Here is a 50,848-nt window from a genome sequence, read left to right as displayed (position 1 = left end):
AATAGTTCCGCGTGCCGACAACCGCCGTTACCAACAGCCGCGGGAAACTGTCGAAGGCGGGGTACTGTGGGTTTGCGGGGTGTGAGCCGCATGGATGCGGCGACCAAGCCTACAAGGACGTACTTGCGGCGGCCCCGCAAACCCACAGTGCCCCGCCCCCCACCGAATGCCGCTGTTGCTGTTGCTGTGGCTGTGGCCTCTGCAGGTGCAGGGCTGCAAGCCCTGCCGAAACCCCTCTTACCCCGCCATCAACGCTTCGATCTCGTCGGCGCTGCGTTCCAGCCCTTCGGTCAACACCCGATGCCCGTCGTCGGTGATCAGCACGTCATCTTCGGTACGGATGCCGATGCCGCGCCAGCGCGGTTCCACCGTTGTGTCGTCCACGCCGATATACAGCCCCGGCTCGATGGTGAACGCCATGCCCGGCTCCAGCAGGCGCGAATCGCCGGCCAGGCGGTAGTCGCCTACATCGTGCACATCCAGCCCGATCCAGTGCCCGGTCTTGTGCCGGTAGAAGCGCTGGTACAAGCCTTCGGTGAGATTCTTTTCCAGCGTGCCCTTCAACAGGCCCAGTTGCAGCAACCCTTCGGTGAGGGTCTGCACCGCCGCCAGATGGCCCATTTCGTACGCCACGCCCGGTTTGGCCTGGGCAAGCGCCGCCGCCTGCGCGGCACCCACCAGATCATGCAGCGCGCGCTGCTCGGCGCTGAAACGACCATTGACCGGGAACGTACGGGTGATGTCACTGGCGTAGCCGCGGTACTCGGCGCCGGCATCGATCAACACCAGTTCGCCGTCGCGCGAACGCGCGTTGTTGTCGCGGTAATGCAGGATGCAGGCATTGCGGCCGGCGCCGACGATGCTGCAGTACGCAGGTACCGCGTCGTTGGCACGGAACACCCGCTCCAGTTCGGCCTGCAGTTCGTACTCGTGAATGCCCGCCTTCGCACTCTGCATGGCCGCGCGATGCGCCAGCACACTGATGTCGGCCGCACGCTGCATCAACGCCACCTCGGCACCGGACTTGAACAACCGCTGCTCGTGCAGCAGATGGCCCAGTTCCAGGAACTCATGCGGTGGCTGCGCACCGTGGCGCACCTGCGAACGTACGCGGTTCACCCAGCCGATCAGCTTCAGGTCGAAATCCGCATCGCGGCCGAAGTGGTAGTACACCCGCGAACGCCCTTCCAGCAGGCCCGGCAGGATGTCGTCCAGGTCGGTGATCGGGTAGGCATCGTCCATCGCGAACTGCGCCACGGCGCCGTCCTGGCCGGCGCGACCGCCATCCCAGGCTTCGCGCTCGGGATCGCGCTCGCGGCAGAACAGGATCGCTTCGCCGTGGCGACGGCCGGGAATCAGCACCAGTACCGCTTCCGGCTCCGGGAAGCCGCTCAGGTACTGGAAATCCGAATCCTGCCGGTACGGATAATGGGTATCAAGGCTGCGCACCTTCTCAGATGCCGCCGGCAGCACCAGGATCGCGTCTTCGCCCGCCATGTCCATCAACTGCCGGCGACGACGCTTGTACTCGCCGGCAGCGATGCCGGTGCGCTGCTTGATATCCATCAGTTCAGGCGCTGCCGATGGCGCGCGGCCAGCACCACGTCACCGTGCAGCAGCAGCACCGCCACGCGGATGAACTCCTCGATCTCCGACAGGGCTTCGTCGTCATCATCACCGCCCGCTTCAAAATCCTCGCTCGAGGCACGGGCCAGGCTGGCCAGGTCGTTCAGCGCCTCCTCGCCTTCTTCGGACAGGGCCGGCCGGTGGCCGCCACTGCCCAGGCCGAAGCCGCCCAGGAAGGAACGGGTCCAGCTGAACATGGCGTCCGCCTGCGCGGCCACGTCGCTGCTGTCGGTCAACAGCAGCTCGAAGGCGAAGTCCCGGTCTTCCAGCTGCTTGATGGTGGCCTCCAGCAACTGCGCCAGCGCACTGTCGGCAGCTGCCTGCGGCAGATTGTCGTCGGCCAGTACGCGCGCCGGCCAATCATTGCCGGGAGCACCGCCAGCGGCCAGCCAGCCGCACAGCCCGCCATGCAGCTCGGCAGCAGTGGCGCCCAGGCCCAGTTCCTGGCTGGCGCGGGTAACGTCGTCGACGGAGGGAAGTTCGGTCATCGTGCGGCTCGTTCGGAAGGGAAACTGCGGAGCGCGCACGCGCGCGCCCGTGAGCCCGGTAGTGTAGCAATGTGTCCGCCTGCTCTCCGTAGCCGCCGGGCCCTGCTGCGACAGTGCTTGACCGCCCTGACCCGGCTTGCCTATCGTGCGGGCATGGAACCCGCCGATCCCCTTGCCCAGCTGCAGGCCTTCGCCGCCCGTGTGGAGGCGTTGCTCGACCGCAACCAGCGGCTGGCCGAGGAGAACCGCAGCCTGCGCCACCAGCAGGAACAGCTGGTGGCCGAGCGCTCGACGCTGCTGGCCAAGAACGAGCAGGCGCGTTCGCGGGTGGAAGCGATGATCACCCGGCTCAAATCCCTGGAGCAGCACACATGAGTGCCGAACCGGTCAGCGTCCGTATCCTTGACCGCGAATACACGGTCGGCGTTGGTGGCGATGAACGCGACAGCCTGATGGCGGCCGCCCGCCTGCTGGATGCGCGCATGCGCGAGATCCGCGGCAGCAACCGGATGGCCGCGGTGGACCGCATCGCGGTGCTGGCGGCACTCAACCTGGCACACGAACTGCAGCTGCTGCGCGATGAGAACGCCCGCCAGGCGGTCGCCCTGCAACAGACCCTGGCCGACCTGAACCGGCGCCTGGACCGGGCGATCGACAGCAGCACCTGAGATGGGCGCGGAATGCGCCTTCTCTTTTCTGAATTGGCACGCACTGTTGCCGACGAACGGCCTATCCAGATCACGCGCGGTAGCTATAATGGCGACGCGTTCTCTGCGGTACTCGACGGCATGTGCAAACATTCGCCTTGTCCCTTAAGAACGACACCGGGAGCGCGACAGCGCCGGGAGTGCAGGTCCGCCTTGCAGCGGGAAGCCCGATGGTTCTCCAGCGTTCCCACTTGAGCCCCCGGGTTCAAGGTCGTTTCGCATGCATCGACATTGCGGAGAATGCAATATTCCAGCAAGGGCGGCGTCTTCGGGCGTCGCCCTTGTTCTTTCCGGCACAATGACGGCTGATCCTTGCCGCACGCTGCCATGACCGACCCGCGACAGGCCCTGCGCCACGACCTGCGGCAACGCCGCCGCGACCTTTCCGCCCCCGCCCGTATCGCCGCTGCCGAATCGCTGGCCGATGCGCTGCTGGCGCTGCCGTTCGCCCCGCGCGAAGGCGCCGTGGCCGGCTACTGGGCGCTGGATGGCGAAATCGCCCTGCACCGCTGGCAACTGCAGCTGCCCGATCGCTTGACCTACTGCCTGCCGGTGCTGCACGGCGACGTGCTGCGCTTCGCGCCCTGGCGCCCCGGCCAACCGTTGACCAGCAACCGCTACGGCATTCCCGAACCGGACATCGCCCTCGAAGACACGCTGGAACCGGCGCAGATGGCACTGGTGGTGACGCCGCTGGTGGGCTTCGACGCACGGTGCCGGCGGCTGGGCATGGGAGGTGGCTGGTATGATCGCAGCTTCGCCTTCCGCCATGATCGGCCGGCGCCACCCTGGCTGGTCGGCGCGGCATTCTCGGTGCAGCAGGTCGAGTCCTTGCCGGTGGCGTCCTGGGACGTGCCGGTGGATGCGATCTGCACTGAAGCCGGCACCCTGCTCCCTTCCGCTGCCCCCGTGAACGCATGACCGCCCGCAAGCGCTACTGGCTGATGAAGTCCGAACCGGACGCCTTTTCCATCGACGACCTGGCCAAGGTCAAGGTTGAACCCTGGAACGGCGTGCGCAACTACCAGGCGCGCAATTTCATGCGCGATGGCATGCAGGTCGGTGACGGCATCCTGTTCTACCACTCCAATACCAAGGTGCCCGGCATCGTCGGCCTGGCCACGGTGGCCAGCGCGGCCTACCCGGACGACACCCAGTTCGACCCGAAATCCGACTACCACGATCCCAAGAGCACGCGCGAGAACCCGCGCTGGATGCTGGTGGACGTGGCCTTCGACCGCAAGCTGAAGCAGGTGATCGCGCTGGACGAGATCAAGCTGCATGCCGAGGAACTCGGCGAAGGCTTCCCGCTGGTTGCCAAGGGCAACCGCCTGTCGGTGTTCGCGGTGACCGCTGCGCAGTGGAAGCTGCTGCTGTCGCTGGAAAAGAAATCCTGATTCCCTGCCTGAGAGCTCTCCGCAATGTCTGAAGCCAAGCGCCTGGCCGCCGAAAAGGCCATCGAGTACGTCGAAGACGGCATGATCGTCGGTGTCGGCACCGGTTCCACCGTCGCCTATTTCATCGATGCGCTGGCCCGCATCCAGCATCGCATCAAGGGTGCGGTGTCCAGTTCCGAACAGAGCACCGCGCGCCTGAAGCAGCATGGCATCGAGGTGATCGAGCTGAACCACACCGGCACCCTGTCGCTGTACGTGGATGGCGCCGACGAGTGCGATCCCGGCAAGTGCCTGATCAAGGGCGGCGGCGCTGCGCTGACCCGCGAGAAGATCATCGCCGAGGCCAGCGAGCGCTTCGTCTGCATCGTCGACCCGAGCAAGCAGGTACCGGTGCTGGGCAGGTTCCCGCTGCCGGTGGAAGTGATCCCGATGGCACGCAGCCTGGTTGCCCGCCAGATCCGCGACATGACCGGCGGCCAGCCGACCTGGCGCGAGGGCGTGGTGACCGACAACGGCAACCAGATCCTGGACATCCACAACCTGCAGATCACCGATCCGGAAAAACTGGAGCGTGAGCTCAACCAGCTGCCGGGCGTGGTCTGCGTCGGCCTGTTCGCACGGCGCCGTGCCGATGTGGTGATCGTCGGCGGCGAGCCGCCGATCGTGCTCTGACCCTTTCGAAGGACCCTGACGATGTCGTTGCTGCGCTCACTGCTGATGCTCCCGCTGCTGGCCCTGACCGGCTGCGCCACCGATGCTGCCCGCCACTGGGTGGAACTTGACGGTGCGCGCTATGACGTTGAACTGGCCACCAACGATGAAACCCGTGCGCGCGGGTTGATGTTCCGCGACCAGATGGCCGAGGACCACGGCATGCTGTTCGTGCATGACCGCGAGGAAATGCAGGCGTACTGGATGAAGAACACCAAGATCGCGCTGGACATCCTGTACTTCGACAGCGAGCGGCGGCTGGTGAGCCAGCAGCGCGACGTGCCGCCGTGCTCGGCCGGTGACATGTGCCCGCCCTACCCCAGCGGTGGCCCGGCACGCTTCGTGCTGGAACTCAATGCCGGCCAGGCGGAGAAGCTCAAGCTGAAGGATGGCACCGAGCTGATCTTCGGCCCGGGCATCGAGAAGTAGGGGGCGGCCGGGCTGCGCCCGGCACCCGCCGAATCAACATCAAAAGCAAGAGCTGGGTTATCGAGGCATGGTGGGGCGGTGTGGGCTTGCAGGACACGCCGTGTAAACCCATCCCTGGGGGCTCGTAGGCGCCATCCATGGCGCCTGCGGTCCTGCAAGCCCACACCACCCTACCTCTGACAGCTTCCTGCCGCTGTTGGTGGGTGTCGACCTTGGTCGACACGGTAGATCCACGCCATGCGTGGATCGGGACACGTGGGGATGATGAATTCACGCCACGCTGCTTGAAACCGCCTGCGATTGCCGCCAGTCTGTGGACATGCAGGACCGGATCACACTCCCCGACTGGGATGCACTGGCCGACTTCGACGACGAGGCGCTGCCACTGCTGCCGACCGCGCTGCTGATCGCGCGCGATGAATATCCCGATCTGCAGCCGTCGACCTACGATGCGCTGGTGCAGAGCCACGTCGAGCACCTGCGCGCCGAGGTGGACAGCATCGAGCACAGCCCGCTGAAGATGGCGGCCATCAACCGGCATCTGTTCGATGAGCTGGGCTACAGCGGCGACCACCAGGAGTACTACGACCCGCGCAACAGCTACCTCAACCAGGTCTTCGAGCGCCGTCTGGGCAATCCGATCTCGCTGGCACTGGTGCAGATGGAGGTGGCGCGACGGCTGGGCATTCCGTTGGACGGCGTGTCATTCCCCGGTCATTTCCTGGTGCGCCTGCCGGTTGACGATGGCGTGCTGGTGATGGACCCGTTCAATGGTGGCCGGCCGCTGGACGTGGACGAACTGCGCGAACGCGCCAAATCACACCTGGGCGGGCAGATGCCCGACGACCAGGTGCTGGCGCAGATCCTCGATCCTGCACCGAGCCGCGCGATCCTGATCCGCATGCTGCGCAACCTGCATGGGGTCTATGCCGAGGCCAGCGAGTGGGATCGTGCCGCGCGCAGTGCCGACCGCCTGCTCAAGCTCGCCCCCGAACAGGACGATGCCCTGCGCGATCGCGGCCTGGCCTACCTGCAGCTGGACTACCTGGCCGGCGCGCGCAACGACCTGGGCCTGTACCTCAAGCGCAACCCCGAGGCCAGCGACGCGCAATGGCTGCGCGAGAAGCTGATCGACCTGGGCGGACCGGTACCGCGGCTGCATTGAGGTTGTCCGGTGTGCGGACAAACGGTCCGCACCCACCACCAACGATCCGCCCGACCGGTAGCGCCGGGCCATGCCCGGCGGCAATTGCGATCAATCGATCTCGACCATCTCGAAATCGTCCTTGGTCACGCCGCAATCCGGGCAGGTCCAGGTCTCGGGAATGTCTTCCCAGCGCGTGCCCGGGGCGATGCCCTCTTCCGGCAGCCCATCCGCTTCGCGGTACAGGAATCCGCAGACCACGCACATCCAGGTACGCAGGGTGGTGGGGGTGGCTTCGCTCATCGGATAATCAGGGCTGGATTCACGGGCCGCCATTGTCCCATCGCGGTCCACTCACCGGTAGCCATCGATGACTTCTGCTTCCCCGGCGCCCCGCGGCGTCTACCTGATCACCCCGGATGAACCCGATACCGCCCGCCTGCTGGCGCGCACCGCGCCGCTGCTTGCCGCCGGCGCCACCTGGCTGCAGTACCGCAACAAGACCGCCAGCGATGCGCTGCGGCGGGAACAGGCCACGGCGCTGCAGGCCTTGTGCGCCGCCCACGGCGTGCCGCTGATCGTCAACGACGACCCGGCGCTTGCCCAGGCCATCGGCGCGGCGGGCGTGCACCTGGGCGGCACCGACGGTGACATCGGCGCCGCACGCAGCCTGCTCGGCCCGGACGCCATCATCGGCGCCTCCTGCTACGACCAGCTGGCCAACGCCGAGCATGCCGTGGCGGCGGGCGCCAGCTACGTGGCCTTCGGCGCGTTCTTCCCCACCACCACCAAGGTCACCAGCAGCCGCGCCCACCCCGACCTGCTGCGGCAAAGCGCCGCACTGGGCGTGCCGCGGGTGGCGATTGGTGGCCTGAGCCCGGACAATGTCGGTCCCATCATCGATGCCGGCGCCGACCTGTTGGCCGTGGTCAGCGGCATCTACGCCGCGCAGGACCCGGTCGCGACCCAGCGCGCCTACCTCGCCCGATTCGATACGCAGCAGTAACCCCCAGGAAACCCCATGAACCACGACCAGTCCCACGCCCTGTTCTCCCGCGCCCAGGAATTGCTGCCTGGCGGCGTCAACTCACCGGTGCGCGCGTTCAAGTCGGTCGGCGGCGAACCCTTCTTCGTCGAGCGCGCTGACGGCGCCTACCTGTACGACGTCGACGGCAACCGCTACATCGACTACGTGGGATCGTGGGGCCCGATGATCGTCGGCCACAACCACACCGCCGTACGCCAGGCGGTGAAGAAGGCGATCGACAACGGCCTGTCCTTCGGTGCGCCGTGCGCAGCGGAAGTGACCATGGCCGAGACCATCACCCGGCTGGTGCCGTCGTGCGAGATGGTGCGCATGGTCAACTCCGGTACCGAAGCCACCCTGTCGGCGATCCGCCTGGCGCGCGGTGCCACCGGCCGCAGCTGCATCGTCAAGTTCGAAGGCTGCTACCACGGCCACGGTGACTCGTTCCTGGTCAAGGCCGGCAGCGGCATGCTGACCCTGGGCGTGCCGACCTCGCCCGGCGTGCCGGCCGGCCTGAGCGAACTGACCCTGACCCTGCCCTACAACGACTTCGAGGCGGCCACCGCCCTGTTCGACGCACGCGGCAGCGAGATCGCCGGCCTGATCATCGAGCCGGTGGTGGGCAACGCCAACTGCATTCCGCCCCGCGAAGGCTACCTGCAGCACCTGCGCGCGCTGTGCACGCAGCATGGCGCGCTGCTGATCTTCGACGAAGTGATGACCGGTTTCCGCGTTGCCCTTGGCGGTGCGCAGGCGCACTACGGTATCAGCCCGGACCTGACCACCTTCGGCAAGATCATCGGCGGCGGCATGCCGGTGGGCGCCTACGGCGGCCGCCGCGAGCTGATGCAGCAGATCGCGCCCGCTGGCCCGATCTACCAGGCCGGCACGCTCAGCGGCAACCCGGTGGCGATGGCCGCCGGCCTGGCCATGCTGGAGCTGATCCAGCAGCCGGGTTTCCACGACGACCTGAGCGCGCGCGCCGCCCGCCTGTGTGCGGGACTGGAAGCCGCCGCCGCCGATGCAGGCGTAGCGGTGACCACCACCCAGGTGGGCGCGATGTTCGGGCTGTTCTTCACCGCTGAGAAGGTGGAGACCTACGCCCAGGCCACGGCCTGCGACATTCCCGCGTTCAACCGTTTCTTCCACGCGATGCTGGACCAGGGCGTGTTCCTGGCACCGTCGGCGTACGAGGCCGGTTTCCTGTCCAGCGCCCACGATGATGCCGTGATCGAGGCCACGCTGGCAGCGGCACGCGTGGCGTTCAAGGCGGCCAAGGGCTGAATCCAGGCCTGGTAGGTGCCGACCTTGGTCGGCACTGCCTGCCCTCATCCACGCATGGCGTGGATCTACTGGATCGATGTGCTTCATCCACGCATGGCGTGGATCTACTGAGCTGCGTCTCTGGAGTAGAGCCACGCCATGCGTGGCTGCTGCGCACTCAACCGAAGACGAACTTGCCCTTCATCATCGCGAAGTGGCCGGGGAACGAGCAGAAGAAAGTGTAATCGCCGCCCTTCTGCATGCCCTTCGTGGAAAAACGCACGCGGGCGGTCTCGCCACCACCGATCACTTTGGTGTGGGCCAGCACGCGCTTGTCGGCCTTCGGCAGGTAGCTGTCGGCCAAGGTCATGCGCATGCCCGCCATCGCCACCGGCTGGTAGTCGGCGGTGCGGGTCAGCACCCAGTTGTGGCCCATCGCGGTGGCGGCCAGCCTGCCGGTGTGCCGCAGGGTCAGGTCGATTTCGCTGCAATCGGCAGCCACCTTGATCTCCCGGCTGCTGAAGCTCATCTGGTCGGTGCTGTCGATGCTCACCGCACATACGCGCGCCATCGCCGATGGCGCCAGCATCAGCGCACCCAGCCCCACCGCTACCATCCAAGCCTTCATCGTCGCGTCTCCTGCAGGTTCGGTGGTCATTCTAGGCAGACACCTGGCCACCCGGCTGCGACCGTGTGTCGCAGTGGTGGTCCAGGGTTTGCGTGCGGATACGGCAATGGCATGCTCGACCGATGCGGATCGATCTTCTCCTGCTCGATGTTGATGGCGTGCTGCTGCACTACCAGCGCGCACAGCGCGTGCTGCATCTGGCGCAGGCGCTGGGCGTGCCGACCGCGCACGTGCAGGCCGCGCTGTACGACAGCGGGCTCGAAGCGGCACACGACAGCGGTGCGCTGGATGGCGAGCGCTATCTGGCCCAGCTTGGCGAACGGCTCGGCACAACGGTAACGCTGCACACCTGGATCGCCGCACGGCACGCGGCCAGCCACCCGCAGCACGCCGTGCTGCAACGGCTGAACGCCCTGCGGGTGCCGATGGCGGTGCTGACCAACAATGGTGCCTTGATGACGCAGGCGCTGCCGACGCTGCTGCCGGAGCTGTTTCCCAAGCTGCAGGGCCGGGTGTTCTGCAGCGCGGACTTCGGCCTGCGCAAGCCTGCACCGGAGGTATTCCTGCGCACGCTCGCAGCCCTCGAGGTGGCACCGGCGCACACGCTGTTCGTCGATGACCTGTTCGTCAACGTGCGCGGTGCACGCGCAGCGGGCCTGCACGCGGAAACCGTGCAGGACGGACGCGGACTGGGGAAGGTGCTGAAGCGCTACGGGGTGCGGTAGCGCCGGGCCATGCGCGACGAGCGCAGCGGAAAAGCAACGCCGGGCATGGCCCGGCGCTACCTTGGTCAATGATCAGCGCGCGGCGACGAACGCGGCAATCGCCGCGCGCAGGCGCTTGAGGCCTTCGGCCACTTCTTCGTCAGTGATGTTCAGCGACGGCACGAAGCGCAGCACGTCCGGGCCAGCCTGCAGGGTCAACAGGCCCTGCTCCGCAGCGTGGTCGAGGATGGCACCGGCCTGGCCAGCGAACTCCTTGCTCAGCACCGCACCCAGCATCAGGCCGCGACCGCGCACCTCGCTGAACACCGTGAACTCATCGTTGATGCGGGCAAAGCCATCGCGCAGCGCCTTCGACTGGCGGCTGACATTGGCTGCGATCTCGGCCGAGGCCAGCTTGCGCAGCGCCACGCGGGCGACGGCCGCGGCCAGCGGATTGCCGCCGAAGGTGGTGCCGTGGGCACCGAACTGCATGGTCTCGGCCACCTTCGGGCCGGCCAGCATCGCGCCGATCGGGAAACCACCGCCCAGTGCCTTGGCCAGGGTCACCATGTCCGGCACCACGTCATCCTGCCAATGCGCGAACAAGGTACCGGTACGGCCCATGCCGGCCTGGATCTCGTCCAGCACCAGCAGTGCGTTGTGCTGGTCGCACAGTTCGCGCACGCGCTTGAGGAAACCGGACTTGGCCGGCATCACCCCGCCCTCGCCCTGGATCGGCTCCAGCATCACCGCCGCCACGTCGCCAGCGGCCATCGCCGTTTCCAGCTGCACTTCATCGTTGAAGTCGATGTAGCGGAAGCCCCCCGGCAGCGGCTCGTAGCCTTCCTGGTACTTCGGCTGGGCGGTAGCGGTCACCGCGCCCATGGTGCGGCCGTGGAAGCTGCCGCGGAAGGTGATGATCACGCGCTTGTCGGCCGGGCGGCCCTGGCTGGAGGCCCACTTGCGGACCATCTTGATCGCCACTTCGTTGGCTTCGGCGCCGGAGTTGCACAGGAACACGCGCTCGGCGAAGCGGCTGGCCTTCACCAGTTCCTCGGCCAGGTGCAGCGGCGGCGCGCTGTAGAACACGTTGCTGGTGTGCCACAGCTTGCCGGCCTGTTCGACCAGCGCGGCGACCAGGTCCGGGTCGTTGTGGCCCAGGCCGCACACGGCGATGCCCGCGGCCAGATCGATGAACTCACGGCCCTGGCTGTCCCACACGCGGGCGCCCTGGCCTCGCTCCAGCACCACCTGGCGGGGCTTGTACACCGGCAGGTAGTAGTGCGACAGGGAGATCAGCGGATCGGTAGCGGCGGTCATGGCGGTCAGCAGGGTTCAGGAATGCCCATTCTCGCGCTGGAACCCGTGCGGCACAATGCACGCATGCGACCGTTTTCCGCCCCCCAGCTGAACCCCGCCACCGAGACCGGCTGGCGCCGCCGGTGGTTCGACATCATCTACCGCCACGACAGCCGGCCCTCGCGCAATTTCGACCTGCTGCTGGTCTACGCGATCATCGCCAGCGTGCTGGTGGTGATGTTCGACAGCGTGCAGCGCTTCCACATCGCCCATGCCGACTGGCTGTACGTGCTGGAATGGGGCTTCACCATCCTGTTCACCGCCGAATACGTGCTGCGGCTGGTGGTGGTCAAGCGCCCGCTGCGCTACGCGGTGAGCATCTGGGGCATCATCGACCTGGCCTCGATCCTGCCGACCTACCTGTCGCTGTTCATTCCCGGTGCGCAGAGCCTGCTGGTGGTGCGCGCACTGCGCATCCTGCGCGTGTTCCGCATCCTCAAGCTGACCCGCTACATCGAAGAAAGCGGCGTGCTGATGCAGTCGCTGTGGCGCAGCCGGCGCAAGATCCTGCTGTTCCTGTTCACGGTGGTCACCATCACCATCATCGCCGGCACGCTGATGTACGTGATCGAGGGACCGAACCATGGCTTCACCAGCATTCCCAGCAGCATGTACTGGGCAGTGGTGACGATGGCCACGGTCGGCTTCGGCGACATCGTGCCGCAGACCGTGCTCGGCCGCTTCGTCACCTCGGTGCTGATCCTGATCGGTTACAGCATCATCGCCGTGCCCACCGGCATCTACACCGCCGAACTGGCCAGCACCATGCGCGATGCCGAGCTGGCCGCGCGCCGCGATGCACGTGGCTGCCCGCACTGCGGGCTGGAGGGCCACGAGCCGGATGCGCGGCACTGCCGCAAGTGTGGCGGACCGCTGCCGGATACGTTCAGCCACTGACGATGAGCCCAGCCGACGGCCGGCCCCACCGAAGCCAGCGGAGTAGATCCACGCCATGCGTGGATGAAGCCCCACCAAAGGCACACAGCAGATCCGCGCGATGGACGAATGCGGCATCCCGCATCCATCCATCGCAGTCGACCCACTGGCTCAATTCATGCGATTGCTGGTGGTCACCAGATCGTTGTAGGCGGCCATCACTGCCGCCTCCGAGCCCGCAGGCGCCGATCCGACACGGCCACTGGATGTCCGTTCTTCCTCGCGCTCACGTTCGGTGAATGCCTTGCCTGATGCAAGGCGCTCGACGCGGCGCCCGGCATCCCGGATCAGCACGTCCGTCGACCGCTGTACATGTGCCCACAGCGGGTTGTCCCTACCCACCCCTGCATCCTGCATTTCCTTGACCAGCGCTTGGTAGTCGGCCAGCTGCGTGCGCGCCACCTGCAGGTCCGGCGCCTCTCCCTGCAGCGACAGTGCCAGGCGCTTGCCGTCACCGATGATGCGCAGGTGGTAGTACGCCAGTGAACGACCTTCGTCCGCTTCGATCTGCTTGAGCTGCGCGGCACGGCGTTCCTCCTCGTTCTTCTCCAGCGCCGCGTCCAGGGCCTCGCTGGCCTTGAAGAAGTCAGCGTAGGCCTGCATCAGCGGCGCATGCTGGGCGCGCATCCCTTCGCCGTTGTCGCGCCGATAGTCCTCACGGGTGAAATAGCCATCAGCGCGTTCGATCAGCGCATACAACGACTGGAAGGCCGCCTGGTACTGCCGCACCGGCTCATCCAGCGGCGTGGCCGGCGTCCGGGCCAACGCATCGGTCAGCGGTTGGCCGCAGTACTCGACACGATGCGACAGCACCTTGCCCGGCGAGCGCGGCTGCGCTTCCTTGCCCGTCGGCCCCGCTTCGGGATCCTTGATCCAGCCGGTATAGGTCTGGAAGCCCTCGTGGATGGGCTGTTCGACGCCGTTGTAGCACTCGATGTAGGCGTTGATCTTCTGCAGGCCCGGATCGGCCACCGGCAGTCCTGCCGATCCGTTGCAACCAGCGAGGGCGGCGGCAGCGCCGAGCATAAGCAGAGAAAGTACACGCGCGGAAGAATTCAAACCGGTTCCTTGCAGATATGAGACGGCGCACATTCGCGCGCGCGGTGGAACAGCCCGCATATGCGGACGCCGATGCCATCGAGACGACGGGGCACCCCATCCTTCACGTCGCAATCAGCCTGCTCGAATGCGACAGAAGTGGGTGCAGCGCCCCGGATTACTGGCGGTTGCTCTGGAACACCAGTGCGTTGTAGATGTGCAGCAGTCGCCCGGCCGAGCCGCTCGGCGCCATCGAGGGCGAATCAAGCATGCGTCGTTCGAAGTCGGTGTAGGGCGTGTTCGCGCTGACGCGCTGCAGGCGCTCCTTGCCTTCGCGGCGGAAGTTCTCGGCCTCGCGTTCGAAGCTGTTCCAGTCCAGCTTGCCCGGCTCCTGATCGGCCACTTTGGCATGCGCTTCGTCGGAAATGCGGTTGAAGGCGTCCAGCCGCTCCCGTGCCCGGGCCACGTCGAAGTCGTCCTCGCCCATCATCTCCATGATCGCTTTCGCTTCCAGCATCATCGCCAGTCGGTAGTACTCGCGGGTGCGTCCTTCGGCCTGCTCCAGCGCCTTGAGCTGTTCGCGCTGGGCAGCGTCGTTCTGGCGCTCCAGTTCGGTGTTGAATGTTTCACTGGCAACCACGAAATCCTTGAAGGCGGTCATCAACGGCGCGTGCAGCTGCTTGCCCTTGGCAAACTTGTCGTCTTCGAAGTCCTGACGCTCGTAGTAGTCGTGGGCTTCCTTGCTGATCGGCACCAGCGCCTTCAGCGCCTGCTGGTAGTGGCCGGCAGCGGCATCGAGATCGGCAAGCGCCGGCTTGGCAGCGATCGCCTCCGTCACGGGGGCGTCGCATTGCTTCATGTCGTAATCGCCGATCTCGAATGGTCCGTACACGTTCGTCTCGCGCCCGCTCGGGCCGGCGTCCACGTCCTTGATCCAGCGCGTGTAGGTCTGGATGCTGCTGTGCGTCTTCGAATCAAGCGCGTTGAAGCAGCCGATGTAGGCGTTGAGCTTTGCGGTCAACTGCTGTTGGGCGTCAGCCGATGCCGTGCTGGCCTCCGGCTTGCCGGCGGAACCCGGGTCGCCGTCGGTTGCGGGCGCCTTGCCACCACAGGCAGCCAGAAGAAGCGACAGCGAAGCGGCCAGTGCCGCGATGGAAAGAGTACGTGACATGGGCTCACATCCCTGTTGAAAACGATTACAGCCGCGCATTCTAGCGCAGCGGGCCGAAGGCGGCAGCCATCGGCCTTTCCCTACCGGCTGGCTCAATCCAGGAACAGATCCGGCAGCAACGGACGCGACGCATCCACCGCATACCCGGAAAGATCGGTCACGCCAGCTTCGGCCAGCACCTCGTCATCGATCAGGAAACGGCCGTGGAAACCGGCCGCCTCGCGCACCAGCACCGCATGTGCAGCATCCGCCATGACCTGCGGCGTGCGACAGCCGCCGACGTCCACGCCCGGAATCATGTTGATCGCATCGGTCGCAATGACCGTGCGCGGCCACAGCGCATTGACCGCCACGCCCTGCGGACCGAACTCGGCGGCCAGGCCGAGGGTGACAAAGCTCATGCCCATCTTCGCCAGCGTGTAGCCGGTATGCGCGCCCCACCACTTGGGCTCGAGGCTCGGCGGCGGCGCGAGGGTCAGGATATGCGGGTTCGGCGCCTGCAGCAGGTACGGCAGGCAGGCCTGCGCACACAGGAAACTGCCGCGCGAATTGACCTGCTGCATCAGGTCGAAGCGCTTCATCGGCGTGTCCATGGTGCCGCGCAACCAGATGGCGCTGGCGTTGTTGACCAGGATGTCGATGCCACCGAAGGTGTCCACGGCGGCAGCAACGGCCGCCTGCACCTGGTCTTCTTCGCGGATGTCGCACTTCAGCGCAAGGCCCTGGCCACCGGCTGCAATGACGGCCTCGGCAGCACTGTGGATGGTACCCGGCAGCTTCGGATTGGGCACCGACGACTTGGCGGCAATGGCGACGTTGGCGCCGTCACGCGCGGCGCGCAACGCGATCGCCAGGCCGATGCCACGCGAGGCACCGGTGATGAAAAGGGTTTTGCCCTGCAGACTGCCCACGTTCCACACTCCAGCGTATGCAATGAGCCGCTAGTATGCCGCGCCGACGCGGAGTTCACCGCACGTTGACGATACTGGCGCCCCGGTCACTGCACGAGGTCCATGCCATGCGCTGTTCCCGCCTGTTGTTGCCTGCCCTGGGCCTGGCCCTGCTCACCGCCTGCCAGGGCCGCTCGCCCGAACCCGGCAGCGCGCCGGCCAAGGATGACGCCGCCAGCGTCGACAAGGCCACCGGTGATGGCAAGCTGCGCTGGAGCGAGGCCGTTGTCTGGGATGGTGACCTCAACGCCTGCCGTCAGGGCGACAGCGCGGCCACCCGCGATTGCCTGCGCGATGCGATGCGGTCCGGTGGGGCCAGTGCCGATGCGGTCACTGCGGCCGAGCAGCTGTCCACCGGTGGCGAACTGGCCTACGTGACCGCCTGGCATGAACACGACGGCCTGGGCGTGGCCACCGTCGAGTATCCGTTCCGCGCCAATACCAATGAAGGCACGCGCCTGGTCGATGCCGCAGGCAAGCGTATCGACGTGGATGCGGTGCAGCTGGACGACACGCTGCGCGCCGATCCCGGCGTGCAGGAGGTGCTCAAGGCGCATCCGCAGGCCACGCCGTTCGCGCCGGCGCAGGCCGCGGGTACCGCGGCGCTGGATGGGGGCGGCATCCGCCTGCTGTACCGCACGCCGCTGCGCGACTGCCATGCGTGCCCGGACGTGGGCCAGCTGCAGATCGGCTATGACTTCGATGGCAAGCGCAACTTCATCGGCCAGCAGGTGGTGCCGGTGACGCCGTAGGGGTTTGCCGCGCCATGCGGCAACGCGCATCCACGCATGGCGTGGATCTACTGATATCCGCGCACCTGCTTGCTCAGCAGGTGCGGCGCGATCCATCGATGCACCGGTGCCACCGGCAGCATGTACAGGCGGCCGAACGCGTTGTGGGTGTGCACCACCGTCGCCACTTCCAACATATCGCCGTGCCATTGCAGCGCCAGCTGCACGCGCAGATGGCGGTCGTTGTCTTCCAGCACGATGGCATCCTCGTCCAGCGCCTGCAGGGTGAAGATGCCGAGGCGTTGCCCGCGCTGCGGATCGGCGGTCTGCTGCACTCCGCGCAGCGAGCCGAGATCCTTCATGCCCAGCAGCCGCATGCCCCTGTTGCGCAGCGCCATCAGTCCATCGAACCAGCCGGGCACCGTCGCGGCCATATCGCGGTAGGCCTGCAGCGCCGAACGGCCGTTGCGCGGCGCCGCCTCTTGGCAGGCATGGACGAAATCGGCACCCGGCAGTTGCGGACGCAGCACGCTGCCTTCGCTCAGCTGGGCGCTCACGGCTTGGGGCCCTGCCCTTCGTTGTCTTCCCAATGCAGGATGCGGCGGGTGACGAAGCGGTAGACCGGCTTGCCGGTGGCGAACCAGAGATCGCGTACCCACGAGGTGCGCTTGAGCACGCGCTTCTCCACCGGCGTCAGCGACTCCCGGCAGTACATGCGCTTGTGCTTGAGCAGGTGGCGCAGGTCCTCGCGCGCCAACAGTCGCATCCAGCGCGAGCGCGGGTCGCCTATCACTGCCAGCTGGAAGTCGATCAGGGCCGGTCGACCGTCCTCGGTCACCAGCCAGTTGGCTTCCTTGGCCAGGTCGTTGTGGGCCACACCGCGCCGATGCAGCTGCTGCAGCAGGCGGCGTGCGGCGCGGAACCAGGCCACATCACCGCGCGGCGGGCGCTGGTACATCGCATCGCCGGCCATGAAGCTGCGGTCGAGGTGGCGGCCATCCCAGTCCAGCAGTTGCGGCACGTCGGCCATGCCATGGATGTGGCGCAATGCACGCGCTTCGCGTCGCGCCAACCACCACGCTGGCAACCGCAGCCACAGCGGCGTGGCCCCCAGATCGCGGCGCACGAAGGGGCCTTCAGGCCCCTGCACGAGGAGGATCCGGCCGAAACTGTCGGCCTTCAGTGCATGCGTTGGCGCGTCATTGGATACAGGCATGGCGACATTCTAGGCGATGACGCCGGTTGCAATCGGTCACCAAGCGGCTGGGAACCAGTCACCTTCACGCCCCTATAATCGGACAATGGACTCTTCATGGATCGACGCCACCCTCGCGTGGATTGCCGCTCATCCCGTGTTGGCGGGTGCGGTCATCTTTCTGATCGCCTTCTGCGATGCGGTCATCATTCTTGGCGCCATCGTGCCGGCGCTGCCGTTGCTGTTCGCCGTTGGCGTGTTCATCGGCCTGGGCCAGATCTCCGGGCCGTATGCGGTTGCCGCCGCGGCGCTGGGTGCGTTCGCCGGTGATGGCATCAGCTACTGGATAGGCCGGCGCTGGGGCGACCGCCTGCGTGGCGTCTGGCCGTTCAGCCGCTACCCGCAGCTGCTTGACCGGGGCGAGAATCTGTTCCGCCGCAATGCGTTCAAGAGCATCCTGATCGCCCGCTATGTCGGTGCCATCCGGCCGTTCGTGCCCGCCATTGCCGGCATGATGAAAATGCCCGCCAGCCGTTACGTGCAGGCCAGTGGCATCGCCAGTATTTCCTGGGCTGTGCTGTTCCTGGCACCGGGCTGGATTCTTGGCGAAGCCTATGATGCCGTCGCTGCCGTTGCCGGCCGGCTGGTAGTGGTGGTGGGCTTGTTGGCAGTGATCCTCAGCCTGGTCTGGGCCATCGTGCTGTACGGCTATCGCTGGTCGGCCGCGCGCATGGACAGCTGGCTGGCGCGGCTGCTCGACTGGTCCAACCGGCACCCGACGCTGGGCCGCTACACGGTGGGCGTGCTCGACCCGAAGCGCCGCGAATCGGTGCCGCTGGCGATGCTGGCGCTGATGCTGCTGTTGCTGGGCTGGGGCTGGTTCGCGCTGCTGACGGTGGTGGTCGCCCATGGCGAGCCGTTGGCGGTGGACCTGCTGGTGCACCAGGCGATGCTGGCCCTGCGCAATCCGCTGGCCGACTACCCGATGGCCGCGTTGGCCTCGCTTGGCGCATGGCAGGTGCTGCTGCCGGCAACCGCTGCCGCGCTGGGCTATCTGATCTGGCGCCGGCGCTGGATGGCGGCCGCCCATTGGCTGGCCGCATTGGCCTTCGGCCTGGCCCTGACCAAACTGCTCGGTACCACCGTCGATGTGGTGCGCCCGATCGATGCCAGCAGCGGCTTCGGCTTCCCGTCGGTGTCGGTGACCATGGCCACCATCACCTTCGGCTTCTTCGCGGTGCTGATCGCCCGCGAAATGCCCGGCCGCACCCGCGTCTGGCCCTACCTGGTGTCGGGCATCGTGGTCAGCCTGATCGGCTTTGCGCGCCTGTACCTGGGCGCGCACTGGCTGAGCGATGTCATCGGCGGCATGCTGTTCGGCACCTTCTGGCTGCTGGTGCTGGGCATCGCCTACCGCCGCCGCTTCAACCGCTCGTTCTGGGTAAAGCCGGTGGCATGGCTGTTCTACGGCGTCTTCGTGGTGGCGGCGATGTGGTACGCGCCGCGCAACATCGCCATCAAGCTGGAACGCTTCGAGCCGACCCTGCCGGCGCCGCTGGCGATGGACGCGCAGGCCTGGTGGCAGCACGACTGGGCGAAGCTGCCGGCGCGTCGCAACGAATTCGACGATGACCAGCGCTGGCCACTGGACGTGCAGGTGGCCGGTCCGTTGCCGCCGCTGCAGGCGCAGCTGGAAGCGCGCGGCTGGCAGGTACAGGCCCAGGCCGGCTGGCAGGAAGCGCTGCTGATGCTGGACAAGAACACCGGCGCCAATGAACTGCCGGTACTGCCGGCGACACTGGATACGCGCGTTGAAGCGCTGCTGATGGTGCGCCAGGGCGCGCAGGCCGACGAGCGTTACGTACTGCGCTTGTGGCAGGCGCCGGCGCAGCTGCAGCCGGGCGACACCCCGTTGTGGCTGGGCAGCGCACAGACCCTGCGCTACGAGCGCCACTTCCAGTGGATCGGCATGTGGCACCCGGTGCGAGGCATCGACCCGGCGTTGAATGCGGTCAAGGAAGCGGTGCAGTCGTTGCCGCAGCGCGAGGATGTGCAGCCGGAGACCGGGCTGCCGGTACTGCGGTTGAAGACCGCCACGCCGTAACGAAGCCGCCGGGCATGGCCCGGCGCGACTGCTCCGCTCTGGTAGTCGCCAACCTTGGTTGGCGCTTTCGGGAAAGGCTGCCAACCACGGTTGGCATCTACCGACGACGCCGGGTCATGCCCGGCGAGCACGACGGCCGGTTTTTACGGCATCCAGCCCAGCAGCTRCTGCAGGCGCTGGTGCGGGTCGTCCAGCTGCAGCAGTTGCAGGCGCTGCTGTTCGCTCAGCGGCAGCAGCTCGGCCAGCCGCCAGCTGACCCAGCTGGCCTGGTCCATCAAGGCCGGCGAGGCCGGTGCGAACGCCGTGCCCGCCTGCTCGATGATGTGGTCCAGTACCGTCGCCAGCAGCGCATGCTGCGGACGCAGTTCGTCATCGGGATCCTCATCGCACCAGCGCACATCGGCAACCACCAGCCCGTTGTCGCGCACGCGCGTGCGCTCGACGTGGAAACGACGGGTGCCGCGCAATCGCAGCTGCAGCACGCCATCGGCACCGACATCGAAATCCTCGATCTTCACCTGCACGCCGAAGGCGGCCGGCGTTGCAGGCGCTCCCACTTCGTTTCCTTCCAGGATCAGGCAGACACCGAAACCTTCACCGCTGCGGCCGGTTTCGCGCACCAGATCCAGGTAGCGTGGCTCGAAGACCCGCAGGCCGATGGCCGCGCCCGGCAGCAGCGTCGTATGCAGCGGGAACAGCGGCAGCGAACCCTCACTGCTCATCGTGCCTGCAGCCCTGCAAGGAAGCGGCGCGGCGCGCCGTCGAAGCCGCCGTTGGACATGAACACCACATGGTCGCCGCTGCGCACGTCGGCCTGCAGCTGCGCCAACAGCGCATCGGTGTCGGCCACAGCATGCGCCTGTCCGCGCACCGCCGCGATCACCGCTGCCGCATCCCAGGCCAGCTCCGGGCGGTGCAGGAACACCACCTCATCGGCGAGTGCCAAGGACGGTGCCAGTGCTTGTGCGTGAGCGCCCAACCGCATCGAATTGCTGCGCGGCTCCATCGCCACCACGATGCGGGCATCACCGACCCTGGCACGCAGCCCTTCGAGGGTCGTCGCAATCGCGGTCGGGTGATGGGCGAAGTCGTCGTAGACGGTGATGCCATCGTGGTTGCCGATCACTTCCATGCGCCGCTTGACGCTGCGGAAGCGCGCCAGCGCCGGGATCACCTCGGCCGGCGCGACACCCACGGCGTGCGCAGCGGCCAGCGCAGCCAGGCCATTGAGCACATTGTGCCGGCCCAGCAGCGACCAGTGCACATCACCCAGCGCCTGCCCGCGATGATGGACGCGGAACGCGCTGCCATCGGCGGCCAACAGCTCGGCATGCCATTCCAGCGCGGGGTCGAAGCCGAAGCGTTCGACCGGGGTCCAGCAGCCCATCGCCAGCACTTCGGCCAGGTGCGCGTCTTCGCCATTGACGATCAGGCGGCCGCGCGCCGGCACGGTACGCACCAGGTGATGGAACTGGCGCTGGATCGCCGCCACGTCGGGGAAGATGTCGGCGTGGTCGTATTCAAGGTTGTTGAGGATCGCCACCAGCGGCCGGTAGTGCACGAACTTGCTGCGCTTGTCGAAGAACGCGGTGTCGTACTCGTCGGCTTCGACAACGAACTCGCGGCCCTGGCCCAAGCGGGCGGACACGCCGAAGTCCTCGGCCACGCCGCCGATCAGGAAGCCGGGGGAGCGACCGGCATTCTCCAGCAGCCAGGTCAGGATGGTGGTGGTGGTGGTTTTTCCATGGGTACCGGCCACGGCCAGGGTGTCACGGCCCGGCAGGACCTGCTCGGACAGCCACTGGGCGCCGGAAATGTAGCGCTGGCCTACGTCCAGGACCGCTTCGACGGCAGGATTGCCGCGCGACAGCGCGTTGCCGATCACCACCTGCCCGGTGCCCTCCGGCACGCTGTCGGCGCGGTAGCCCTGGTCCAGGGTGATGCCCAGCTGCTCGAGCTGGGTCGACATCGGCGGATAGATGGCCTGGTCGCTGCCACTGACCGTATGGCCCAGTTCCCGCGCCAGGGCGGCCACGCCACCCATGAAGGTGCCGGCGATTGCAAGGATATGTACGCTGCTCATGACCGGGGATTGTGACCGATCACGGCTGTATAGGGCCATTGTCAGCACCGGGGTAAGAGAACCCCTACAGCTGCTGTGAGAAAACTCCAGCCACATGTCAGGGAATTCCTGATAGCGATGTTCTGTGAACCCGGACACAATTCAGGATGCCAGCCGCAGTACCCGAACCGGTCCTACTCCCCAAGAGGCCATCCCCAAGGGAGCTCATGCTGTGGGGGCCCTGAGCAAGCCCTTTGCTGGCACCTATGAAACGAAACAGGCCTGATCCTCGCGGATCAGGCCTGTTTTTTTGCGCCTGCGGTGGCCGGCATAAACCGGCCACGAGGGTCAGCGCTTGATCGCCGCCAGGATGCGGGCTTCGATCTCGTCCAGTTCGCCGACGCCATCGACGCGGGCCAGGGTGCCCCGGCCGGCGTAGAAGTCCACCACCGGAGCAGTCTGCTCGGTGTAGACCTGCAGGCGCTTGCGCACCGATTCCGGATTGTCGTCGGCGCGGCCCTGCTCCTGCGCACGGCCGGCGATGCGCTCGACCAGCAGTTCGGTGGCCACGTCCAGCTGCACCACGGCATCCAGCGGCTGGCCGATCTCGGCCAGCATGCCGTCCAGCGCGTTGGCCTGGGCCACATTGCGCGGATAGCCGTCAAGAATGAAGCCCTTGGCGACATCGGCCTGGGCCAGGCGCGACTTCAGCATGCCCAGCAGGATCTCATCGGACACCAGGTTGCCGGCATCCATCACCGACTTGGCCTGCTTGCCCAGCTCCGAGCCGGCGGCAATTTCAGCGCGCAGCATGTCGCCGGTGGAAATGTGGGCGATCTCGAGCTTTTCCTTCAGGCGCGTCGCCTGTGTCCCCTTGCCCGAACCGGGCGGTCCCAACAGAACCAATCGCATTGACCTGACTCCAACGTGTTGAAAATAAAGAAGGTTCGCGCCCCGGACGGTCCGGTATCGCTGCACCGCAATAGCGCCACTTTAGCGCATCCGGGTAATGTCCCTGCAATGTCCCCTCCCCCGAACAGGTAGAAGCATGCGCAATGGCACCCTCCTTTACGCCCAGTCCGGCGGCGTCACCGCCGTCATCAACGCCACTGCCGCGGCGGTGATCGAACAGGCCCGCGCCAAGGGAATCAAGGTCCTGGCTGCGCGCAACGGCATCCTAGGCGCCCTGCGCGAGGAGCTGATCGACACCAGCAAGGAGAGTGCTGCGGCCATCCGCGCCCTGGCCCACACCCCCGGCGGCGCGTTCGGCTCGTGCCGGGTCAAGCTGAAATCGCTGGAGGCCGACCGTGCCCGTTACGACCGCCTGCTGGAGGTCCTGCGCGCCCATGACGTGCGCTGGTTCCTCTACAACGGCGGCAACGACTCGGCCGACACCGCACTGAAGGTGTCGCAGCTGGCAAAAAGCTCCGGCTACGACCTGACCTGCATCGGCGTGCCCAAGACCATCGACAACGATCTGGCGGTGACCGACACCTGCCCCGGCTTCGGCTCGGCGGCCAAGTACACGGCCGTGTCCGTGCGCGAAGCGGCGTTGGACGTGGCCGCGATGGCCGAGACCTCCACCCGCGTCTTCATCTACGAGGCGATGGGCCGCCACGCCGGCTGGCTGGCCGCGGCCGCCGGCCTGGCCGGCACCGGCGAGGACGACGCCCCGCACATCATCCTGCTGCCCGAGCGCGCCTATGACGAGGCCGCGTTCCTGGCCAAGGTCAAGGCCGTGGTCGCGCGCGTGGGCTACTGCGTGGTGGTGGCGTCGGAAGGCATCGCCACCGCCGATGGCCGCTTCGTCGCCGACGCCGGCGGCGGCAAGGACTCCTTCGGCCATTCGCAGCTGGGCGGCGTGGCCGCGCATCTGGCCGGGCGGGTCAAGGACCAGTTGGAGCTGAAGGTGCACTGGGCCCTGCCCGACTACCTGCAGCGCTCAGCCCGCCACCTGGCCAGCAAAACCGACTGGGAACAGGCCCAGGCGGTCGGCAAGGCCGCGGTGCAGCTGGCGCTGAAGGGCCAGAACGGGGTGATGCCGGTGATCGTGCGCAGCAGCGATGCACCGTATCGCTGGAAGATCGAAGCCGCACCGCTGTCGAAGATTGCCAACCACGAGAAGAAGATGCCGGCCAGCTTCATCCGTCGCGATGGATTCGGCATCACGGCCAAGGCGCGCGCCTACCTGCAGCCGTTGATCAAGGGCGAAGCACCGTTGCCCTACGGTAGCGATGGCCTGCCCAAGTACGTGACGCTGAAGAACGTGGCGGTGAAGCAGAAGCTGCCTGCGTTCGAAGGCTGACCCCCTCCGTCCCCTTTTTGCGAGGAATGCCATGGCGTTGCGTGTTGTTCGACTTGGCTCAGCGCGCGCGCCCGGTGAAGGCCTGCGCATCGGCACCGTGCGGCGCCCGCCGCGCGGTGTGCCGCGCAGCGAATTTGCCCGGCAGGACTGGTACGACGTGTGGTTCCCGACGCTGTCCCCCAGCGCGGAGCTGGTGAAACAGGCGCATGAGGCGAAGAGCGCCGCCGACTGGACGGCGTTCTTCCGTCACTACAACGCCGAAATGAAGGCGCCCGATGCAGCGCATGCGCTGGACCTGCTCGCAGCGCTGTCGCAGCACAGCGATATCGCGGTGGGCTGCTATTGCGAGGACGAGGCGCATTGCCACCGGTCGGCGCTGCGCGATCTTCTGGTGGCGCGTGGGGCGAGGCTTGCGGAGTGATCGCGGGGTTGCCGGCCAGCGGCCGGCACTACCCAGGTCTTACACCCAGTAGATCCACGCCATGCGTGGATGCTCGGCCTCAATTGCAGGCTTTGCCCAGGTCTCCCTCCCAGTAGATCCACGCCATGCGTGGATGCCTGGCCTCAATTGCAGGCTTTGCCCAGGTCTCCCATCCAGTAGATCCACGCCATGCGTGGATGCTTGGCCTCAATTGCAGGCTTTGCCCAGGTCTCCCTCCCAGTAGATCCACGCCATGCGTGGATGCCCGGCCTCAATTGCAGGCTTTGCCTGCCATCTGCAGCTGCGCGGCGAACATCGTCACCTGCGGGATCTTGCCGGCAGCGGCCTGCTTCTTGGCTTCCTCCAGATAGATGCGCGACTGTCCCTGCCCATCCAGCGCCTGGGCGTTGTTCACCGGCAGACGCCACACGCGCACCACCGCCTGCTGCGCCGGGCAGGCGGCATTCGGAACACGGATCACATCATTGAGTTTCCAGCCCTTGTCCGCACTCGGTTGCGCCTTGCTGTAGTCGACAAAGCGGGCACGCGGCTGGCACTGCTCGCTGGTGCGCACCGCCGAGAAACGATAGGGCTCCGCCGCCTGGCCAGTGAACGCGCCTTCCAGGCGGGCACAGGCTTCGGGAATCTGCCGCAGCGTGTGCACCGCGCCGACCGCTTGTGGTGCACCCACCGCTCGCTGCAGTTCCGGTGCTTCCGCCGCGAAGGCAGGCAGGGCCGGGGCCAGAACGGCAAGCATCAACAGGGACAGGCGCATGGGGATTCTCCGACGGGACTGCGCGCAGGCTTGCAGAGGTTGGCTTAACGGGGTGCAAAGGTGGCGATGGGGACGACGGATATCGCGTCGTTGCAGCAACCGCTGCGCTCGACGGGCGCGGCCTGGCGCTACCATCCGGGCGCGGGTGCACGCATACTGCGGACACCAGGGAATGCTGAACACCGCCATACGTCGGACGACCACCAAGGTCGGTACGGGTTGGTTCCAGGCTGCAGCCCGTCGTCCCCCTCGTGGTGCCGTTCATCGCCACTGGATGCTTGTCCATCCATTCTGCGGAGGGGTCTAATGCTGGAACGTCACGGGCTGTCATTGGCGCTGGGCTGCGCCATTCTCGCGATCCTGTACGGAATCGTCTCGGCGCGCTGGATCCTGCGCCAACCCACCGGCAATGAACGCATGGTCGCCATCGCCACGGCCATCCAGGAAGGCGCGCGCGCCTACCTCAACCGCCAGTACCTGACCATCGGCATCGCCGGCGTGGTGCTGTTCGTGCTGGTCGGCATCTTCCTGAGCTGGTACACCGCGGTCGGCTTCGCAGTCGGTGCGGTGCTGTCCGGTGCAGCGGGCTACATCGGCATGAACGTGTCGGTGCGCGCCAACGTACGCACCGCAGAGGCGGCGCGCCACGGCATCAGCGCGGCAATGGACGTGGCCTTCCGCGGCGGTGCGATCACCGGCATGCTGGTGGTCGGCCTGGGCCTGCTCGGCGTGGCCGGCTACTACGCGTTGCTGCTGCGCATGGGCCTGCCGATGGAACAGGCACTGCATGCACTGGTCGGCCTGGCCTTCGGCTCATCGCTGATCTCGATCTTCGCGCGCCTGGGCGGCGGCATCTTCACCAAGGGGGCCGATGTCGGCGCCGATCTGGTCGGCAAGGTCGAAGCAGGCATTCCCGAGGACGACCCGCGCAACCCGGCGGTGATCGCCGACAACGTCGGCGACAACGTGGGCGACTGCGCCGGCATGGCCGCCGACCTGTTTGAAACCTATGCGGTCACCGTAATCGCCACCATGCTGCTGGGCAGCCTGATGCTGGCCGAGGCCGGCGCCAATGCGGTGCTGTATCCGCTGGTGCTGGGCGGTGTTTCGATCATCGCTTCGATCATCGGCGCGCTGTTTGTGAAGGTGAAGCCCGGTGGCTCGATCATGGGCGCGCTGTACAAGGGCGTGATTGTCTCCGGTGTGCTGGCAGCGATCGCGTTCTATCCGATCACCACAGGACTGATGGCGGACAACGTGTACGGGCCGATGGCGCTGTATGGCTGTGCGCTGATCGGCCTGGTATTGACCGGCCTGATCGTGTGGATCACCGAGTACTACACCGGTACTCAGTACAAGCCGGTGCAGCATGTGGCACAGGCCTCGACCACCGGCCATGGCACCAACATCATCGCCGGCCTCGGCATCTCGATGAAGTCCACCGCCCTGCCGGTGATCGCCGTCTGCGCGGCGATCTGGGGCGCGCACGCGCTGGCCGGTTTGTACGGCATCGCCATCGCCGCCACCGCAATGCTGTCGATGGCGGGCATGATCGTCGCACTCGATGCCTACGGGCCGATCACCGACAACGCTGGTGGCATCGCCGAGATGGCAGAGCTGCCTTCGGAGATCCGCGACATCACCGATCCGCTGGATGCGGTGGGCAACACCACCAAGGCGGTCACCAAGGGCTATGCCATCGGTTCGGCAGCACTGGCCGCGCTGGTGTTGTTCGCCGACTACACGCACAACCTGCAGGCGGCCAATCCCGGCCAGGAGTTCCGCTTCGACCTCAGCGACCACACGGTGATCATCGGCCTGCTGATCGGTGGCCTGATTCCGTACCTGTTCGGTGCGATGGCGATGGAAGCGGTCGGTCGCGCGGCCGGCGCGGTCGTGGAGGAAGTGCGGCGGCAGTTCCGCGAGATTCCCGGCATCATGCAGGGCACCGCCAAGCCGCAGTACGACAAGGCGGTGGACATGCTGACCCGCTCGGCGATCCGCGAAATGATCGTACCGTCGCTGCTGCCGGTGGCCGTGCCGGTGGTGGTCGGCCTGCTGCTGGGGCCACGCGCGCTGGGTGGGCTGCTGATCGGCACGATCGTCACCGGGCTGTTCGTGGCCATTTCGATGACCACCGGCGGCGGTGCCTGGGACAACGCCAAGAAGTACATCGAGGATGGCCACTTCGGCGGCAAGGGCAGCGAAGCGCACAAGGCAGCGGTGACCGGCGACACGGTCGGTGACCCGTACAAGGACACCGCCGGCCCGGCGATCAACCCGCTGATCAAGATCATCAACATCGTGGCGCTGCTGCTGGTGCCGTTGCTGTAGATCCACGCCATGCGTGGATGGCGGCTCCGATGGGGTCGCCTCCGATGGGGTCAGAGCCCTTTCCTGTGGAAAGGGATCCGACCCCGCCGAGGATCACCGCCCGCGCAGGAAGAACGCGACGGGCACCATCACCTCCACCGGGTCGCCGGCCACATCGGCCGGCGGCGCCGGCACCGGGCTGGCGCGCTGCACCGTGTCCAGCGTCTCCTGGTCGAGCAGTGCGAAGCCACTGCTGCGCTCGATGCGCGGCGCCGATACACGGCCGTCGCGGGCAACGGCAAAGCGCACATAGGCCACGCCCTGCTGGCGCAACCGTTCGGACTGGCGTGGATAGCGCCGATGCTGTTGCAGGTGTCCCAGCAGCACCCCCTGCCAGGTGGCCTTGGCACTGCTGCGTTCGCCGGCCGTGGTACGCGGTGCGGCGTAGCTCGCTGCGGCCTGGGCAGGAACGTCCGGCGGCGCCAGCGTGCGATCGATGTTGCTGTCCGCCGCTTCCTCTGCCGGTTCCGCAGGTGGCTCGGCCGGGGCCGCCAGTTCGCCTTGGGGCAGCACCGGCGCCTTGATCTGTTCTTGTTGCCTGGGCACGGTCACGCGCCGCTGCTGCTCCTGCTGCAGCGGTCCGGCCGGCAGCGCGCGCGGCGGTACCGGTGGGGCCTGTGCGGCGGGAGCCAGTTCCAGCATCAAGGCGGCAGGAGGTGCCGCTGCCACGACCGGCGGCGTACGCGATGCCCACCACCACGCCGTAGCGATCAGCACCGCATGGGCCAGCAGCACGATTGCCAGGCTGGTTGCCCAGCGCTGCAGCCCGCTCATCGTGCGCCCTGCTCCAACCCGACCAGGGCGACCTTCAGGTAACCGGCACTGCGCAACGCATCCAGCGTCGCCATCAGGTCTCCATAGGAGACCCGCTGATCGGCACGCAGATAGAGGCGCTGCGACGTATCGCCATGCGTTGCCGAGCGCAGCGCAGAGGCGAGGCCATCGCGTGCCACCGGCGCCTCGCCCACCCGCAGCGACAGATCGGCCTGCACGGTCACATACACCGGCGCATTTTCTGCCGGCGCCGCCTGCGCACTGCTGGCAGGAAGCTGCACCGGCACCGACACCGTGGCCAGCGGCGCGGCCACCATGAAGATGATCAGCAGCACCAGCATCACGTCGATGAAGGGCGTGACATTGATCTCGTGAGCTTCTTCCGGGGTGTCATCGCGTGTGGATGCGGTCCTGATCGCCATGGCGTGCCTCAGTTCACTGCACGCAGCGTGCCTGTCGGCGCCCGGCGTGCAGCCCGATCCAGATCACGCGACACCAGCTGCTGCACAGCCGCGGAAAGATCGCCCAGCAGGCCGCGCAGGCCTGCCAGCACCCGAGTGAAGTGGTTGTAGACCAGTACCGCCGGGATCGCCGCGACCAGACCGAGCGCTGTAGCCAGCAGCGCCTCGGCAATACCTGGCGCCACCACGGCAAGGTTGGTGGTATTGCTGTGGGCGATGCCGATGAAGCTGTTCATGATGCCCCACACGGTGCCGAACAGGCCTACGAACGGCGCCACCGCGCCAATGCTGGCAAGCACGCCGATGCCACGACGCTGGTTGCGTGCGGTCTCCAGTTCCAGGCGCTCCAGTCGTGATGCCACCCGCTCCTTGATCCCCTCGCGGTGATCAAGTTCCTGCGACAGATGCAGTTCGGTGCGCGCGGCATCCAGCATGGCTGCGGCGATGTTCTGCTGCAGTGCGGGCTCGCCGCCTGCGACCGGCAGGCTGGGTGCCGACAGCAGCACGCTTCGCGCCAGGCGCAACGCGCGTGCCTGCCGGGCCAGTTCCCAGCCCTTGGCCAGCAGCACGGTCCAGGTGGCCAGCGAGGCCACGGCCAAGGCGATCATCACGCCCTTCACCACCACATCGGCGGCCAGGTACATGCCCCAGGGGGTCAGTGCGGGGGCGGCCATGGGAGCCAGATCAGCAGGCAGCATCGTCGGAGGTTCCATTGGAATCGGTAGAAGTAGTGCGACGGCGGGCAGCGCGCGGATCGGTGGCGTCGTCCACGCCCACCAGCGGCGCTGGATCGAAACGGGGCGCCGGTCGACTCAGGACATAACCGGCACTGACCGCAAAGAACAGTCCCACGCCCAGCAGCAGACGCCAGGACGGGTGTGCGCCCCAGCAGAACATCGCGAATCCCACCGCCATGCCGGCGCTGGCAAACGCCTTGCCTTTGCGCGATACCGCGCCCTGCTCACGCCACAGGCGCAGCGACGGACCGTAGCGCGGATGGGAAAGCAGCCGCTGTTCGAACCTGGGCGAACTGCGTGCGAAGCAGCCCACCGCCAGGATCAGGAAAATGGTGGTCGGCATGACCGGCAGCAGTGCGCCGATCACCCCCAGCGCGACCATCAACCAGCCGAGCACGAACCAGAGCCAGCGCATCAATCGCGCGCCAGCGGGCGGTGCAGGGACATCAGGAGAACTCCACTTCGACATGGCCGTGCACGCTGCGGAACGCGGCATCGGCGGCATCGATCACTTCCTGTTCCTGTGCCGGCGACAGCACCACTGCATCGAGAGCAGCAGTGAATTCGCGCCAATGCCGCGCGGCCCCATCGGGATGTGCCGCCAGGTGACGAGCACCAAAGTTCCGATCCAGGCCGAGTGCAGCGGCCATCTTGTAGAGCACGGTGCCGCCCAGGTTGGAACCTTCGGCAACATACAACCAGCCCAACGCGGCCGGCAGCGGCAGGTCGTCGCGGAGGGCCGCGATGTCCTCGCCCGGCAGCGCCTGCTCCAGGTCCTGCAGGTCGCAGCGCACCTGCTGCAGGCGGCGACGCTCCGCCAGGTCCGGCAGCAATGCGTCCAGCGCAGGGCTTGCGTACAACGCGTCGATGCTGCGGTGGAAGCGGTACTGCACGCGCAGGAAGCGAGCGAAATTGCGGCGGTCGGCGAAGATGTCGCCGGCCATGATGCGCTTGTCGAGGGCGCCATGGCTGTCACGGGTGGCGGCCTTCAGCCGCACGCTGCGGCTGTCTTCGAGGGATGTCTGAACGGTCATCGGGAGTGCCAGGGAAAGCGTCCCCCTGTAGACGATCCTGGCGAGGGTTCCCCCAACCCTGCTTGCGTCGATAATGCAGGTTCCTTTCCATTGCCAGGGCACCACCGATGATCACCACCGAACCGCGCATGACCAACCTGTTCCTGCAGCTGGGCCTGGATGCCAGTGCCGAGGGCATTGCCCGGTTCATCGCCGACCATCAGCTGGCCGCCGGCGTGGAAGTGGCCGATGCCCCGTACTGGAACGAAGCCCAACGCCAGTTCCTGGCCGAATCGCTGCAGGCCGATGCGGCATGGACCACCGTGGTGGACGAACTGAATGAAGCGCTGCACGAAGCGGCGGTGAAGGCCGCGACCGGGCTGTAAGCGCCAGGCGGCAGCGCCGGGCATGGCCCGGCGCCCCCCCCAGTAGATCCACGCCATGCGTGGATGACCGGACCCGATGGGGCCAGGTCCCTTTCCGCGGGAAAGGGATCCGCCCCCTCCACCGGTGCAAGCGTGGAGGGTTGATCAATACCGCCAGGTAAAGGCCAGTCGCGCAGTCCGCCCAGGTGCGGGCATCACGCCCAGCGCCAGCGGATCCAGGTAGTAGCGGTCGGTCACGTTGTCCACGTTCGCTTCCACCGACAGCTGGTCGTTGAAGCTCCAGCTCGCAAACAGATCCACCAGCGTGGTCGGCCGGTACAGCTGCTGGATCGCCGACAGGCCGACGTTCCATTCCTTGTCCAGCTTGCTGATCGGGCCGGCGTTGTGGACCACGCGGGTGCCGAAGGTCAGCCGCTCGTCGAACAGGCGCGAGCCCAGGGTCAGGTTGATCATGTAGCGCGGCGGGTTCTGGGTGTTGCTGTAGGAGCCTTCGAAACCACCATCCACGCAGTCCGGCGTGCCGACCAGTTCCTCGATCCTGCGCTGGACACCGTAGGCGCGGCGTTCGGCCGCGATGTCCGGTGCGCAGGTCTTGGCCTTGAAGTAGTAGTGCGCCGACAGATCGGCAAATACCTTGCCGCTGTCATAGCTGGACTGGAACTCCATGCCCGACACCTTGAAGCGGTCGACGTTGCGGATCAGTCCGGCCGACAAGGTGCGGTAGTCGCGGGTGATCAGGTCATCGATGCGGGTATCGAAGTAGGCCAGCTTCAGCGCCAGGCGGTCACCGGCAGTGAACAGGTCGTGCTGGATCGTGCTCGCGCCCAGTTCCCAGCTGTGCGCACGCTCGGGCTTGAGTTCATCCACCGGCTTGGCCGCGGTGAACAGGCCGAGCGTGGTTTCGAACAGGCTCGGCAGCTTGGTGCCTTCTGCGTACTTCAGGTAGACCATGCTGTCTTCGCTGAAACGGAAGGCCACGCTGGCGGTCGGCGAGAACGCGCTGTCACGACGGCGGATCGGCTGGGACCAGGTCCAGCTCACCGGTACCTTCAGGTCCTCCGCGGCGTCAGCGTCATGGAAGTTCCAGCCACCGATGTCACCGACGGTGCCCTTCTTGTACGGGGAGGCCAGCAGCGACTCCTGGGTGAAGTTGCCGTTGGCGTCCGGATACCAGTTCAACAGGGCAATGCGCTTGGCCCGCCACGACGGCAGCTTGGGATTGCCGTTGAGCAGTTCGGTGTAGCGGTATTGACCCTGCACTTCGTATCCGTCCGGCGTGGCCAGGCGGTTGCGGTCATGCACGTCCACGCGGTTCCAGCGCCCACCCAGCAGCATCTCCCAGTGTTCGTCCGGTGCCCACTTCAGCGATGCCACCGCACTGTATTCCTTGCGCTCGGCATTGCGCAGGAAGCGGTTGTTGACCAGGTCGTCGTGCATGATCGGCCCGGAGCTGCCCGGGGCGATGTCCTCGTCGCTGTAGGACAGGCCGTAATCGAGGGTGAAGCGGCCGGCACTGCCGTCCAACACCGAGGTGTTGCTGGCGTCCAGGCCGAAGCGCTTCTGCCGCAACGGGTTGCGGTAGGCATCCTTGTAGCCGGGATTGCCACTGAAGCTGGGTGCGTCGTACCACTCGGTGCGGCGATCGAAGTACCAGGGGGTGATGCCGGTCAGGCTGTTGTACATCACGCTGTCGGCGTCGGTGTACCACGCGTTGACGCGCAGGTCGATCAGCTCGCTGTCCGGGTTGAACCGGTAGCGCAGGCTGTAGCTGTCCATGTCCACATGGCCCGGGTCCCACTGCGGCACGCGGTCGCGGTCGACGCGGATGATCTGCGACGCCATGATCTCGCCCGCACTACCTTCGTAACGACGATAGCCCGCTTCCAGCGTCTGCGCGTCGTCGATGCGCCAGGTGCCCTTGAGCAGGGTCGACTTCGAGCGCGAGGAAGTGTTGAACACTTCGGTGCGTGGCGGATTCAGCGGCGCCAGCGTGCGACGGGTCTGCGGAAAGTCGTCATAGCCGTGCTTGCCGGAGAAGTAGTTGCCGTTGTCGCGGTATGCATAGGCGGCCACCAGGTCGAAGCGGTCCCAGTGACCGGCAGCGGCCACGTTGAAGAACTGGCTGCCGGTGGCACTACGATCGCTGCGCGGCGCGGCTTCGTAGCCGGGCAGGTTGTTGGCGCTGCCGTTGGCCAGCCCCCCGCGCACGCGCACGCCGACATCACGCCCCTCGCGCAGCACGTCATCGACATTCAGCGTTTCCATTTCGACCACGCCACCGATGCCGCCGGAGGCATTGGCCTGCAGGCTCGGGCCCTTGGTGATGGTCAGGCGCGAGATCAGGTCCGGGTCGAGATAGGTGCGCTGCGACTGGCCGGCATAGCCACGGTAGGTGTCCATGCTGGACTGGCCACCGTCGATGATGACCGGCACCCGGCTCTGGCCCTGGATGCCGCGGATGTTGACGTCGAAGCCGTTGCCCACGCGCGGATCGCCCGCAGTGACACCGGCCACGCCTTTGACGATGTCGCCGTTGGACGTGCCGCGGAAACGCTCCAGCGCGACGCGGCCGATGGTGGTGGTCGACCCCACGCTGCGGTAGCTGTCGAGCAGGCGCGCTTCATCGCTGACCGCACCGCCCTGCACGCGGTCTCCGGCCACGCTGAGGGTATCGGTGACGATCACGCCGCCCGTCTGTCCCGCCGCAGCGACCTCCAGCGTGACCGCATCGGCGCTTACCCGGCGCACGCTCAGGCCGCTGCCGCGCAGCAGGCGGGCGAGGGCCTCGTCGGCTGACAGCGTGCCACTGACCGGTTGCGAGATCACGCCCTTGGCCAGCGTGCTCGGATAGACCACCTGCACACCGGACTGGCGCATGTAGGCGCGCAGTGCATCGTCCAGCGGTTGGTCGGGAATATCAAAGTGCTGTGCCGCTGCCGGAGCAGCGCTGCTGGACTGCGCCATCACGGCGGGGGCGGCGGTTGCCAGGCCGGCGGCCAGCAACGCGATGCACAGACGGGACGGGCGCGGTGCGCGGCCCGGGCGGCGGAATTCGTACATGGGGGAACCTGTCAGAGAAGCGTGGCCGCGGGCGCGGCATCATCCGCGCATGCGCGGACCCAACGACGTACGTGGCGGCGGCGGGTACGTTCGTGGATGAGACGAGTGGGGGCGCGCTTTCCCCAAGACCGATGCGTTGCATCCGCTGCATCCGCGCCTGGCGCGGTACTACCGGTACACGATCGCCACGCCCAGCGGCAGGCGGGTGACCTGCAGGCCGGCGGTGGCCGCCAGTGCATCCAGTGCCTGCTCCGGATGATCGACGCGCAGCGCCGCGCTCACGGCTGGAATCGTGGAAAGATCGCCGCGCACGAAGGTCGGCCCTGCGCGATAGCGGCCGACCGCGTGCACGGCGTCGGCCACACTGGCCTGCTCCAGCAGCAGTTCGCCCTTGCGCCAGGCGCCGACGCCGTCCGCAGCAATGTCAGCCAGGCGCTGCACGCCTCGGTGCTCGCCATAGCTGGCACGTTGCCCCACCTGCAGATAGGTCCAGCCGCCATCGACAGGACTGGCCACACGTACCCGGCCCTGCCCGACTTCGGTCTCCACCCCGGCCGCAACGTGGGCGACCGTGAAAGCTGTGGAGATGTCTTCCACTACACCGTTGCCAGCAGCAACGCTGAATCGCCTCTGCGCATCGGGCGCCACGTCGAACCAGGCGCGGCCACGCAGCAGTTCAACACGACGGCGCTGGTCATCGAAGTGCACGGCGATCGCGCTGTCGGCATCGAGCACGGCGCGGCTGCCATCGGGCAGATGCACATCCTGCACCCGGTGGTCGCTGCGATGATCCGCCTGCAGGCGCAGCCAGGCATCGGGCCAGGCCACCAGCACCGCCAGCGCAGCGGCCGTGGCCATGGCCCAGCGCAGCCGCCGCGGACGGCGCGCTGCCTGCCTAGGTTCGGTGGCGGCCGGGCGCGGGCCCACACTGCGCCACAGCATGCGCTCATGCTCGAACGAACGCCGATTCGCGGGCTCGGCCAGCCACTGCTCGAACGCGTCCATGCGCGCGTCGCTGATATCGCCGGACGCCAGGCACACGATCCAGTCCCTGGCCTGTTCGGCCACGGCATCATCGGCGGTGCTGCGGGGTGTCGGGGGCGGGCTCATCGGCTGGCAGGGGACACGGTCAGAGGTGGGCGGACGGACTAGAGCGCATGGGGGGCCTGCGAATCAAGACGCATGGCGGGTGTGCGCCCCCAAGCCGGATCGTTCATCGGCCACTGCGCGCCCAGGCAAGCCGCTGCAGCGCGGTGCGTACGTGGTTCTCCACCGTGGTCACCGACACACCGAGGCGCCGGGCGATGTCGGCCTGGGTAAGGCCCTGCAGGCGATTGAGATGAAAGATGGTGCGCGTCGGCTCGGGCAGGTGGCCGGCGGCATCAAGCACACGCTGCAGTTCATCCTGCGCCATCACCTGTTCCTCGGTGGAGATCTGCTCGTCCTCCTGCCACAGGTAGTGCTCGGCCAGCAGGCGGTTGCGGCGCGTCGATTCGCGGCCGTGGTCGGTGGCGAGGTTGATGGCCAATCGATAGAGATAGGCGCGCGGATTGTCGATGCCCTGGCTGCTGTCTACCCCACGCGCCTTGAACCAGACCGCCTGGATCACGTCTTCGGCCCCGCTGTCGCCGCCGAGGATGCGCTGCACGCGTCGCAGCAGTGCCGGTCGTTCGCGGATCAGCAGTTCGGTCAGGGTGAGGGCATTGGAGGACATGCGCGGAGCCAAGGGACGGACAGAACGGCGCGCATGCTACTCCGTTAATGCGAATAAATCACGTTTGCATTCGCAATCGTCGACGTCAAAGACAGTCTGTCAGCCCGCCATAGACGCTCGTGGTCGTACCGGGCAAGGGCGCGTGGATCGCCTCATCCCCGGAACCCACCTGCCAGACCTGCAGGAGCTGCTCCAACCGGGTTCCAGATGCCAGCGGCAGCACGCATGCATAGCTGCCAAGGTCGACATCGATCCGTCCTTCCTTACGCACCCAGGTATCGCTGCCGGCGAAGGTCCAGATACAACTGCCGACCACACCTGTCGCTCGCTCCACCGAACAGCGCAGGCGCATGGCCCACAGGTTGTAGTACTGCCCCTCGCAGAACGTGTCGCCGCAGACATCATCGAACCCGCGCACCAGCATCCGTTCGGCGGCCAGGAACCGCTCCCGGCCGGTCGCTGGATCGGGATAGTCACGGGCGTCCACGAACGCCGGCGCGGCCTGCGCAGCGCCAACCACCATCAGACCGCAGAGCAGCCATCGTGCCGGGAAAGTGCGCATCAGGCGTCCCTCCCCTGCGCCCGCAGGCAGTCGGCAAGCCCGTCGAACAGCCCATGATCGAGCCCGGGCAGCGGTGCCATCAGCCCATCCGGCGCCTCCAGCGCGGCAAAGAAGGCTTCAACCGGCACCCCGGGCCGCATCTCCACCGGGCAGGTCCAGCGACCGTTGTCGACCTGCACCTGGCCGGTGTCACCCTGCACCACCAGTTCGCTGGCCGCCAGCACCCACACACATCGCTGCACCGTGCCCCGATGGGCCAGCACCGCACAACGGAACTCCATCACCCGGTAGTTGCTGTAATCGCCTTCGCAGAAGGTATCGGCGCACACACGGTCGAACGCCTGTGCAAGCGCTCCCTCAAGCGCGTAGGCCCTGTCCCACCCGGCCTCCCGGGTCGGGTAGTGGATCAGGTCGACATGCGTCCCGCGCGCGAGCGCGGCCAACGGAGCAAGCAACAGCAGGACGCCGCAGCGCCAACGATTCCAGTTCATGGCAGGTCTCCTCGGTTCAGGGTTCCAGCCTGCCCCGGTCACCCGGCCGGCCCCATCGGGAAACCCCGGCCTGGCCGGTCGTCGGCTACCGCGACGGCCCGTCGGCGCCCCACCCTGCACAGCGACCGGCAAAGGCATAAAATGGAGGGCTATCCGTCTACATCCCCCACCTGGAGCACACCATGGGTCTGGAACTCGTCTCGCCCGGCAAGAACCCGCCGGAAGAAATCAACGTCATCATCGAGATCCCGAAGGATTCCGAGCCGGTGAAGTACGAAGTGGACAAGGAAACCGGCGCGATCTTCGTCGACCGCATCCTCTCCACCCCGATGCGCTACCCCTGCAACTACGGCTACGTGCCGAGCACCCTGTGCGGCGACGGCGATCCGGCCGACGTACTGGTGGTGCTGCCGCTGCCGCTGGTCCCGGGTTCGGTGGTGCGCTGCCGTCCGGTCGGCGTGCTGAAGATGAGCGATGAGGCAGGCAGCGACGAGAAGATCCTGGCCGTGCCGGTTTCGAAGATCTTCAGCGGCTATGCCCACGTCGAGGACATCGCCCAGGTGTCCAGCCACTGGCTGGAGCGCATCGGCCACTTCTTCGAGCACTACAAGGACCTGGAGAAGGGCAAGTGGGTCAAGCTGGACGGTTGGGGCGGCGCGGCCGAGGCCAAGCAGATCCTGATCGAGGCGCACCAGCGCCACCTCGACAGCAAGGCCTGAGACTGAACAGCATTGCTCCGGCGCACGGCGTCGGAGCGATGCGGGTCACGTTTCATGACGGCGGCACATCACCTTTGCCGCCGTATTAGGTAAATTGCGTCACTTCACACGTCATCGACATCGACCGTCGAGACAGCCAGGGGAATGTGTCGTGCGTATTCTGCTTGTTGGGGATACAGCCAGCCTGCCGGCTGAGCTGACCGAATTCATTGCCGATCTTGGGGAAGACTGGCAGCCGTTGACCGCCACCGATGGCCATGCCGCGATGACCGCGGTCGCCACCCAGGGCGTGGACGCGGTGATCGTCTGCCCGCAGTTGCCCGATCTCAACGCGACCACGTTGCTGGGACAGATCCGCACCTTGCGCCCGGAGACCATCCGCATCGCACTGGTCGATGCACAGCATGGCAACCGGCCGCCGCCGGCACGCCTGATCGGGGTCGCCCATCGCTTCCTGCCATTGCCGCTGGCACCAGAAGTACTGCTGGAAGCATTGACCAGCCTGGAAGAGCTGCGCGAAGTGCTGGACAGCCCGCGCCTGCGCGATGCCATCGGCCGCATCGAGAAGCTGCCTTCGCCGCCGCACCTGTACCTGAGCCTGACCCAGGCACTGGAACATGACGACGACGCTGACAGCGCCGATGTCGCCAAGCTGGTCGCCGCCGACCCGGCGATCGCGGCCAAGGTGCTGCAGCTTTCCAATTCGGCGTTCTTCAGCCAGGGCCGCACCATCGCCGACCTGCGCACCGCCGTGACCCGGCTGGGCCTGGCCACGCTGCGTGACCTGGTGCTGGCCAGTGAGGTGTTCTCCGCGCCCACCTTGTCCGGGGCCGAACGCAATTCGCTGCAGCAGCGTGCCTTGATGGCCTCGCGATTGGCCGCACGCCTGCTGCCCGACTCCAGCGCCGAACTCGGTGCCACCGCCGCCCTGCTGGCCGACATCGGCCTGCTGCTGCCGGGTGTACGCAACGAGCGCAGCGAAACGGAGCCGGCCGATGATGATCGCCCCGGGCATGCCGAAGCCGGCGCCTATCTGCTGGGCCTGTGGGGCCTGCCGATGCCGATCATCGAGGCGGTGGCGTTCCATCTGCAGCCGCAGCGCGCCAATACACGCAGCTTCTGGGTGACCGGTGCGGTGCACGTGGCACTGGCGCTGGTCAACGGTGACCCGGTGGATGAAGAGTATCTGCAGCGCGCCGGTGTGCTGAACAAGCTGCCGCAATGGCGCGAGCACGCCAACAGCCTGATGGGGCTGGTGCCGAGCGAGGCCTGACGTTTACGTCACGGGAATGTTGAAGGCAGGTTGCAAAGAGTGCTGTCGTTGTTCAGGGACGGACCGCGATGGCCTCGATCTCCACCCGTTGGGCCGGATGGGCCAAGCCCGCCACCTGGAAGGTAGAACGGGCCGGCAGAGCTGTGCTCTTTGCGGGACTACCGAAGAACTGTGAGTAGCCCGCAGCGAACCCCGCCAGATCCATCCTGCCACCGGTTTCCTCACCGCCAACGAGATAAACTTGCAGTTTCACCAGGTCTTCCATTCGCAATCCAATGCTTGCCAGTTGCTCGTGGATCTGCCGCAACACGCTGATCGTTTGCGTTCTGGTATCGCCGTAGTCCAGAGGAGCGCCAACACCGGTCGGTTCCGGCAGTTTGCCGCTGAGGTAGACCGTCGTACGCCCTGGGGGCACCTCGACAGCGTAAGCAACAGGAATAGCCTCGGATGTATGACGCTTGATGTCTGTGGCCGATACGGGGAGCGCCGTGGCTGCGCACACGACCATCACAGCCATGGTTTTGACCTTGTTCACTGCCTTCATTGTGCTCGATCTCCGTTTTCTGGTGAACGACGTTACGCCCGTCAAGTGGCGGGTGATGCAATGAAGATAGCAGCACACTGAGCCCCTCTACAGAGTCAATCACGTCGGCGCAGGCTCATCCGCACACCCATGTTCCCATTCACGCGCGTGCGGTGCTGGTGGCACAAAGAAGAAGGGCGGACCTTGCGGCCCGCCCTCCTCTTTCTGCTGTCACGCTTCGATGGATCAGAAGCGCTGGGTGTACTTCATGTAGTAGTAGCGACCGATGTCGAAGCCACCGTAGTAGGAGAAGCTCGAGTTCGGCTGGCTGTACATGACCGGGCCTTCGTGGTTGAACACGTTGTTGGCACCGACCGAGACCGTAGCCTGCCACGGCAGGGTGTAACGCACCTGCACATCGTGGAAGGTGTTCGAACCAACCTTGCGGGTCGGCTGGCCCAGGGTGTAGGCCGAGGTGAAGTCAGGCAGGTTGCACTCGGTGTCGTAGGAGCACGGCTCCTTCATGCTCGAGTAGTAACGCACGGCCCAGTTCACGCCCAGGTTGCCCAGGCTCCAATCGACATTCAGGTTCGAGCGGACGCGGAAGTTCGCACCCCAGTCGCCGGTTGCCCAGCTGGTGTGCTGCTCGACCGGAGTCTCGGCTTCGTTGTCGCGCTTGTACTCGAGGTAATCGACGTAGGTGGTCTTCCAGTCAACCACGATCTTGCCGAAGGAGAACTCCGGCAGGCGGTACTTGATGCCCAGGTCGTAACCTGCGGTTTCCTGGTAGCCACCGTTGATCAGGGTACGGGTAACGTCGACCACCTGGTTGACGGTGCGGCCTTCGGTACCGCGGCTGAAGCGGTCACACGCCGACGCCACGCCCAGCACGTAGCACTGGTTGAGGATCGAGGTCACCGACTCGGCGGCGATCACGTTGTTGATGCGGATCTTCCACCAGTCCAGGCTGACGTCCAGGYCCTGCACGAAGTTCGGGCTGTAGACCAGGCCAGCAGTCCAGGTCTTGGAGGTTTCCGGCTGCAGTTCCGGGTTGGAACCCGACTCGAAGGCGCTGTAGGACTGGGTGCCCGGGCCGGTCGACTGTGCGCCACCGGAGGTGATCTGGCGGAAGTTCGCCGGAACGCCACGTGCGCCGCAGGCCGCGGCAACCGACGGATTGCGCGAAGCCGAGCCGAAGCTGCTGTCGCACGGATCGGTGTAGGCGTCGAAGGTCTGCGAGGTGCCGCCGTACATGTTGGCGATATTCGGCGCGCGGAAGCCCGTCGAATAGGTCGCACGCACCAGCAGGTCGTCGATCGGCTTCCACTTCAGGCCGAACTTGCTGTTGATGGTGTCGCCGAAGGTGTTGTAGTCCGAATAGCGACCGGCCATGTCGAGCGACAGTTCCTTGGCGAACGGCATGTCGGCCAGCACCGGCACGTTCAGTTCGACGTAGAACTCGTCGAGCTTGTAGCTGCCCTTGGTCGGTGCGCCGGCCAGGTCGGTGCTCAGGCCCGACTGCAGCAGTGCATCCGGGTTGTACTCACCGCTTTCCTGGCGGTGCTCGTAACCGGCAGCGATGGCCAGGTCACCGGCCGGCAGCGTGAACAGCGAACCGGAGATGTTGGCGCTGTAAGCCTTGGTGGTGTTGGTGTAGGTGTCGTGGCTCGGCAGGAACAGGTAGGCCTGCAGTGCCGGGTCAGCCAGCGAACCGTTGCCGGTGGAGCCGTACGGTGCGAGCGGGTTCCACGGGGTGCAACCGGCGATCACCTTGCCCGGGGTGCCGCAACGGGCAACGTCGCCGTCCATGAAGGACGGGCCGACGGCGTTCTGCACGTTCGGGATGAACAGGTTGCCGGTGCCGGTCTTGACGCCCTTGTTCTGGTTGTAGACGTAGCCCACGTCCCAGTCCCAGAACTTGTCGGCGAACTCGAACGAGCCTTCCAGGCCGGCCGAGAAGCGGAAGGTTTCCTGCTCGGACTCGGTCTGGCGCGGGAACTCGGAGGTGCGACGGATGAAGTTCGCGTCCTTGCCCAGCGGGTTGTAGATGCTGTCGGCCGACAGCGGGGTGCCGTAGACCTCGGACTGGTACGGGTAGCCGGCAATCTGCGAGGTCGCGGTGCGCTTGGTGTACAGCACGTTCGCGGTGGCGCGGATGTTGTCGGTCAGGTCGTAGTTGCCGTTGGCAAAGACCGAGCGACGGGTCAGCTTGTTCTGCAGCCACATTTCCTGGCTGGCATTGGTGTAGTCGGCGGTGCCGAACTCACGGAAGTCGCCCATGCCGTTGCCGGCACCGGTATTGGCACGGGTGTACCAGATATCGTCGTTGGCGTCCTTCGGGGTACCCATGTCGTCGATCAGCACGCCCTGGTTCGACGCCGGCGACCAGCCATTGGCATCGTCGTCGGTCGGGAACGGGTGGAAGCGGCCGTTCGGGTAGCGGCTGAAGGAACGATCCTTGGCCTTGACCTCGTCTTCCTTGCTGTATTCGGCGCCGAAGGTGATCGAACCGCGCTCACCGGTCTGGCCGTAGACGAAGTTGTAGACCTGCTTCTGGCCGTCGCCCTGGCCGTACTGGCCACCGTAGACGCTGGCTTCCAGGCCGTCGAAGTTCTTGCGGGTGATGATGTTGACCACGCCGGCGATGGCGTCGGAACCATAGATGGCCGATGCACCGTCGGTCAGCACTTCGATGCGTTCCACGACCGAGGTCGGGATCGAGGCCAGGTCGGTGTAGCCGCCGGTGCTGGTGCCCATGCGCTTGCCGTCCAGCAGCACCAGGGTGCGCTCCGGGCCGAGGTTGCGCAGGTCGACGTACTGGCCGCCGACTTCTTCGCCCGAAGACAGGGCATCGGCGCGGCTGATCGCCGGCGAACCGGTCGCCGACAGGTTCTGCACGATGTCGGCAACGCTGGTGAAGCCCTGCTTTTCAATGTCGGCGCGCTGCAGCGCGATCACCGGCTGCGCGGTTTCCATGCTCGCCTGGCGGATGCGCGAACCGGTGACCGAAATGCGGTCCAGGTCGGTCGTGCCGCCGGCAGCTGCGTCCTGCGCCGAAGCGAAGGACGGTGCCAAGGCAAGCGCAATGCCGGCCGGCAGCAAGCCGAGCCGCACTGCGGGAATACGAACGTTCATCAATCTCTCCAAGGTACGTGTTAGTAGCGTGTTAAAACGCCGTAGCACGTTACGATTGCGTTGCAGCGCTGTATTTGCGCGACACAACCGGAGACTTTGCGGAGTGTGGCGGAAGCTGTCCGTCATTCTCGCGGAAGCGCGAGGCGGACTGGCCGTAGCGGGCGCGGAAGGCACGCGCGAAGCTGCAGCAGTTGTCGAAACCGCTGGCGGCAGCGACTTCGCCGACCATCATGTCGGTATCGCGCAGCAGATCGGCCGCACGTTCGAGGCGCAACCGTGCCGAAAGCGACTGCGGGCTTTCCTCGTACAGGCTCTGGAACGTCTTGGAGAGATACCAGCTGGAGAAGTTGGTCAGCTCGGCCAGTTCGCCGATGCGCACCACACGGTGGCTGTTGCCTTCCAGATACAGGCGCGCGCGCTGCATGCGACCAAACACCTGGCGCTTGCGGCTGCGCGAGCGGCCCGGGCAACGCTGTACGTTGTCGGCCAGGCTGCGCTGCAGACCGGCCAGATGCAGCAGCAACGGACGCAGTGCCTGCGCCGGCTGCCCGCTGGCGAGGGCGTCACGCCACAGGCGCAGCGCCACCCGCGCATCAGCGCGGTTCATCTGGCCACGACCGGCGTACAGGCCGCAGTCGGCCATTTCGGTCAGCACGCGCAGCGCTTCCACGTTCAGGTTCATGCCCACGCACAAGCCGTTGCGCCCGGCCTGGACCAGCGGCCTGGACTCCTTCTCGAACGCGATCCACTCGCCCTGGCGAAGCCGGAACCGCCCTTCCTTGGCTTCCACCCACGAGGTGCCGCGCACCTGCATCCAGACGCTGAAACTGGTGCCGGCGGTCTGCAGGCTGCCGAGGCGGGCAACCCCCATGCAGGTCGGCGCGACATCGTCGATCGCCTTGTCCAGGGATACGGTTTGGCCACGATCAGCCAGCGAGAGTTGACGCATAGGGGCACCACGGATTTGCCAAGTACAGGCCTCCGTTTTGCCAAATGAGGTGACAGCGCGTCAGGAAAGACTGCCGAGATCGCCACGAATTCGCGGCGAGATCGTCACGAAGAAATTACGAAGGCCCTTTCTCGTTCAAGATCAATAATTTGGAGAATGCCGGGAACAGTGCGGGCGGTTGTTCGGGCAATCGCATCACACCGATGTCGGCACCATCGCTGATGGCCAGGGCCAGGTACAGGCTGTTTCCGTCGGCACTGGCGCTCAGTCCATTGCCCGCGCTCAGCCGCTGGGCGTCCAGGCAACGCTCGGCTTCTTCGCGTCCGGACTGGATACGGACCAGGGTCGTGCCACAGCTGGCACTGCTGCCGAGGTAGTCGATGCTGCCGTTGCCGGCCACCGTCCAGGTCCGGTAGCGCCAACGGCTGGGCCGGTCCTCACTGACCTGCTGCACGCTGGCAGGGGTCAACGCTGCGTCCACCGACCACAGCCCACCGGCTGCCAGCCGGGTGAACAGCACCCGCCCGGTACTGCGGTCGAAGCGCGCCTGCGATACGCCTTCCAGGCTGGCCAACCGCCGCCATGGCTGCGCGCTGCGGTCGAACAGGCTCAAGCGGGTGTGCTGGTCGGCATCACGTTCGACCACCAGCAGCTGCTCCGCGTCTGCGCCGTACAACGCCTGCAATGGCTGCTCGGCGGGAACCGGAAGGCGATGCAGTTGTTCATCGCGCGGTGCGATCTCGTAGACAACCGCTTCGCCATGCTCATCGCGGCCCACCACCAGCAGATGCCGGCTGTCGGCCGACCAGTCGGGCGCCTGCCGTGCCTCGGGCTTCAGCCCCTCGATCGGCCGCAGCGACTCCGGCCGCTGCATGTCGGCCCACCACAGGGCGAAGCTGCCGGAACGATCGGAACTGAACACCAGTTGCCGCCCATCCGGTGCCACCATCGGTTGCCCGTCGCGGCCACTGGAGGCGAACAGGCGCTCACCGGCACCGCCCTGCGCGGGCATCCTGAACACCCCGAACTGCGCGCGCCGATGCACGAACGCCAGCATGTCGCCGCGGCGGGACACTGCCGGCCACTGCGCATCGTCGAGCCCAGCGTCGCGCAACGTGCGGCGCTCGACGTCGAGGTAGTACAGGCGTGCTTCGCTGTCCACGCGGCGACCGAACACGATATGCCGACCGTCGCCCAGCCACGCCCAACCACGCAGTTCGGCCGATTCGGCGGTCAACTGCTCGGGCGTGCCGCCGCTGGCAGGCATCCGCCACAGGTCGCCCAGCTGGGGGTTGCGGACAAACACCAGCCATCGGCCATCCGGGGAATAGCGCGGGGCGTAGTCGAAATCATCCTCGTCGACAGCGTACTCCAGCGCACGCCATTGGCCGGTGGCCAGATCGAGCACGCGGATGCCGCGATGGGCATAGCGACCGACCATGCTGCCGAAGACCAGGCCACGACCATCGGGCGTCCAGTCGAAACTGAGCAGCTCGGTGCCGTCGCAGCGCGTGGCCTGGCGCACGGCGCCGCCGGTGGCGCTGGCGATCAGCACCTGGCAGCTGGCATCGGCACCAAAGCGGGCGAAGGCGATTTCGCGGCCATCGGGCGACCAGTTCGGGAAACGGTCGCTGGCACCTGCCGGTGGCGATAGCAGCTGGCGCGCGGGGGCATTGCCGGAGGTCTGCACCTTGATGGCGTTGCCGCCGGCGCCATCGTCGTTGGCGCCTTCGTAGGCGACCTGCGATCCATCAGGAGAAAGTGTGGGATAGGTCTCAAAACCGGCCGTCGCGGTAATCAATCGATACGGCCGCTCCGGACTTCCGATCACCCGCGTGCCGTTCTCCACTGCCGCATCCACCGGAGAATTCACCGGCGCCGGGCGGCGCAGCAGCAGTACGCTCAACACCACCAGCGCAAGCAGCATCACCACGCCCAGTGCCAGCAGCAGGCGACGGCGCAGACGGCGCCAGCGGCGGCTTCCGCGTTCAACCGCCGGCACGCCGGCGGCGGCCACGGCATCCGGCGCAGGCGGCTGTGATGCGGTCGAGTCCTCTGCAACGGCGATCGCATCGGTCTCGTGGTCCGCCAGCGGTTGCACCGGCACAAGCAGGCGGTAGCCGGTCTTGGCGATGGTCTCGATGTACGCCTGGCCGTTGTCGTCGTCGACGCTGAACGCCTTGCGCAGCTGGGTCACGGCCTGGGTCAGCACATCGTTGGTCGGCAGCGTGTCCGGCCACACTTCGGCGAACAGCTCGTCACGGGTCACCACCCGCCCCGGCTGCCGCATCAACACGCGCAGCACGCCCAGCGACTTGGGCGTCAAACGGCGTGTACGGCGGGCACCGGCGACTTCGACCTCACGCGAGGACAAAGTAACGATGCACTCACCGACGCGGACGCGGTCGGATTCAGGCGACTGGATTTCGCTGTTGATCATTCGTTGCTATGGGGCTGAAACAGGCCGCAAACACTGTTCACCATCGATCCCTTCCCATCCTTGGCACAGCAAGAAGCCAGATTCCGCACAAAGCATCGGCGCATACCGCAAAAAAAACGAAGCCTCCGGATATTAGCCTATGCGAGTTACCTCGCCTATCGCGTGGTCGACATCAGGCTCTCTCTCGCCGACGCATTCACATAATACGCATCATCATTCGCGCCCTTTTGGGCGCGATATTTTTATCTGGCGTTCATTTTCAGAAGCGTTTCAGCATGGTCAGGCCAACCAGCCGCGAAACCACCAGCGCTACGTACATGACGCCGGAAAACTGCTCCAGCATTACCAGCGCGCGGGCCTGCGGATGCAGTGGCACGACGTCGCTGAGACCTACCCCCGACAATAAGCTGAAGCTCAGATAAAGCAGCTCCATCCATGTGCGCTGCGCGCCGCCACTGGCGCCCTGGAAACTGCCCGGATACCACTGCTGACATACGGCAAAGGTAAAAGCGAATGCCCATGCCAGCAGAGTGAACGTGGCACCGGCGGCGAACAGCTCGTCGCGCGTCACTTTGTGGTCCTGCAGCATGTAAGCGATCAGCGCACCGGCGGTGTAGAAATACAGCAGGCTTTCCAGCAGCTGCGCGGTGATGCCCAGTGCAGGCCGGTCGAGCAGGGCCGCCGAAAGGGAAAACACCACCGCCGGGATGGCCAGCACCAACGCCAGCCATGTCCCCAGCGGGCTGCGCTGCACCACCCACAGTGCCAGGCCGAGCACGGCCATGCCGAATACGCCTACTGCCGCGCGCCCGGCAGCAGTTTCGTCCAACGCCGGGTATAGCAGCACCGACAACAGCTGTGCGCCGAGCAGCCAGGCAGAGGGATGACGGCGGGCGATGGCCAGCCAGCGGGTGGTGACGGCAATGGGCATGGTTCCGTGTCCCCGGGGAACGATGGGGCGAGGATAGCGGCATGTCGGTGAGTTGGGTGACTGGACGGTGCCGGGCATGACCCGGCACTGCCCATCTGCGATCAGCCCTGCTGGTACACCTCGGCGCCGGCCGCCCGGAACTGCTCGGACTTTTCCTGCATGCCCTTCTCGGCGTACTCGCGCACGTCCTGGGTGATCTTCATCGAACAGAAATGCGGGCCGCACATCGAACAGAAGTGGGCCAGCTTGTGCGCGTCCTTGGGCAGGGTCTCGTCGTGGAATTCCTTGGCCTTCTCCGGGTCCAGGCCGAGGTGGAACTGGTCTTCCCAGCGGAATTCGAAGCGTGCCTTGCTCAGCGCGTTGTCACGCACCTGCGCACCCGGATGCCCCTTGGCCAGGTCAGCAGCATGGGCGGCGATGCGATAGGCCATGATGCCGTCGCGCACGTCCTGCCGGTTGGGCAGGCCCAGATGCTCCTTCGGCGTGACGTAGCAGAGCATGGCAGTGCCGAACCAACCGATCATCGCCGCACCGATCGCGCTGGTGATGTGGTCGTACCCCGGTGCGATGTCGGTGGTCAGCGGGCCAAGCGTGTAGAACGGCGCCTCGCCGCACTCGCGCAGCTGCTTGTCCATGTTCTCCTTGATCAGCTGCATCGGCACATGGCCGGGGCCTTCGATCATGGTCTGCACGTCGTGCTTCCACGCAATCTTCGTCAACTCGCCCAGCGTCTCCAGCTCGCCGAACTGCGCCGCATCGTTGGCATCGGCAATGCAGCCAGGACGCAGGCCATCACCCAGCGAGAAGGTCACGTCGTAGGCCTTCATGATTTCGCAGATGTCTTCGAAATGCGTGTAGAGGAAGTTTTCCTTGTGGTGGGCCAGGCACCACTTGGCCATGATCGAACCGCCGCGGCTGACGATGCCGGTAACCCGCCTGGCGGTGAGTGGCACATAGCGCAGCAGTACCCCGGCATGGATGGTGAAGTAGTCCACGCCCTGCTCTGCCTGTTCGATCAGGGTGTCGCGGAAGATCTCCCAGGTCAGCGCTTCGGCGCGGCCGTCGACCTTCTCCAGCGCCTGGTAGATCGGCACCGTACCGATCGCCACCGGCGAATTGCGGATGATCCATTCGCGCGTTTCATGGATGTGCTTGCCGGTTGACAGGTCCATCACCGTGTCGCCGCCCCAGCGGATCGCCCACACCAGCTTTTCCACTTCCTCTGCAATGCCCGAGGACACCGCGCTGTTGCCGATGTTGGCGTTGATCTTGGTCAGGAAGTTGCGGCCGATGATCATCGGCTCGCTTTCCGGGTGATTGATGTTGTTGGGCAGCACCGCACGGCCGCGGGCGATTTCCTCGCGCACGAATTCCGGGGTGATGATCTGCTGGATCGACGCACCGAATGCCTTGCCAGGATGCTGCTGCAGCAGTGCGGCATCGCGGATGGCTTCCAGCCGCTGGTTTTCGCGGATTGCCACGAATTCCATTTCCGGTGTGATGATGCCGCGGCGCGCATAGTGCATCTGGGTGACGTTGGCGCCGGCCCGCGCGCGACGTGGCAGGCTGCGCGCGGGAAGACGGACCGGGTCCAGCTTCGGATCATGCTCGCGCGCGCGGCCGAACGAGGAGCTGAGGCCGTCGAGCTGTTCGGTGTCGTTGCGCTCCTCCACCCAGCCACGGCGCAGTGCCGGCAGGCCCGCAGACAGGTCGATGCGCACGTCCGGATCGGTGTACGGGCCGGAGGTGTCGTAGACGGTGACCGGTGCGTTCTCTTCGCCGCCGAACACGGTCGGCGTGCGGGTCAGCGCGATCTCGCGCATCGGCACCTGCAGGTCCGGGCGCGAGCCAGGCACGTGGATCTTGCGCGAGCCGGGTATCGGCCGGGTCACGGATTCGGAGAGTTGCTGGGCCTGTTGCTGCAGGGCGGAGAGCTGTGCGTTCATCGGGCATCGTCCAGGAAGGTCAGGGACGAAGCGGCGGCGCACTGCACCCGCGCACGGACGGCACCAAGGCGCTCCTTGGGCAGGTTCCGGGTACGGCTGCATTGCAAAGCTTCCCTACGCCGGTATGAGCCGGATCAGGTTCCAAGGGACTATCTCAACCGTGGCCACAAGGCCGCGGTACCCCCGCTTCTTGGTGGGCATTAGAGCATAGAAACCACTCGACCTCCTGGCCGTTCATCCACGCAGGGCGCAGATCTGCCGCACCCGCGTTAACAGAACCGTGACGTCGCATTCAGTAACGTGCACGCGCGCCGCACCGTTGCACGTGGCGCTTTCCCTGCCGCCATCGCGGTGCCTGTCCGGTGCGCGCACACTGTCGCCGGCCTACTCCCTGCAAGCTTTCGCTCGCTCCCCTCAATCCCTTGATCGGAGAAGCTCCTTCATGGTGTTTCGCATTTCCATCGCACTGGTGCTTGCCCTGGTGCTGCTGGCCGGCCTCGCGCCCGGTCCCTTCAATACCGTCGTGCAGGCGGCGCTGGCTGATGTCATCCGCAGCGTCGGTTGGCTGTACCTGCTGGTGGTGTTCCTGGCGCTGGTGTTCCTGATGTACCTGGCCTTCGGCCGCTTCGGCAACCTGCGCATCGGTGGCGAAGACGCTGAACCCGAATTTTCGCGCGCCAGCTGGATGTCGATGCTGTTCGCCGCCGGCATGGGCATCGGCCTGGTGTTCTGGGGCGCGGCCGAGCCGATCTCACACTTCACCAAGCCACCGGAAGGCATTGCGCCACAGAGCATGGATGCCGCGCGTGCATCGATGCGCTATGCGTTCTTCCACTGGGGCCTGCATCCGTGGGCGATCTATGCACTGATCGGCCTGGCGATGGCCTGGTTCCAGTTCAACCGCAATGGACGGGGGCTGGTCAGCGATATGCTGCAGCCGATCATCGGCCGCCACCATCGCGGCTGGATCGGCCGTGTCGTCAACATCGCGGCGGTGGTCGCCACGGCGATCGGCGTGGCGACGACGCTCGGCTTCGGCACCATCCAGATCGCTGCAGGCGTGGAGCGCGTATTTGGCCTGCAGGCGACTGTACCGGTGCAGATGACCATCATCGCCATTGCCTTCGTGCTGTACATGGCCTCGACCGCCAGCGGTGTGGAGCGCGGCGTGAAGTGGCTGTCCAACTTCAACCTGGCACTGGCTGCATTGCTGGCCGCGACCGTACTTGTGCTGGGGCCGACTGGCTTCATCTTCGATACGTTCACCACCACGCTGGGTTCCTACCTCAACCAGCTGGTGACCATGAGCCTGCGCATGTCGCCGTTCTCCGGCAGCACGTGGGTGGCCGACTGGACGATCTTCTACTGGGCCTGGTGGATTTCGTGGGCCCCGTTCGTGGGCTCCTTCATCGCGCGCATCTCGCGCGGCCGCAGCGTGCGCGAGTTCGTGATCGGCGTGGTGTTGGCACCGACCCTGCTGGGCTTCTTCTGGTTCGCCGTGTTCGGGGGAACGGCATTGTGGGCGCAGATCTTCGGCCACGCCGACCTTGTACAGGCACTGGGCAATGGCTATGAGACGGTGCTGTTCACCCTGTTCGACAGCCTGCCGGCGTCGCTGATGCTGTCGGCGGTGGCGTTGGTGCTGTTGATGATCTTCTTCGTGACCTCAGCCGATTCGGCGGTGCTGGTACTGGCCAGCATGTCCACCGACGAAGCCGGGGATCCGCCGCTGAAGCGCAAGCTGGCGTGGGGCATCGCGGTAGCGTTGATTGCGGCGGCATTGCTGCTGGCTGGCGGGCTGGATGCGTTGCAGGGCATGATCACGATTGCGGCGTTGCCGTTCGCGCTGCTGATGGTGCTGGTGATGGTGTCGCTGTACCGGGTGCTGGACCAGGAGTACACGCGCGAGCGGCGGCAGGCGCAGCGCCAGCGGCGCATGATCGATGCGTGGATCGCACGCGAGATGGCGGCGCAGGAAGAGACCCAGGCGGAGGCGGCACGCGCGCAGGATCAGGATTGAGGGTGTTTTGCAGCCTGCGGCTGCACCGCTTTTTTCAGGCAAAGGCAACGGCCGAAGCCAAGGCGGCTCTGGGTTGCTGCTTGCCTGGCGGGGAGGGGGCCGATGGCGGGACACGCCGCAAGTACGTCCCTGTAGGCTCGGCCACGGCATCCATGCCGTGGACGGTCCCG

At 66.3% G+C, this 50,848-nt stretch carries 50 protein-coding genes, 1 other RNA gene and 1 riboswitch; of the genes, 21 read left to right on the top strand and 30 right to left on the bottom strand.

What is annotated here, in order from left to right; all coding sequences use genetic code 11:
* Positions 1 to 237: 237 nt before the first annotated feature.
* Together AC1DCU_RS19530 and AC1DCU_RS19525 are read right to left on the bottom strand one after the other, a co-directional pair.
* Entirely contained in the window at positions 238 to 1,560 is a 1,323-nt protein-coding gene (locus tag AC1DCU_RS19530) for an aminopeptidase P N-terminal domain-containing protein (RefSeq protein ID WP_152543311.1), read from the bottom strand.
* A gap of 5 nt (positions 1,561 to 1,565) precedes the next feature.
* Positions 1,566 to 2,114: a UPF0149 family protein gene (locus AC1DCU_RS19525; RefSeq protein ID WP_025874201.1), complete on the bottom strand. Its 549-nt coding sequence runs from the start codon at positions 2,112 to 2,114 to the stop codon at positions 1,566 to 1,568.
* A gap of 153 nt (positions 2,115 to 2,267) precedes the next feature.
* Here AC1DCU_RS19525 and AC1DCU_RS19520 point away from each other — a divergent pair, with 153 nt between their 5' ends.
* The 8 genes from AC1DCU_RS19520 (at position 2,268) to AC1DCU_RS19485 (ending at position 6,523) form a co-directional block, all read left to right on the top strand.
* Positions 2,268 to 2,489, top strand: a complete 222-nt coding sequence (locus AC1DCU_RS19520; RefSeq protein ID WP_025874200.1) for a TIGR02449 family protein — start codon at positions 2,268 to 2,270, stop codon at positions 2,487 to 2,489.
* Complete coding sequence (locus AC1DCU_RS19515; protein ID WP_025874199.1) at positions 2,486 to 2,782, top strand: cell division protein ZapA; 297 nt, start codon at positions 2,486 to 2,488, stop codon at positions 2,780 to 2,782. Before AC1DCU_RS19520 ends, AC1DCU_RS19515 begins: the two co-directional genes overlap by 4 nt.
* 97 nt (positions 2,783 to 2,879) lie before the next feature.
* Positions 2,880 to 3,065, top strand: a non-coding RNA gene (gene ssrS, locus AC1DCU_RS19510) — 6S RNA.
* Between the two features lie 83 nt (positions 3,066 to 3,148).
* The gene (locus AC1DCU_RS19505; protein WP_032976727.1) at positions 3,149 to 3,742 is read left to right on the top strand and encodes a 5-formyltetrahydrofolate cyclo-ligase; all 594 of its coding nucleotides are present in this window, start codon (positions 3,149 to 3,151) and stop codon (positions 3,740 to 3,742) included.
* Positions 3,739 to 4,218: an EVE domain-containing protein gene (locus AC1DCU_RS19500; RefSeq protein ID WP_442252395.1), complete on the top strand. Its 480-nt coding sequence runs from the start codon at positions 3,739 to 3,741 to the stop codon at positions 4,216 to 4,218. The genes AC1DCU_RS19505 and AC1DCU_RS19500 overlap by 4 nt, the downstream gene beginning before the upstream one ends.
* 24 nt (positions 4,219 to 4,242) lie before the next feature.
* A complete protein-coding gene (gene rpiA / locus AC1DCU_RS19495; protein WP_032976728.1) occupies positions 4,243 to 4,890 on the top strand; it encodes a ribose-5-phosphate isomerase RpiA in 648 nt (215 codons plus the stop codon).
* Positions 4,891 to 4,911: 21 nt separating this feature from the next.
* Positions 4,912 to 5,358 (top strand): DUF192 domain-containing protein, encoded by a 447-nt coding sequence (locus AC1DCU_RS19490; RefSeq protein ID WP_025874195.1) that lies wholly within the window; start codon positions 4,912 to 4,914, stop codon positions 5,356 to 5,358.
* 319 nt (positions 5,359 to 5,677) lie between these two features.
* A complete protein-coding gene (locus AC1DCU_RS19485) occupies positions 5,678 to 6,523 on the top strand; it encodes a SirB1 family protein (RefSeq protein WP_025874194.1) in 846 nt (281 codons plus the stop codon).
* Positions 6,524 to 6,613: 90 nt separating this feature from the next.
* Here the strand turns inward: AC1DCU_RS19485 and AC1DCU_RS19480 are convergent, their stop codons facing one another.
* Positions 6,614 to 6,838: a rubredoxin gene (locus AC1DCU_RS19480; protein WP_025874193.1), complete on the bottom strand. Its 225-nt coding sequence runs from the start codon at positions 6,836 to 6,838 to the stop codon at positions 6,614 to 6,616.
* Between the two features lie 34 nt (positions 6,839 to 6,872).
* On the opposite strand from AC1DCU_RS19480, the gene thiE reads away from it, so the two are divergent.
* Together thiE and hemL are read left to right on the top strand one after the other, a co-directional pair.
* The gene (gene thiE / locus AC1DCU_RS19475) at positions 6,873 to 7,508 is read left to right on the top strand and encodes a thiamine phosphate synthase (RefSeq protein WP_282279632.1); all 636 of its coding nucleotides are present in this window, start codon (positions 6,873 to 6,875) and stop codon (positions 7,506 to 7,508) included.
* Between the two features lie 15 nt (positions 7,509 to 7,523).
* Entirely contained in the window at positions 7,524 to 8,813 is a 1,290-nt protein-coding gene (gene hemL / locus AC1DCU_RS19470; RefSeq protein WP_080149896.1) for a glutamate-1-semialdehyde 2,1-aminomutase, read from the top strand.
* Between the two features lie 157 nt (positions 8,814 to 8,970).
* On the opposite strand, the gene azu is transcribed toward hemL, so the two are convergent.
* Entirely contained in the window at positions 8,971 to 9,420 is a 450-nt protein-coding gene (azu, locus tag AC1DCU_RS19465) for an azurin (protein ID WP_033831930.1), read from the bottom strand.
* A gap of 122 nt (positions 9,421 to 9,542) precedes the next feature.
* Between azu and AC1DCU_RS19460 the strand changes: the two genes are divergently transcribed.
* Positions 9,543 to 10,145, top strand: a complete 603-nt coding sequence (locus AC1DCU_RS19460; RefSeq protein ID WP_032976733.1) for an HAD-IA family hydrolase — start codon at positions 9,543 to 9,545, stop codon at positions 10,143 to 10,145.
* A 72-nt stretch (positions 10,146 to 10,217) separates the two neighbouring features.
* Here AC1DCU_RS19460 and AC1DCU_RS19455 read toward each other — a convergent pair whose 3' ends face one another.
* Positions 10,218 to 11,444 carry an acetylornithine transaminase gene (locus tag AC1DCU_RS19455; protein WP_032976734.1) on the bottom strand — a complete coding sequence of 409 codons (1,227 nt, stop codon included), beginning with the start codon at positions 11,442 to 11,444 and terminating at the stop codon, positions 10,218 to 10,220.
* A gap of 63 nt (positions 11,445 to 11,507) precedes the next feature.
* On the opposite strand from AC1DCU_RS19455, the gene AC1DCU_RS19450 reads away from it, so the two are divergent.
* Entirely contained in the window at positions 11,508 to 12,380 is an 873-nt protein-coding gene (locus AC1DCU_RS19450; protein WP_025874187.1) for an ion transporter, read from the top strand.
* Between the two features lie 150 nt (positions 12,381 to 12,530).
* On the opposite strand, the gene AC1DCU_RS19445 is transcribed toward AC1DCU_RS19450, so the two are convergent.
* The 3 genes from AC1DCU_RS19445 to AC1DCU_RS19435 form a co-directional block, all read right to left on the bottom strand.
* Positions 12,531 to 13,445 carry a YiiG family protein gene (locus AC1DCU_RS19445; protein ID WP_425602699.1) on the bottom strand — a complete coding sequence of 305 codons (915 nt, stop codon included), beginning with the start codon at positions 13,443 to 13,445 and terminating at the stop codon, positions 12,531 to 12,533.
* Positions 13,446 to 13,635: 190 nt separating this feature from the next.
* On the bottom strand, positions 13,636 to 14,628 hold the full coding sequence (locus AC1DCU_RS19440; RefSeq protein WP_032976736.1) for a YiiG family protein: 993 nt from the start codon (positions 14,626 to 14,628) through the stop codon (positions 13,636 to 13,638).
* A gap of 92 nt (positions 14,629 to 14,720) precedes the next feature.
* Positions 14,721 to 15,539, bottom strand: a complete 819-nt coding sequence (locus AC1DCU_RS19435; RefSeq protein WP_032976737.1) for an SDR family oxidoreductase — start codon at positions 15,537 to 15,539, stop codon at positions 14,721 to 14,723.
* 107 nt (positions 15,540 to 15,646) lie between these two features.
* Here AC1DCU_RS19435 and AC1DCU_RS19430 point away from each other — a divergent pair, with 107 nt between their 5' ends.
* A complete protein-coding gene (locus tag AC1DCU_RS19430; protein ID WP_025874183.1) occupies positions 15,647 to 16,330 on the top strand; it encodes a hypothetical protein in 684 nt (227 codons plus the stop codon).
* Positions 16,331 to 16,377: 47 nt separating this feature from the next.
* Here the strand turns inward: AC1DCU_RS19430 and AC1DCU_RS19425 are convergent, their stop codons facing one another.
* Together AC1DCU_RS19425 and AC1DCU_RS19420 are read right to left on the bottom strand one after the other, a co-directional pair.
* Positions 16,378 to 16,866: a DUF2867 domain-containing protein gene (locus tag AC1DCU_RS19425; RefSeq protein ID WP_442251834.1), complete on the bottom strand. Its 489-nt coding sequence runs from the start codon at positions 16,864 to 16,866 to the stop codon at positions 16,378 to 16,380.
* On the bottom strand, positions 16,863 to 17,525 hold the full coding sequence (locus AC1DCU_RS19420; protein WP_025874181.1) for a serine/threonine-protein kinase: 663 nt from the start codon (positions 17,523 to 17,525) through the stop codon (positions 16,863 to 16,865). The genes AC1DCU_RS19425 and AC1DCU_RS19420 overlap by 4 nt, the downstream gene beginning before the upstream one ends.
* Positions 17,526 to 17,610: 85 nt before the next feature.
* On the opposite strand from AC1DCU_RS19420, the gene AC1DCU_RS19415 reads away from it, so the two are divergent.
* Entirely contained in the window at positions 17,611 to 19,608 is a 1,998-nt protein-coding gene (locus AC1DCU_RS19415) for a bifunctional DedA family/phosphatase PAP2 family protein (protein ID WP_032976740.1), read from the top strand.
* A gap of 143 nt (positions 19,609 to 19,751) precedes the next feature.
* On the opposite strand, the gene AC1DCU_RS19410 is transcribed toward AC1DCU_RS19415, so the two are convergent.
* From AC1DCU_RS19410 to AC1DCU_RS19400, 3 genes are all read right to left on the bottom strand, one after another.
* On the bottom strand, positions 19,752 to 20,330 hold the full coding sequence (locus tag AC1DCU_RS19410) for an LON peptidase substrate-binding domain-containing protein (RefSeq protein ID WP_478014262.1): 579 nt from the start codon (positions 20,328 to 20,330) through the stop codon (positions 19,752 to 19,754).
* Entirely contained in the window at positions 20,327 to 21,691 is a 1,365-nt protein-coding gene (gene mpl / locus AC1DCU_RS19405) for a UDP-N-acetylmuramate:L-alanyl-gamma-D-glutamyl-meso-diaminopimelate ligase (RefSeq protein WP_093817940.1), read from the bottom strand. Before mpl ends, AC1DCU_RS19410 begins: the two co-directional genes overlap by 4 nt.
* Positions 21,692 to 22,018: 327 nt before the next feature.
* Entirely contained in the window at positions 22,019 to 22,582 is a 564-nt protein-coding gene (locus tag AC1DCU_RS19400) for an adenylate kinase (RefSeq protein WP_025874177.1), read from the bottom strand.
* A 136-nt stretch (positions 22,583 to 22,718) separates the two neighbouring features.
* Here AC1DCU_RS19400 and AC1DCU_RS19395 point away from each other — a divergent pair, with 136 nt between their 5' ends.
* Positions 22,719 to 23,975, top strand: a complete 1,257-nt coding sequence (locus AC1DCU_RS19395) for a 6-phosphofructokinase (RefSeq protein ID WP_442251833.1) — start codon at positions 22,719 to 22,721, stop codon at positions 23,973 to 23,975.
* Between the two features lie 31 nt (positions 23,976 to 24,006).
* Complete coding sequence (locus tag AC1DCU_RS19390) at positions 24,007 to 24,396, top strand: DUF488 domain-containing protein (protein WP_312401389.1); 390 nt, start codon at positions 24,007 to 24,009, stop codon at positions 24,394 to 24,396.
* A gap of 271 nt (positions 24,397 to 24,667) precedes the next feature.
* Here the strand turns inward: AC1DCU_RS19390 and AC1DCU_RS19385 are convergent, their stop codons facing one another.
* Entirely contained in the window at positions 24,668 to 25,171 is a 504-nt protein-coding gene (locus AC1DCU_RS19385) for a hypothetical protein (protein WP_442251832.1), read from the bottom strand.
* Between the two features lie 306 nt (positions 25,172 to 25,477).
* Here AC1DCU_RS19385 and AC1DCU_RS19380 point away from each other — a divergent pair, with 306 nt between their 5' ends.
* The gene (locus tag AC1DCU_RS19380) at positions 25,478 to 27,505 is read left to right on the top strand and encodes a sodium-translocating pyrophosphatase (RefSeq protein ID WP_442251831.1); all 2,028 of its coding nucleotides are present in this window, start codon (positions 25,478 to 25,480) and stop codon (positions 27,503 to 27,505) included.
* Positions 27,506 to 27,598: 93 nt separating this feature from the next.
* Here AC1DCU_RS19380 and AC1DCU_RS19375 read toward each other — a convergent pair whose 3' ends face one another.
* The 5 genes from AC1DCU_RS19375 to AC1DCU_RS19355 are packed head-to-tail and all read right to left on the bottom strand — an operon-like array spanning position 27,599 to position 30,550.
* Positions 27,599 to 28,318, bottom strand: coding sequence for an energy transducer TonB (locus AC1DCU_RS19375; RefSeq protein WP_442251830.1), 720 nt, complete (start codon positions 28,316 to 28,318; stop codon positions 27,599 to 27,601).
* Positions 28,315 to 28,740, bottom strand: a complete 426-nt coding sequence (gene exbD, locus AC1DCU_RS19370) for a TonB system transport protein ExbD (protein ID WP_032976747.1) — start codon at positions 28,738 to 28,740, stop codon at positions 28,315 to 28,317. Before exbD ends, AC1DCU_RS19375 begins: the two co-directional genes overlap by 4 nt.
* Positions 28,741 to 28,748: 8 nt before the next feature.
* Positions 28,749 to 29,477, bottom strand: a complete 729-nt coding sequence (gene exbB, locus AC1DCU_RS19365) for a tonB-system energizer ExbB (protein ID WP_032976748.1) — start codon at positions 29,475 to 29,477, stop codon at positions 28,749 to 28,751.
* Positions 29,464 to 29,931: a YbaN family protein gene (locus AC1DCU_RS19360; RefSeq protein ID WP_032976749.1), complete on the bottom strand. Its 468-nt coding sequence runs from the start codon at positions 29,929 to 29,931 to the stop codon at positions 29,464 to 29,466. The genes exbB and AC1DCU_RS19360 overlap by 14 nt, the downstream gene beginning before the upstream one ends.
* 31 nt (positions 29,932 to 29,962) lie before the next feature.
* Positions 29,963 to 30,550: a biliverdin-producing heme oxygenase gene (locus tag AC1DCU_RS19355; protein WP_442251829.1), complete on the bottom strand. Its 588-nt coding sequence runs from the start codon at positions 30,548 to 30,550 to the stop codon at positions 29,963 to 29,965.
* Between the two features lie 107 nt (positions 30,551 to 30,657).
* Between AC1DCU_RS19355 and AC1DCU_RS19350 the strand changes: the two genes are divergently transcribed.
* Positions 30,658 to 30,915 carry a DUF2789 domain-containing protein gene (locus tag AC1DCU_RS19350; protein WP_032976752.1) on the top strand — a complete coding sequence of 86 codons (258 nt, stop codon included), beginning with the start codon at positions 30,658 to 30,660 and terminating at the stop codon, positions 30,913 to 30,915.
* A 144-nt stretch (positions 30,916 to 31,059) separates the two neighbouring features.
* Here AC1DCU_RS19350 and AC1DCU_RS19345 read toward each other — a convergent pair whose 3' ends face one another.
* The 5 genes from AC1DCU_RS19345 to AC1DCU_RS19325 form a co-directional block, all read right to left on the bottom strand.
* Positions 31,060 to 33,975, bottom strand: coding sequence for a TonB-dependent receptor (locus AC1DCU_RS19345; RefSeq protein ID WP_032976753.1), 2,916 nt, complete (start codon positions 33,973 to 33,975; stop codon positions 31,060 to 31,062).
* 168 nt (positions 33,976 to 34,143) lie between these two features.
* A complete protein-coding gene (locus AC1DCU_RS19340) occupies positions 34,144 to 35,085 on the bottom strand; it encodes a FecR family protein (RefSeq protein ID WP_442251828.1) in 942 nt (313 codons plus the stop codon).
* A 103-nt stretch (positions 35,086 to 35,188) separates the two neighbouring features.
* Positions 35,189 to 35,689, bottom strand: coding sequence for an RNA polymerase sigma factor (locus AC1DCU_RS19335; RefSeq protein ID WP_025874164.1), 501 nt, complete (start codon positions 35,687 to 35,689; stop codon positions 35,189 to 35,191).
* Positions 35,690 to 35,774: 85 nt separating this feature from the next.
* Positions 35,775 to 36,251: a hypothetical protein gene (locus tag AC1DCU_RS19330; protein ID WP_032976755.1), complete on the bottom strand. Its 477-nt coding sequence runs from the start codon at positions 36,249 to 36,251 to the stop codon at positions 35,775 to 35,777.
* Positions 36,251 to 36,742 carry a hypothetical protein gene (locus tag AC1DCU_RS19325; protein WP_025874162.1) on the bottom strand — a complete coding sequence of 164 codons (492 nt, stop codon included), beginning with the start codon at positions 36,740 to 36,742 and terminating at the stop codon, positions 36,251 to 36,253. Before AC1DCU_RS19325 ends, AC1DCU_RS19330 begins: the two co-directional genes overlap by 1 nt.
* Positions 36,743 to 36,924: 182 nt before the next feature.
* Here AC1DCU_RS19325 and ppa point away from each other — a divergent pair, with 182 nt between their 5' ends.
* Both ppa and AC1DCU_RS19315 read left to right on the top strand, forming a co-directional pair.
* Complete coding sequence (ppa, locus tag AC1DCU_RS19320) at positions 36,925 to 37,461, top strand: inorganic diphosphatase (protein WP_005410935.1); 537 nt, start codon at positions 36,925 to 36,927, stop codon at positions 37,459 to 37,461.
* 151 nt (positions 37,462 to 37,612) lie between these two features.
* Positions 37,613 to 38,734, top strand: a complete 1,122-nt coding sequence (locus AC1DCU_RS19315; protein WP_032976758.1) for an HDOD domain-containing protein — start codon at positions 37,613 to 37,615, stop codon at positions 38,732 to 38,734.
* A 52-nt stretch (positions 38,735 to 38,786) separates the two neighbouring features.
* On the opposite strand, the gene AC1DCU_RS19310 is transcribed toward AC1DCU_RS19315, so the two are convergent.
* The 6 genes from AC1DCU_RS19310 to thiC form a co-directional block, all read right to left on the bottom strand.
* The gene (locus AC1DCU_RS19310; RefSeq protein WP_051585056.1) at positions 38,787 to 39,278 is read right to left on the bottom strand and encodes a Rid family hydrolase; all 492 of its coding nucleotides are present in this window, start codon (positions 39,276 to 39,278) and stop codon (positions 38,787 to 38,789) included.
* Positions 39,279 to 39,503: 225 nt separating this feature from the next.
* Positions 39,504 to 42,392, bottom strand: a complete 2,889-nt coding sequence (locus AC1DCU_RS19305) for a TonB-dependent receptor domain-containing protein (RefSeq protein ID WP_478014260.1) — start codon at positions 42,390 to 42,392, stop codon at positions 39,504 to 39,506.
* A 49-nt stretch (positions 42,393 to 42,441) separates the two neighbouring features.
* On the bottom strand, positions 42,442 to 43,341 hold the full coding sequence (locus AC1DCU_RS19300; RefSeq protein WP_025874158.1) for a helix-turn-helix transcriptional regulator: 900 nt from the start codon (positions 43,339 to 43,341) through the stop codon (positions 42,442 to 42,444).
* Between the two features lie 115 nt (positions 43,342 to 43,456).
* On the bottom strand, positions 43,457 to 45,781 hold the full coding sequence (locus tag AC1DCU_RS19295) for a winged helix-turn-helix domain-containing protein (protein ID WP_442251827.1): 2,325 nt from the start codon (positions 45,779 to 45,781) through the stop codon (positions 43,457 to 43,459).
* Between the two features lie 259 nt (positions 45,782 to 46,040).
* On the bottom strand, positions 46,041 to 46,712 hold the full coding sequence (locus AC1DCU_RS19290; protein ID WP_032976761.1) for an ion channel: 672 nt from the start codon (positions 46,710 to 46,712) through the stop codon (positions 46,041 to 46,043).
* Positions 46,713 to 46,813: 101 nt separating this feature from the next.
* Positions 46,814 to 48,658, bottom strand: coding sequence for a phosphomethylpyrimidine synthase ThiC (gene thiC / locus AC1DCU_RS19285; RefSeq protein WP_442251826.1), 1,845 nt, complete (start codon positions 48,656 to 48,658; stop codon positions 46,814 to 46,816).
* A gap of 93 nt (positions 48,659 to 48,751) precedes the next feature.
* A riboswitch (TPP riboswitch) is annotated at positions 48,752 to 48,853 on the bottom strand.
* Between the two features lie 247 nt (positions 48,854 to 49,100).
* Here thiC and AC1DCU_RS19280 point away from each other — a divergent pair.
* Positions 49,101 to 50,678, top strand: coding sequence for a BCCT family transporter (locus tag AC1DCU_RS19280; protein ID WP_025874154.1), 1,578 nt, complete (start codon positions 49,101 to 49,103; stop codon positions 50,676 to 50,678).
* The last annotated feature ends 170 nt before the right edge of the window (positions 50,679 to 50,848 follow it).

This window comes from Stenotrophomonas sp. 10L48 (genome assembly GCF_056395105.1).
Note: the sequence above shows the minus strand (reverse complement) of the source record. Positions and strands in the feature narration are given on the sequence as shown.

Coding starts and splice junctions, on each gene's coding strand:
- AC1DCU_RS19500 (WP_442252395.1), top strand. CDS start 3,739: ATGACCGCCCGCAAGCGCTACTGGCTGATGAAGTCCGAACCGGACGCC.
- AC1DCU_RS19295 (WP_442251827.1), bottom strand. CDS start 45,781: ATGATCAACAGCGAAATCCAGTCGCCTGAATCCGACCGCGTCCGCGTC.
- AC1DCU_RS19325 (WP_025874162.1), bottom strand. CDS start 36,742: ATGAACTGGAATCGTTGGCGCTGCGGCGTCCTGCTGTTGCTTGCTCCG.
- AC1DCU_RS19480 (WP_025874193.1), bottom strand. CDS start 6,838: ATGGCGGCCCGTGAATCCAGCCCTGATTATCCGATGAGCGAAGCCACC.
- AC1DCU_RS19395 (WP_442251833.1), top strand. CDS start 22,719: ATGCGCAATGGCACCCTCCTTTACGCCCAGTCCGGCGGCGTCACCGCC.
- AC1DCU_RS19415 (WP_032976740.1), top strand. CDS start 17,611: ATGGACTCTTCATGGATCGACGCCACCCTCGCGTGGATTGCCGCTCAT.
- exbD (WP_032976747.1), bottom strand. CDS start 28,740: ATGGCGATCAGGACCGCATCCACACGCGATGACACCCCGGAAGAAGCT.
- AC1DCU_RS19375 (WP_442251830.1), bottom strand. CDS start 28,318: ATGAGCGGGCTGCAGCGCTGGGCAACCAGCCTGGCAATCGTGCTGCTG.
- AC1DCU_RS19490 (WP_025874195.1), top strand. CDS start 4,912: ATGTCGTTGCTGCGCTCACTGCTGATGCTCCCGCTGCTGGCCCTGACC.
- hemL (WP_080149896.1), top strand. CDS start 7,524: ATGAACCACGACCAGTCCCACGCCCTGTTCTCCCGCGCCCAGGAATTG.
- AC1DCU_RS19525 (WP_025874201.1), bottom strand. CDS start 2,114: ATGACCGAACTTCCCTCCGTCGACGACGTTACCCGCGCCAGCCAGGAA.
- AC1DCU_RS19420 (WP_025874181.1), bottom strand. CDS start 17,525: ATGCCTGTATCCAATGACGCGCCAACGCATGCACTGAAGGCCGACAGT.
- thiE (WP_282279632.1), top strand. CDS start 6,873: ATGACTTCTGCTTCCCCGGCGCCCCGCGGCGTCTACCTGATCACCCCG.
- AC1DCU_RS19450 (WP_025874187.1), top strand. CDS start 11,508: ATGCGACCGTTTTCCGCCCCCCAGCTGAACCCCGCCACCGAGACCGGC.
- AC1DCU_RS19445 (WP_425602699.1), bottom strand. CDS start 13,445: ATGCTCGGCGCTGCCGCCGCCCTCGCTGGTTGCAACGGATCGGCAGGA.
- AC1DCU_RS19430 (WP_025874183.1), top strand. CDS start 15,647: ATGCGCTGTTCCCGCCTGTTGTTGCCTGCCCTGGGCCTGGCCCTGCTC.
- exbB (WP_032976748.1), bottom strand. CDS start 29,477: ATGCTGCCTGCTGATCTGGCTCCCATGGCCGCCCCCGCACTGACCCCC.
- AC1DCU_RS19345 (WP_032976753.1), bottom strand. CDS start 33,975: ATGTACGAATTCCGCCGCCCGGGCCGCGCACCGCGCCCGTCCCGTCTG.
- AC1DCU_RS19455 (WP_032976734.1), bottom strand. CDS start 11,444: ATGACCGCCGCTACCGATCCGCTGATCTCCCTGTCGCACTACTACCTG.
- AC1DCU_RS19520 (WP_025874200.1), top strand. CDS start 2,268: ATGGAACCCGCCGATCCCCTTGCCCAGCTGCAGGCCTTCGCCGCCCGT.
- rpiA (WP_032976728.1), top strand. CDS start 4,243: ATGTCTGAAGCCAAGCGCCTGGCCGCCGAAAAGGCCATCGAGTACGTC.
- AC1DCU_RS19440 (WP_032976736.1), bottom strand. CDS start 14,628: ATGTCACGTACTCTTTCCATCGCGGCACTGGCCGCTTCGCTGTCGCTT.
- AC1DCU_RS19380 (WP_442251831.1), top strand. CDS start 25,478: ATGCTGGAACGTCACGGGCTGTCATTGGCGCTGGGCTGCGCCATTCTC.
- AC1DCU_RS19505 (WP_032976727.1), top strand. CDS start 3,149: ATGACCGACCCGCGACAGGCCCTGCGCCACGACCTGCGGCAACGCCGC.
- thiC (WP_442251826.1), bottom strand. CDS start 48,658: ATGAACGCACAGCTCTCCGCCCTGCAGCAACAGGCCCAGCAACTCTCC.
- AC1DCU_RS19355 (WP_442251829.1), bottom strand. CDS start 30,550: ATGACCGTTCAGACATCCCTCGAAGACAGCCGCAGCGTGCGGCTGAAG.
- AC1DCU_RS19290 (WP_032976761.1), bottom strand. CDS start 46,712: ATGCCCATTGCCGTCACCACCCGCTGGCTGGCCATCGCCCGCCGTCAT.
- AC1DCU_RS19460 (WP_032976733.1), top strand. CDS start 9,543: ATGCGGATCGATCTTCTCCTGCTCGATGTTGATGGCGTGCTGCTGCAC.
- AC1DCU_RS19330 (WP_032976755.1), bottom strand. CDS start 36,251: ATGCGCACTTTCCCGGCACGATGGCTGCTCTGCGGTCTGATGGTGGTT.
- AC1DCU_RS19280 (WP_025874154.1), top strand. CDS start 49,101: ATGGTGTTTCGCATTTCCATCGCACTGGTGCTTGCCCTGGTGCTGCTG.
- AC1DCU_RS19385 (WP_442251832.1), bottom strand. CDS start 25,171: ATGCGCCTGTCCCTGTTGATGCTTGCCGTTCTGGCCCCGGCCCTGCCT.
- AC1DCU_RS19300 (WP_025874158.1), bottom strand. CDS start 43,341: ATGCGTCAACTCTCGCTGGCTGATCGTGGCCAAACCGTATCCCTGGAC.
- AC1DCU_RS19515 (WP_025874199.1), top strand. CDS start 2,486: ATGAGTGCCGAACCGGTCAGCGTCCGTATCCTTGACCGCGAATACACG.
- ppa (WP_005410935.1), top strand. CDS start 36,925: ATGGGTCTGGAACTCGTCTCGCCCGGCAAGAACCCGCCGGAAGAAATC.
- AC1DCU_RS19390 (WP_312401389.1), top strand. CDS start 24,007: ATGGCGTTGCGTGTTGTTCGACTTGGCTCAGCGCGCGCGCCCGGTGAA.
- mpl (WP_093817940.1), bottom strand. CDS start 21,691: ATGAGCAGCGTACATATCCTTGCAATCGCCGGCACCTTCATGGGTGGC.
- AC1DCU_RS19350 (WP_032976752.1), top strand. CDS start 30,658: ATGATCACCACCGAACCGCGCATGACCAACCTGTTCCTGCAGCTGGGC.
- azu (WP_033831930.1), bottom strand. CDS start 9,420: ATGAAGGCTTGGATGGTAGCGGTGGGGCTGGGTGCGCTGATGCTGGCG.
- AC1DCU_RS19400 (WP_025874177.1), bottom strand. CDS start 22,582: ATGCGATTGGTTCTGTTGGGACCGCCCGGTTCGGGCAAGGGGACACAG.
- AC1DCU_RS19485 (WP_025874194.1), top strand. CDS start 5,678: ATGCAGGACCGGATCACACTCCCCGACTGGGATGCACTGGCCGACTTC.
- AC1DCU_RS19360 (WP_032976749.1), bottom strand. CDS start 29,931: ATGCGCTGGCTCTGGTTCGTGCTCGGCTGGTTGATGGTCGCGCTGGGG.
- AC1DCU_RS19340 (WP_442251828.1), bottom strand. CDS start 35,085: ATGAGCCCGCCCCCGACACCCCGCAGCACCGCCGATGATGCCGTGGCC.
- AC1DCU_RS19310 (WP_051585056.1), bottom strand. CDS start 39,278: ATGAAGGCAGTGAACAAGGTCAAAACCATGGCTGTGATGGTCGTGTGC.
- AC1DCU_RS19335 (WP_025874164.1), bottom strand. CDS start 35,689: ATGTCCTCCAATGCCCTCACCCTGACCGAACTGCTGATCCGCGAACGA.